Source organism: Dankookia rubra (assembly GCF_004355005.1).
Taxonomy (GTDB): Bacteria; Pseudomonadota; Alphaproteobacteria; order Acetobacterales; family Acetobacteraceae; genus Paracraurococcus; species Paracraurococcus ruber_A.
In genome coordinates this window covers 1-55,360 of record NZ_SMSJ01000003.1, presented here as the reverse complement: position 1 = coordinate 55,360, position 55,360 = coordinate 1, and the positions used below count along the sequence as shown (strand labels likewise).

Below are 55,360 nucleotides of genomic sequence, written 5' to 3'. Positions count from 1 at the left end.
TGGCGGCGACGATCGGCAGGCCGAGCTCGTCGGCCAGCGCCAGCATGGGCGGCTCGATCGCCCGCTCGATGTCGAGGCCATGCCGGTTCAGCTCGACCGCCAGGCGGTCGGGGAAGGCCGCGGCCAGGCGGCGCAGCAGCGCCTCGGCCGGGGCGCGGCGGCCTTCGGCCAGCAGCCGGCCGATCGGCCCAAAGGTCCCGCCGGTCAGGAGGAAGATGCCCTCGGCATGTTCCTCGAGCGTCCTGAGCGTCAGGCAGGGACGGCCGGAGGCGTCGCTGGCGAGGAAGCTGCGGGACGAGAGGCGCTGCAGGTTGTCTAGGCCGCGCGCATCCATGGCCAGGGCGACAATCGGGTCGGGCGGCTGCCGCTCGGCCTCCGGCCGGTCGTCACTGGCGGTGCGGGAGAGAAAGAGCTGGCAGCCCATGATCGGCTGGATGCCCTTGCCCGAGCACCCCTGGGAGAACTCCAGCCCGCCGAAAAGGTTGGCGCTGTCGGTCAGCGCCACCGCCGGCATCCCGGCATCCTTCGCCAGGGCAGCGAGCTTTTCCGCCTTGATGGCGCCTTCGCTCAGCGAATAGCTGGAATGGGCATGGAGGTGGACGAAGCTGCCGGCCGAGTCGCTCATCCGCGCAGTCTAGCACGGCGGCGCCGGCCCCGGCATGCTGCGGCCCATGCCGGACAGACAGCAGGGGGCGGACCGCCGCACCATCGCCGCGGGGGTGCTCGCCATGGTGCTGCTGAGCGGCAATTTCGTCGCCTCCCGCCATGGCCTGGCGAATGGCCTCGCGGTCGCCGACCTGGTGCTGCTGCGTACTGCCTTCGCGGGGCTGGTGCTGGGCGGGGTGCTATGGCGGGTGGGGCCGGGCGGCCTGCCGCTGGGGCGCGCGGCCGTGCTGACCCTGCTGGCCGGCGCCCCCTATTTCCTGCTCTGCGCGGCGGCGGTGCAATACGCCCCGGCGACGCATGCCTCGATCCTCAACCCCGGCGGGACGATGCTTTTCGCCCCCTTGCTCGGCTGGTGGGTGCTGCGACAGGCGCCGGAGATCGGCGTGCGCATCGGCCTCTTCATCCTGACCGCCGGGCTGTTGCTGATCGGCGGCGCCAGCCTAGCGGAGGGCGGCGACCAGGCCTGGATGGGCGACCTGATGCTGCTCTTCAGCGGGCTGATCTGGGCGTTGTACGGCGTGCTGATGCGGCATTGGCAAGTCCCCGGCGCGCGGGCGGCGGCGGTGGTCGGGACCGTCTCGCTGCTCTGGGTGCCGCTGCATCTCGGCGTTTTCGGCCTGGGCGGGATTCCCGACCATCCCGCGGAAGCGATGGTCCAGGCGGCCTACCAGGGCGTGATCTCGGGCGGGGTGGCGGTGCTGCTCTACAGCCGGGCGGTGGCGCTGCTCGGTCCGGCGCGCGGCGCGCTGCTGCCGCCGATGGTCCCGGCGCTCGGCGTCTTCTGGGCCTGGCTGCTGCTGGGGGAGGCGGTGACGATGACGCAGGTGGCAGGGATGGTCCTGGTGATCATCGGCATGCTCTGCGGCGCGCTCTGGCGCGGCCCGGCAGTGCGCCAGCGCACAGACCCTGCGCGCGAGGCTGCCTAATCAGCTCGCATGCACCATACGGAGACGCCACCGATGCCTCGCCTGCCGCTGCTGTTTCTTGCCACCGCCGCCTTCTGCCTGGTCTGCGGGGTCGGCATGGGGATCGCCATGGGCATGGCGCATGACTTCCACCTGGCACCGGTGCATGCCCACCTGAACCTGCTCGGCTGGACCTCGCTGGCGCTGATGGGGCTGACCTACCGGGCCTGGCCGGAACTGGCGGCGCGGCCGGGGCCGGCGCTGGCGCAGTACGGACTCTCGGCCGCCGCCGCGCTGGCCTTCCCCTTCGGCATCTGGCTGTCGATCGAGCACCAGCAGCCGGGCCTGGCAATCGGCGCGGCGATGGTCTGGATGGCCGGGGCGCTGCTGTTCCTGGCGCGGCTGGTGCTGCTGCTGGTGAAGGGAGCGCCCAAGCCGGCGCGGCCCCGCATGGGAATGGTCGCGGCGGAGTAGCTCATCCGGCGTCGCGCGTCGCAACCGACCCGGCTGCGCTGCGCGCGCCCTCCCGCAACGCGGTCAACTCGGCATGACAGGCGTGCGCGGCATTGTTGCGCAGGTTCAGCGGCGCGTGCGGTTCGGTGATCAGGCTGCCCTCCACCGTCCAGGCAGCGTCATGCGGCACGACCACCACCCGCCCATGCTCGGCCATCTATTCGGAAAGCTGCCGTTCTCCGGATCGACCGAAGGTCACCTTCCCGCCCTTCCCTGTAGCGCGAAGGGCAATCCCGAGGCGCCGCGCCAGCAGGACACCGAGGGTAGGCGAAGGGTCGAAGCGGCGGAATTGCCGCCAAGACGACTGCCGAGAATGCGGGACCGCAGCGTCCCCTGGCCGGCTGGCCGTCCTTGGTGCGCAGCCGCCGTGGCGCGATCCCGACATAGGCCAGGCGAAACGCTTCACGCTGCTGGTCGGCGGCGACCGGAACGCAGTCCGGCAAGCCGCGGAAGTACCGGGCGTACAGCCGAGGCACCGGTGGAAGCAGCGCGACCAGGCCTCGCGCCTGCTGGCGATCGAGCAGCGGCGCGACGCACGTCAGATTGTGCAGATCCCATGCGGTGTCGTCGGCGATCCTCAAGCCTCGACCACCCGCCCCTCCCGCAGCGTCACCACCCGGTCCATCCGCGCCGCGAGGTCCGGGTTGTGGGTGGCGATCAGCGCGGCCAGGCCCTGGCCGCGCACCGCGGCCAGCAATTCCTCGAAGACCAGCCCGGCGGTGCCGACATCGAGGTTCCCGGTGGGCTCGTCGGCCAGCAGGATACGCGGCGCATTGGCCAGCGCCCGGGCGATCGCCACCCGCTGCTGCTCGCCGCCCGAGAGGCGGCCGGGGCGGTGGTCTTCGCGCCCGGTCAGGCCGAAGCTGCCGAGCAACGCCCGCGCCCTGCCCCTCGCCGCGCCACGCGCCGTGCCGGCGGCGAGTTGCGGCAGCACCACGTTCTCTTCCGCGGTGAACTCGGGCAGCAGGTGGTGAAACTGGTAGACAAAGCCGATGGTGGTGCGGCGGATCGCGGTACGGTCGGCATCCGACAGCGTACCGGCGGCGTGGCCGCCGACGAACACCTCACCCGCATCCGGCCGCTCCAGCAGCCCGGCCAGGTGCAGCAGCGTCGACTTGCCGGTGCCGGAGGGCGCGACGAGCGCGACGATCTCGCCGGCCTGCAAGGCCAGTTCCGCCCCGCGCAGGACCGGCAGCTCGCCCGCCTCGGTGCGGTAGCGCCGCTCCACCGCCGCGAGGCGCAATGCCGGGACCGTCTCACTCATTCCGCAGCGCCTCCACCGGGTCCAGCCGGGCCGCCCGCCAGCTCGGGATCAAGGTCGCCAGCAGAGACAGCAGCAGGCCGAGCCCGACCACCTGCGCCACCTCGGCCGGGTCCACCACCGCGGGTATGCGGGTGAGGAAGTAGATCTCCGGGTCGAAAACCGTGGTGCCGGTGACCGCCATCAGCCCCTGCCGGATGCTCTCGATATTGGCGCAGAAGACCAGCCCGATGCCGAAGCCGGCCAGCGTGCCGATGCCGCCCACCGCGGCCCCGCAGAGCAGGAAAATCCGCAGGACCGCCCCCCTGCCCGCCCCCATGGTGCGCAGGATGGCGATGTCCCGCCCCTTGTCCTTCACCAGCATCGTCAACGAGGAGACGATGTTGAAGGCGGCGACGAGGATGATCAGCGTCAGGATCAGGAACATGACGTTCCGCTGCACCTGCACTAGCTGGAAGAAGCCGCTGTTCGCGTCCTGCCAGTCGGCGATCCGCAGCGGCCGGTCGGCCAGCGCCCGGCGGATGGCACGGGCGGCGGCGTCCGACTCGTCCGGGTTGCGCAGGTGCACCTCGATCTGGCTGACGGCGTTCGGCAGTTGGAAGAACAGCTGTGCCGCGGCCAGCGGCAGGAAGACGAAGCCGCTGTCGTATTCCTGCATCCCGACCTCGAAGATCGCGGCAACCTTGTAGGCGCGCAGCCGCGGCACGGTGCCGAAGACGGTCACGCGGCCCTGTGGCGAGACCACGGTGACGCGGTCGCCGATCCCGACCTCAAGCCTGCGGGCGAGGCCGGCGCCGATGACGATCGCGTCGTCACCCTGGAAGGCTGCGAGATCGCCCGCCTTGATGTTGCCGGCGATGATCGGCCGGGTTTGCAGGTCCTCCGGCGCGATGCCGCGCACCAGGCCGCCGGCCGAGCCGCCGGCATCGGTGGTCAGCAGCACCTGGCCCTCGACCACCGGCGCGGCGCGCGCGACCTCCGGCAGGGCACGGATGCGTGCGGCGGCCGCCGCGTAGTCCGTCAGCGGGCCCTGCACCGCCGAGATGCCGAGATGCCCGTTCAGCCCGAGGATGCGGCCGAGCAGCTCCTGCCGGAAGCCGCCCATGACCGAGAGCACGACGATCAGCGTGGCGACTCCGAGCGCGATGCCGACCAGCGAGAAGCCGGCGATGACGGAGACGAAGCGCTCGCCCTTGCGCGCCCAGAGGTAGCGCGCGGCGACCGCGCGTTCGAAGGCGCCGAACATGTTCGCCTCAGCCATGCCGCAGCGCCTGGGCCGGGTCGATCCGCGCCGCCCGCCAGCTGGGATAGAGAGTCGCCAGCAACGAGAGGCCGAGGCCCATGGCCAGCACCGTCGCCACCTCGCGCGGCTCCACCACCGCCGGCAGCTGCGTCAGGAAGAGCAGCTCGGGGCGGAAGAAGGGCGTGCCTTCCAGCGCCAGCAGCCAGGCCCGCAGCACGTCGAAATTGGTAGCGATGCCGAGGCCGAGCGCAAAGCCAATCAAGGTCCCGCCGCAGCCGACGGTCGCGCCGCAGAGCAGGAAGATCCGCAGGATGGCGCCGCTGCCGGCGCCCATGGTGCGCAGGATGGCGATGTCGCGGCCCTTGTCCTTCACCAGCATGGTAAGGGAGGAGATGATGTTGAAGGCCGCCACCACCACGATCAGGGTCAGGATCAAGAACATCACGTTCCGCTCGACCACCACCGCGGCATAGATGCTGCTGTTGGCGCCCTGCCAGTCGGCGATCCGCAGCGGCTGGCCGGCCAGCGCGGCGCGCACCGCCACCGTCACCGGCGCCACCTGGGTCGGGTCGGCGACCAGCAGCTCGACCTGGCTGACGGCCTCGCCCAGGCCGAAGAACTCCTGCGCCGCTTGCAGCGGGATGAAAACCTGTCGGCTGTCGTATTCCGGCATGCCGATCTCGAACATTGCCACCACGCGGAAGCCGCGCTGCTTCGGCGCCACGCTGAAATCGGCGCCGCGGGCCTGCGGCAGGACCAGCGTGAGCCGGTCGCCGAGCCGCAGCCCCATCCGGCCGGCCAGGCGGATGCCGACCACCACCGTGTCCTCGCCGCCGAAATCGCCGAGGCTGCCGCGGCGGATCCCGCGCGCAATGACGGCACGGGCCCGCAGATCCTCCGGTGCGATGCCGCGCACCAGGCCGCCGCCCGCGCCGCCGGACTCGCCGGTCAGCAGCACCTGGCCCTCGACGGTGGGGGAGGCCTGCTCCACCCCCGGCAGGCCACGCAGCTTTGCCGCCAGCGCCGCATGGTCCGGCAGTGCACGGCCTTTTTCCGGCTGCACGGTCAGGTGCCCGTTCAGGCCGATGATCCGGCCGACAAGGTCCTGCCGGAAACCGTTCATGACCGCCATGACGATGATGAGCGCGGCAACGCCGAGGGCGATGCCGGCCAGCGAGAAGGCGGCGGTGACGGAGACGAAGCGCTCCCCCTTGCGGGCGCGCAGGTAGCGCCAGGCCACCATGCGCTCGAAGGCGCCGAACATCGGCGGACGGGTGCTCAGGCGCCCTTGATCCGGGCGATGGCATCCTCGGCGGAAAGCTCCACCCGCTCCCCGGTCGCGCGGCGCTTCAGCTCGACCATCCCGTTCGCCGCGCCGCGCGGGCCGATGATCGCCTGCCAGGGATAGCCGAGCAGGTCGGCATCGGCGAATTTCGCCCCGGCCCGGTCGGGCCGGTCGTCATAGACGGCATCCGGGTCGAAGGCGGCATAGACCCTCTCGGACAGCGCGTCGGCCGCGGCATCGCCAGGCTTCAGGTTCAGCACCGCGACCTTGAAGGGCGCAATGGAATCCGGCCATTTGATACCGGCCTCGTCGTGGTTGGCCTCGATGATGGCGCCGACCAGGCGGGAGACGCCGATACCGTAGCTGCCCATCTCCGGCACCACCGGCTTGCCGTCCGGCCCGCTGACCGAAAGCCCCATGGTCGCGCTGTACTTGGTGCCGAAATAGAAGATGTGGCCGATCTCGATGCCGCGGGCTGAGACCTGGCTCCCGACCGGGACCTGCGCCCAGGCGGCCGCGTCGTGCTTCTCGTCGGTCGCGGCGTAGCGGCTGGTCCAGAAGTCGACCGTGGCCGAGAGATCGCCCTCGTAGTCCACCGGCTTCGACAGCACGTCGAAATCCAGCAGGTCCTTGTGCAGGTAGACCTGGCTCTCGCCGGTCTCCGCCAGGATGAGGAATTCGTGGGAGAGGTTGCCGCCGATCGGCCCGGTATCGGCCTGCATCGGGATCGCCTTCAGCCCCATCAGCGCGAAGGTCCTGAGATAGGCAACGAACATCTGCCGGTAGCTCTTCTGCGCCCCCGCATAGTCGAGGTCGAAGGAATAGGCGTCCTTCATCAGGAACTCGCGGCCGCGCATGACGCCGAAGCGCGGGCGCACCTCGTCCCGGAACTTCCACTGGATGTGGTAGAGGTTGCGCGGCAAGTCGCGGTAGGACTTGGCGTAGGTGCGGAAGATGTCGGTGACCATCTCCTCGTTGGTCGGGCCGAAGAGCATCTCGCGGTCGTGGCGATCCTTCAGCCGCAGCATCTCCGGGCCATAGGCATCGTAGCGCCCGCTGGCGCGCCAGAGATCGGCGGTCTGGATCGTCGGCATCAGGATTTCCTGGGCACCGGCGGCGTCCTGCTCCTCGCGGACGATCTGCTCGACCTTCTGCAGCACCCGCCAGCCCAGCGGCAGCCAGGCATAGATGCCGGCGCTGGTCTGCCGGACCATGCCGGCGCGCAGCATCAGCCGGTGCGAGGCGATCTGCGCCTCGGCCGGGGTTTCCTTCAGCGTGGGCAGGAAGGCGCGGGACAGGCGCAAGGCGGACTCCTCGGGGGCACGGTCTGGCTTCCCTTTAGCCCGGAATCACGGCGACGGGGATGCCAAGCGCGTAGGAACCAAAAGGTCGGAAGCTTCCGCAATTTTCTTTCTTCGCTGCAGCGCAGCACGACCGAAGAAGAAAGAATTCGCTGGGCCGGTAGATGTTTCCACTTGGCGCCGGGCGACCGGTCCTGTAGACAAAAAAAGGGCCGCACCCGCTGGGTGCGGCCCGAGTTTAGGGAGGAAACGCCAGTCACACGGCAGAGAGAGGAACAACCCTCTCTCTGCAAGCATGGTGACGCGGAGACCGAACGCCGGACAACGGCAAAAGCTGCTGGAAAAGCGGAAAAAAACGGCTTCCAGGTGCAAACTGCTCAGGACGAAGGCGACATCAGCCAAAAGGCTGAAAAGTCGCTCATTTTTCCGGCAAGGCGAGCCAGCCAGACCGGAAGCTGAGCCAATCACTCTCCTCCAAAACATAGAACCCAAGCCACAAGACACAGGCGACAAGGGTGGTGATCGCCACCTTCCGCAGCATCCGCGGCCTTTCCGGCACCCCGCGCCAGCCGGTCGCCGAATCGCCGTCCGGATTCGGCTGCGTGCCGATCGGCAGGACCGCGAAGAAGGTCAGCCACCACAACAGGAAAAAGACGACGAGTCCGCTGGCCCAGCCCATGGGACACTCCGGATAGCGCGGATGGAGAGGGTGGCCGGACCGCCGCCCGGCCATGAGGCGGCGGGCCGCTAGACCCGCAGCAGGTGGACCTCGACATTCGGCCGCTTGCGCAGCCGCCGGCCGATCGCCTTCCGCAGCACGGAGCGCGCCGCCTCGCGCAGGGCGTCATCCTCCCGCCGCAGGCCGCTCGGCAGGTCGCCCACCGCCCGCGCCAGGTCGGCGGCGAGCTGGGCGCCGATATGGTCGTCACCGTCCAGCAGGCCGGGCGCCGAGACCTGCGGCGTGCCGAGCACCCGCCCCGCCTCGTCGACGGCGAAGGAGGCCATGACCACGCCGTTGAACAGCATGCGCTTGCGTGCGGCCAGAACCCCGCCGGTGATCGGCAGCAGGCGGCCGTTGTCGACCGCGAGGCGGCCGGTCGGCACGCCCTCGACCACGTCCGGCCGGCCGGGCGCGAGCTGGAGGACGTCGCCATCCTCGACTAGCACCGGGATAGCCTGGAGGTCCTTGGCCAGGGCGGCGTGTTCCGACAGGTGCCGCCACTCGCCATGCACCGGCACGGCGTATTTCGGCCGGACCAGCTGGTAGAGGCGCTTCAGCTCGTCCCGCGCCGGGTGGCCCGAGACATGGACCATGTGGTCGTCGGCAGTCATCACCTTGCAGCCGCGGCGCGCCAGCTGGTCCTGCAGCAGCAGGATCCCCCGCTCGTTCCCCGGGATCATGCGGGAGGAGAAGATGACCGTGTCGCCCTCCCCCAGTGCAATCTGCGGATGGGTATCGGCGCCGATCTTGGCCAGCGCCGAGCGCGGCTCGCCCTGGCTGCCGGTGCAGATCAGCAGGAGGTTGTCGTCGGGGATGAAGCCCGCCTCCTCCTCCGGCACATAGGGTGGGATGTCGCGGAGGTAGCCGCATTCCCGTGCCGCCGCCTCGGCATTGCGCAGGGACCGCCCGAACAGCGCGACCTGCCGCCCGGCCGCCATGGCCGCGCGGGTAATGCTCTCGACCCGCGCCACGTTGGTGGCGAAGCAGCTGACCGCGACCCGGCCCTTCAGGCTACGGATGATGGCGGTCAGGTTCCGCCGCACCTCGGCCTCGGAGCCGGAATGCCCCTCGACCAGCGCATTGGTCGAATCGCAGACCATGGCGAGGACGCCCTCCTCGCCCAGCCGGGCGAAGGCGGCCTCGTCGGTCGGCTCGCCGATCAGCGGCTCGGGGTCCAGCTTCCAGTCGCCCGTATGCACCACGATGCCGTGCCGGGTGCGGATGGCGACCGCCTGGGCTTCCGGCACCGAATGGGCGACGCGAAGGAATTCCAGGTCGAAATTCGGCAGCGTCAGCCGCCCGCCGAGCGGCACGGTAATGATCTTCGCCTCGCCCAGCAGCCCGGCCTCGCCGAGCTTCCGCCGCAGCACGGCGGTGACGAACGGCCCGGCATAGATCGGGCAGCGCAGCATGGGCCAGAGATGCGCCACGGCGCCGACATGGTCCTCGTGCGCATGGGTGATCACCAGCCCGACCAGCCGGTCCCGCCGCTCGGCGAGCCAGACGGGGTCCGGGACCATCACCTCGATTTCCGGGTTTTCCGGCCCGCCGAAGCCGATGCCGCAGTCGATGGCAAGCAGCTTGCCGTCACAGCGGTAGACGTTGAGGTTCATCCCGATCTCGCCGGTGCCGCCGAGGGGAATGAATGCGAGGTCACCGGCCGGATCGGGTCCGGCCGTCGTCATGTAATCGTCCATACCTGTCCCCAGGGCTGCGCCGGCCCCGAGCGGAGGCAGCCTGACCCTGGCCTTACTGTTGCAAGCGCGATGCAGGTTCCGGCCGCAGCCGCGGCAGGCGCCTGGCCTGCGGGGGTCGGGCCGGAAGCTGCCTCGCGCTCAGAGGGAGTCGCGCAGAACCGTCCTCTGCAAGGTGGGGACAGGATTGCGTTCCGCCAACAGGCGGAGCCCCTCCAGCGTGATATCGGGGTCAATCTTCTCGATGATCGTCGTGCCTTCCGAGAAAAGCGGGGCCAGGCCGCCGGTTGCGACCACTTTCAGATGTGCCTCGTACTCGGCCTGGATCCGGCCGACGATGCCCTCGATCAGGCCGACGTAGCCCCAATAGATGCCGGACTGCATGGCGGCCACCGTATCGCGGCCGATCACCGCCTGGGGTCGGCCGATGCCGATCCGCGGCAGCCGCGCCGCGGCCTGATGCAGCGCCTCGAGCGAGAGGTTGACCCCGGGGGCGATGACGCCGCCGAGATAGGCACCGTCCTTGTCGACCACGTCAAAGGTGGTGGCAGTGCCGAAATCGATGACAACCAGCGGCCCCTTGTAATGGTGGTGGGACGCCAGCGAGTTCAGCAGCCGGTCGGCGCCCACCTCCTGCGGCCGCTCCACCCGGATGTCGAAGCCCCAATCGACCGCGGCGCGGGCGATCAGCGGCTCGACCTGGAACCATTCGCGTGACAGCCGGCGCAGGTTGTAGAGCGCGGCGGGAACCACCGTGCCGATGACGCAGCGGTCGATCTCGGCGATCCTCAGGTTGCAATGCGTCAGCAGCGCCAGCAGCCAGACGGCATATTCGTCGGAGGTCCGGTCCGGCCGCGTCGCGATGCGCCAGCGACCGCGCCATTCCGTGCCGTCGTGCACGGCGAAGACCACGTTCGTGTTTCCTGCATCAATCGCGAGCAGCATGGCCTCAGGCCTCTCCAGGAGACAGGATCTCGCCGGCGGGAATGGCCCGCCGTGTCCCGTCGATATCGAGCAGCAGGCTGCCATCCTCGGCGAGCCCCGCGAAGTCCCCCCCGCCCGGCAGGGCACGGAGCACGATGCGCTCCCCGGCAGCCGGGCCGAAGCGGCGCCAGGCGGCGCGAACCGGGGCGAAGCCCTCGCCGCGCTGCACCTCCCGCCAATGCGACAGCCGCGCGAGCAGCCTGACGGCAAAAGCCTCGGGCAGTCCGGCGCCATCCAGCACCGCGGTCGGGCGGTCCGGCAGCGCCGGCGCATGCGCCAGGTTGACCCCGATGCCGAGCACCAGCCAGGCGACTGCGCCCGCCGGCGTCAGCGCGCTCTCGGCCAGGATCCCGCCCGCCTTGGCGCCCCCGAGCAGAAGGTCGTTCGGCCATTTCAGCCGCAACGCGGCAGGGTCGGGGACGTGCCCCGCCGCCGCCTCGGCCAGCGCGACGCCGGCCAGCAGGCTCCATTGCGGCGCCTCGCGTGCCGGGCCGGCCGGGCGCAGGAGGACCGAGAGATAAAGGTTGCCGGGCGGCGAGGCCCAGGCGCGGCCTGCCCTGCCCCGCCCGGCGGTCTGCTCCAGCGCCCGGATGGCGAGGCCCTCGGCCTCGCCCGCCTCTGCGCGCCGCGCCAGAAGGGCGGAGGTGCTCGGCAGCGCCGCGTGCACCTCGAGCCGCCAGCCAGGCGGCAGAGCCGGAACCAGGTCCCCCTGGGCGGCCCCACCCTGGCCGGTGGTGATCACCCCAGCAGGGCCGCAGCGGCGGCCTGGGCCGCCGCCAGCATCGGCGCCGGCCACAGGGCGAAGAACGCGGTGAAGAGGCCCGTGCCGGCCATCACCATGGTGAGGCTGGTCGGCGCGCGGTCCAGGTTGCCGATCGGCGCGTCGAAATACATCACCTTGACGATGCGCAGGTAGTAGTAGGCGGAAACCACGCTGGTCAGCACGCCGACCACCGCGAGCGTCCAGAAGGCGCCCTGCACGGCCGCCAGGAACACATAGAGCTTGCCGAAGAAGCCGGCGAGCGGCGGGATGCCGGCCATGGAGAACATGAATACGGCCATCCACATCGCCGTCACCGGGTCGGTGCGGCCGAGCCCGGCGAGGTCCTCGATCCCCTCCACCGAACGCCCGGCGCGGCGCATGGAGACCAGCACCGCGAAGGTGCCGAGGTTCATGAAGACGTAGATCGCCATGTAGACCAGCAGGCCGCGCAGCCCGATGTCGCTGCCGACCGCGAGGCCCATCAGCGCGTAGCCGACATGGCCGATCGAGGAATAGGCCATCAGGCGCTTGAGGTTGCGCTGCCCGATGGCGGCAAAGGCGCCGAGGATCATCGACCCCAGCGACACCAGCACGATCACCTGCTGCCACTGCGCCACGAGGTCGCCGAAGGGGCCGAGCAGCACGCGGGCCAGCAGGGCGATGGCGGCAACCTTAGGGGCAGAGGCGAAGAAGGCGGTCACCGGGGTCGGCGCGCCTTCGTAGACGTCCGGCGTCCACATGTGGAAGGGCACCGCCGAAACCTTGAAGGCAAGGCCGGTGATGACGAAGACGACGCCGACGATGACGCCGGCCGAGATGCCGTTCGGCTCGGAGAAGGCCTCGCCGAGGCGGTCGAAATTGGTGGTGCCGGCGAAGCCGTAGACCAGCGAGCTGCCATAGAGCAGCAGGCCGGAGGCGAGCGCGCCGAGCACGAAGTACTTCAGCCCCGCTTCGGCCGAGCGGCCGTTGTCGCGGTTGAAGGCGGCCAGCACGTAGAGCGGCAGCGAGAGCAGCTCGAGCCCGAGGTAGAGAGAGAGCAGGTCGTTGGCCGAGATCATGACCATCGCGCCGAGCGTGGCGAAGAGCATGAGCACCGGAAATTCGAAGCGGGCGGTGCCCTCGCGCTCGTTGAAGTCGAGCGAGAGCAGGATGCCGACCGCGGCGGCCGAGAGCGCCAGGAACTTCATGAAGCCGCTGAAGGCGTCGGAGACGTAGTGGCCGCCGAGCGCGGTGCCTTCCGCCTGGCCAAGCACCAGCATGGCGGCAAGCAGCAGCGCGCCGACGCAGGCCATGGAGACCGGGAAGAAGGTCTCCCGCTTCGGGATCACCCCGGCGGCGAGGATGACGAGGCCGGAGACGGCGAGCACCAGCTCCGGCAGGGCAAGGGTCCAGATCATCGGCTTACATCCCCGCCAGGCGCGCGGCGCCGAGCGCCGCCTCGTGCCGCTGCACCAGCGCGGCGACCGAGACTTCGAAGAAGGAGAGGAAGGACTGCGGATAGATGCCCATCCACAGGGTCAGGACGATCAGTGGCGCGAAGACCACGTATTCCCGCGGGCTGAGGTCGAGCAGCATGCGCAGGTCGTCGCGGGTGATCTTGCCGAAGCTGACCCGGCGATAGAGGTAGAGCATGTAGCCCGCCCCGAGCACCATGCCGGTGGCCGCGCCGAAGGCAACCCAGGGGTTCACCTTCCAGGCGCCGACGATCACCAGGAACTCGCCGACGAAGTTGGCGAGGCCGGGTAGGCCGACCGAGGCCATGGTGAAGAGCATGAAGACCATGGCGTAGGCCGGCATGATCCCGGCGACGCCGCCGTAGCGCAGGATCTCGCGGCTATGGACACGGTCGTAGAGCACGCCGACGCAGAGGAAGAGCGCGCCGGAGACGACGCCATGCGCCAGCATGGTGAAGAGCGCGCCCGAGAGCCCCTGCTGGTTCAGCGTGAAGATGCCGATCGTCACGATGCCCATATGGGCGACCGAGGAATAGGCGATCAGCTTCTTCATGTCCTCCTGCGCGAGCGCGACGAGGGATGTGTAGACCACGGCGACGACCGAGAGGACGAAGATCAGCGGCGCGAAGGTCGCCGTCGCCTCGGGCAGCAGCGGCAGGGTGAAGCGGAGAAAGCCGTAGGCGCCCATCTTCAGCAGCACGCCGGCCAGGATCACCGAGCCCGCGGTCGGCGCCTCCACGTGCGCATCCGGCAGCCAGGTATGCACCGGCCACATCGGCACCTTCACCGCGAAGGAGGCGAGGAAGGCGAAGAAGATCCAGGTCTGCGCCGAGCGCGGCACCGCCTGCGCGAAGAGCTCCGGGATGTCGGTGGTGCCGGCATTGTACCAGAGATAGAGGATCGCCAGCAGCATCAGCACGCTGCCGAGCAGCGTGTAGAGGAAGAACTTGAAGGCGGCGTAGACCCGCCGAGGCCCGCCCCAGACGCCGATGATCAGGAACATCGGGATCAGCACGGCCTCGAAGAAGACGTAGAAGACGATGAAGTCGAGCGCGGCGAACATGCCGACCATCATTGTCTCAAGGACGAGGAAGGCGATCATGTATTCCCGCACGCGAGTGCCGATCGCCTCCCAGGAGGCGAGGATGCAAAGCGGCGTCAGCGCAGTCGAGAGCAGCACGAAGAGAACGGAGATGCCGTCGACGCCCATGTGGTAGCCGACGCCGAATTCCGGCAGCCAGGCGAGTTTCTCCTCGAACTGGAAGGCCGCCGAGGACTGGTCGAACCTGGCCCAGAGGATGAGGCTGAGCAGGAAGACGATGAGGCTGGTCCAGAGCGCGGTCCAGCGGGCATTGCGGGCGACGACCTCCTCGTCGCCGCGCACCGACATGATGATCAGCGCGCCTGCCAGCGGCAGGAAGGTGACGAGCGAGAGCAGCGGGAAGCCTGCGGCGTTCATTATCAGCGCCCGATCAGGAAGAGAGAGATGAAGACGACCAGGCCGATGATCATGGCGAAGGCGTAGTTCGCCACCCGTCCCGTCTGGATGCGGACCGCTCCGCGCGAGACCTGGACCGCCAGGTCCGCCGCGCCGTTCGGCATGCCGTCGATGATCCGGGCATCGCCGGTCTTCCAGAAGATGTCGGCGAGCCGGCGGGCCGGCTGGACGAAAATCGCGTCGTAGAGCTCGTCGAAGTACCACTTCTTCAGCAGGAAACCGTAGAGGCCGCCCGGATCAGGCTCGGTCCGCTGCTCGGCGCCCTCCGCCGGGATCAGCGGCAGGGCGCGGACCAGCTGCGGCCGGGCGCTGAACATCTGTGCCAGGCGCACCGGCAGGCCCGGCGCCACCATGTACATCAGGTAGGCCAGCGCGATGCCGGCCACACCCATCACGGTCGGTGCCAGCGGCACCCATTCCGGCACCTCGTGCATCGCGTGCAGGACGTGGTTGTCCGCCCCGTTGAAGATGGCGCCGTGCCAGAAGTCGTGCGCGTGCTCGCCGACGAAGAGCGGCGCGAAGATGTAGCCGGTCAGCACCGCGCCCACCGCCAGCAGCAGCAGCGGCACCAGCATGACCAACGGGCTCTCGTGCACGTGCTCCATCGTGTGGTGGTCCGCCCGCGGCGCGCCGTGGAAGGTCATGATCAGCAGGCGCCAGGAGTAGAAGGCGGTCAGGAAGGCGGCGATCATGCCCATGACGAAGGCGTAGAGGCCCGCGCCGCCGTGGCTGGCATAGGCGGCCTCCAGGATCGCATCCTTGGAATAGTAGCCAGCGAAGAAGGGGATGCCGGCCAGCGCCAGGTTGCCGATCCACATGACCGCATAGGTGACCGGGATCTTGGTCCAGATGCCGCCCATGCGGCGCATGTCCTGCTCGTCCGACATGGCGTGGATCACGCTGCCGGCCGACAGGAAGAGCAGCGCCTTGAAGAAGGCATGGGTGAAGAGGTGGAACATCGCCACCTGATAGGCGCCGACGCCGGCGGCGAAGAACATGTAGCCGAGCTGCGAGCAGGTCGAATAGGCGATGACCCGCTTGATGTCGTTCTGCACGCAGCCGATGGTCGCGGCGAAAAAGGCCGTGCTGGCGCCGACAACGGTGACGATCATCTTGGCGGTCGGCGCATATTCGAAGACCGGCGACATGCGGCAGACCAGGAAGACGCCAGCGGTCACCATGGTCGCGGCATGGATCAGCGCGGATACCGGCGTCGGGCCCTCCATGGCGTCCGGCAGCCAGGTATGCAGGCCGAGCTGCGCCGACTTGCCGCAGGCGCCGAGGAAGAGCAGCACCGCGATCAGCTCCACGGCATTCACGCCGAGGAACAGGTCGTTGGTATGCGCCTCGACCGCCGGGAAGATGGTGGCGAATTCGATGCTGCCGAAGACGTAGTAGGTGAGCGCCAGGCCCAGCATGAAGAAGACGTCGCCGACGCGGTTGACGATGAAGGCCTTCATCGCCGCGCGATTGGCGCTCTCGCGGTCGTACCAGTAGCCGATCAGCAGGTAGCTCGCGAGGCCGACGCCCTCCCAGCCGAAGAAGAGCTGGGCGAGGTTGTCGGCGGTCACCAGCATCAGCATCATGAAGGTGAAGAGCGACAGGTAGGCGAAGAAGCGCGCCGGCGTCGCGTCGTGCGACATGTAGCCGACGGAATAGAGGTGGATCAGGGTCGAGATGAAGGTGACCATGGCCACCATGACGACGCTGAGCGTGTCGTAGCGGAGCGCCCAGGACACCTCGAGCCCGCCCACATCCATCCAGGTCCAGATCGGCTGGACCACGGGATGGCCGCCGAGCGCGACCTGGCCGAAGGCCAGCACGCCGCAGACGGCGGCCAGCACCATGCAGAGCACGGAAGCCCATTGCGCGAGCCTGTCGCCGAGCCAGCGGCCGAACAGGCCGCTGATGGTCGCCCCGAGCAGTGGGAAGAAGATGGCGCCGACGAACATGGAGCTCAGCCCTTCAGGGTCGAGATACCCTCGACCTCGATGCTGCCGCGGTTGCGGAAGTAGATGACGACGACGGCCAGGCCGATCGCCGCCTCGGCGGCCGCCACGGTCAGGACGAACATGGCGAAGATCTGGCCGGTCAGGTCGTCCAGCCAAGCGGAGAACGCGACGAAGTTCAGGTTCACCGAGAGCAGGATGAGCTCGACGCTCATCAGGATGACGATGACGTTCTTCCGGTTCAGGAAGATACCGAAGACGCCCAGAACAAGCAGGATCGCGCCGATGGTGAGGTAATGGGCAAGGCCGATGGTCAGCATCAGTGGTGCCCCCCGTGGCCGCGTCCATGTCCGGCGTCGTGCGTGACCTTCGGCGCCTCGGCTTCCGGCTCAGGCGGGCGGCGGATGCCGAGCGTCTTGATGCCGGCCCCGGTCGGCACCTTCTCCATGCTGATGGACCCGCTGCGGGAGACCTGCGCGGCGATGTTCTGCCGGCGGGTGCCTGGACGCTCGCGGTGGGTCAGCACGATGGCGCCAATCATGGCGACCAGCAGGATCAGGCCGGAGGCCTGGAACAGGTAGACGTAGTCGGTATAGAGGATGCGGCCGATCGCCTCGGCATTGGTGACCGTCGCGCCCGGATTGGGCGAGAGCCGCAGGTCGTCCGCCTGGTCGGCAAAGGTCCAGCTGCCGAGCACCAGCACCAGCTCGAGGAACAAGATGCCGCCGACCACCGCGCCGACCGGGGCATAGCGCTGGAAGCCCTCGCGCAGCCGGGCGAAGTCGATGTCCAGCATCATGACAACAAAGAGGAACAGCACCGCGACGGCGCCGACATAGACGATGACCAGGATCATCGCCAGGAACTCGGCCCCGGCGATCAGGAAAAGCGCCGCGGCGTTGAAGAAGGCGAGGATCAGGAACAGCACGCTGTGGACCGGATTGCGCGCCGTGACCACCATGACCGCGGAGGCGATCAGGATGGCCGCGAAGAGATAGAAGGCGAGCGCGGCGATCATCGCGTGCCTCCAGGCCGTTGCTGCATCATGGCATCGTCCGGTGTGGCGCCGAAAGGGCGCGGTAGACAGGAACCGGGCCGCTTGCGGCGGCCCGGGGAAAGGTCAGCGGTAGGGGGCGTCGAGCTCGAGCCGTTTGGCGAGTTCCGGTTCCCACCGGTCGCCATTCGAGAGCAGCTTGTGCTTGTCGTAGAGCAGCTCCTCGCGCGTCTCGGTGGTAAACTCGAAATTCGGCCCCTCGACGATGGCGTCCACCGGGCAGGCTTCCTCGCACATGCCGCAATAGATGCACTTCACCATGTCGATGTCGTAGCGCGTGGTGCGGCGGCTGCCATCCTCGCGCGGCTCCGCCTCGATGGTGATCGCCTGGGCGGGGCAGACGGCCTCGCACAGCTTGCAGGCGATGCAGCGCTCTTCCCCGTTGGGGTAGCGGCGCAGCGCGTGCTCACCCTTGAAGCGGGGCGAGATCGGGCCCTTCTCGTAGGGGTAGTTGATGGTGACCTTGGGCTTGAAGAAATAGCTCAGCGTCAGCGCCATGCCGGAGACCAGCTCCGACAGCAGCAGGCTGCGCGCGACGCGATCGAGGGTTGCCATCTCGTTCAATCCTTACGCCGGCAGCCAGCCGGCGAGCTTGAGCACGGCCGCCGTCAGAATCAGCCAGACCAGGCTGAAAGGCAGGAAGACCTTCCAGCCCAGCCGCATTAGCTGGTCATAGCGGTAGCGCGGGAAGGTCGCGCGGACCCAGATAAAGGTGAAGAGGCAAAGGCAGATCTTCAGGATGAACCAGATCGGCCCGGGGATCCAGATGAAGGGCTCGATCGCCATCGGCGGCAGCCAGCCGCCGAGGAACAGGATCGTCGTCAGCGCCGACATCAGGATCATGTTCGCATATTCGCCGAGGAAGAACAGCGCGAAGGACATCGAGCTGTATTCGACGAAGAAGCCCGCCACCAATTCGGATTCGCCTTCCGGCAGGTCGAAGGGCGCCCGGTTCGTCTCGGCCAGGGTGCTGATGAAGAAGATGACGAACATCGGGAAGAGCGGGATGAAGAACCAGACCCTGCTCTGCGCCCGGACCACCTCCGACAGGTTCAGCGAGCCGACGCAGAGCAGCACGGTCACGATGACGAAGCCCATCGAGACCTCGTAGCTGACCATCTGCGCCGCCGAGCGCAGCGCGCCGAGGAAGGCGTATTTCGAATTGGACGCCCAGCCGGCGATGATGATGCCGTAGACGCCGAGCGACGAGATGGCGAACAGGTACAGCACGCCGACATTGATGTCGGCGATCGCCCAGCCATCGTTCACCGGGATTACCGCCCAGGCCAGCATCGCCAGCATGAACAGCAGCATCGGCGCCAGGATGAACAGGAACCGGCTCGCGCCCGAGGGCACGATGGTTTCCTTCATCAGCATCTTGATGGCGTCGGCGAAGGGCTGCAGCAGGCCGAAGGGGCCGACCACGTTGGGGCCCTTCCGCATCTGCATCGCCGCGAGCACCTTGCGCTCGGCCAGCGTCAGGTAGGCGACGCCGATCAGCACCGGCACCAGCAGCGCCAGGGTCTGCGCCACGGTGATGGCCAGGATGCCGACGGGTGACGCGAGGAAACCGTCCATCGGCCCTACTCCGCCGCCAGCGCCGCGGCGGGCGCGGCATAGACCTTGGCGCATTCCGCCATGGTCGGGGAGGCGCGGCTGATGACGTCGGCCTGCCAGTAGTTGCCGGCCACGGGCGCGAAGGCCGCGTCGGTCACCGCCGTGGCGTCGCCGGCGGGGCCCGCCAGGTCGGCGCAGCCATGCGGCGCGAAGCCCTCGCCACCGAAGGCCGGGTTCACCGCGGCAAGCCGCGTCCGCACCGCATCGAGCGAGTCATAGGGCAGCCGCTTGCCCAGTACCTCGGAAGCTGCGCGGATGATCTTCCAATCCTCCCGCGCCTCGCCGGGGGGGTAAACCGCCAGGCGGCCGCGCTGCACGCGGCCCTCGGTGTTCACCCAGGTCGCGTCCTTCTCGGTATAGGCGGCACCGGGCAGGATGACGTCGGCCCGCGCCGCCGCGGCCTCGCCGTGATGGCCCTGGTAGACGACGAAGGCGCCGGCCGGGATCGCCGCCGGATCGACCTCGGCGCCGAGCAGCCAGAGCGCCTGGATCTGCGGCGCGATCGCCGCGCCGCCGGCGGGCGGGACGAAGCCGAGGTCGAGCGCCGCCACCTGGCCGCCGAAGTGATGCAGCATGTTGAAGCCGTGCCAGTCTGCCTGCAGCATGTTGTTCTGCGCCGCGACCTGCCAGGCCGCCGCCAGCACCGCCGCGCCGTCGGCCCGGGTCAGCGCGTCGCGGCCGAGGATCAGCATCGGCCGCTCGGCGCCGCGCAGCACCTCGTTGAAGCGATGCGTGCCGTCGGCCAGGGCGCGCAACGTGACGCCCCCCTCGCCCAGCCAGTCGTGCCGATAGGTCAGGTCGAGCCCGCGCGGCCCGACGAAGCCGACCGGGACGCCGCCGCCGGCCACCCGCTTGCAGATGCGGGCGTTGATGACCGGTGATTCGGTGCGCGGGTTGCAGCCGATGATCAGCAGCGCGTCCGCTTCCTCGATCCCGGCGATGCCGGTGTTGAAGGTGTAGAAGTCGCGCCGCGAGGCATCGAGCGCCGCGCCGTCGGTGCGGCATTCGAGGTTGCGGCTGCCGAGCGCCTCCAGCAGGTCGCGCAGCACCACCATCGCCTCGGCATCCGCCAGCTCGCCGGCCACGGCGCCGATGCGCTCGCCGGGGATGCCCTTGAACTTCGCCGCGATCGCGCCGAAGGCCTCGGCCCAAGTGGCGGGCTTCAGCTTGCCGTCGACCTTGACCCAGGGTCGATCCAGCCGGCGGCGCTTGAGCCCGTCGAAGGAGAAGCGGCCGCGATCGGCCATCCATTCCTCGTTCACGTCGTCATTGGTGCGCGGCAGGATGCGCAGCACCTCGCCGGAGCGCGTGTCGACGCGGATATTGGTGCCCGTCGCGTCCAGCACGTCGATGCTGTCGGTCTTCCGCAGCTCCCAAGGGCGCGAGACGAAGGCATAGGGTCGGCTGGTCAGCGCGCCGACCGGGCAGATGTCAATCAGGTTGCCGGACAGCTCCGTGGTCAGCGCCTTCTCGACATAGGTGCCGATTTCCATGTTCTCGCCGCGGTTCGTCGCGCCGAGTTCCGGCACGCCGGCGACCTCGGTGGCGAAGCGCACGCAGCGGGTGCACTGGATGCAGCGAGTCATGATCGTCTTGACCAGCGGCCCCATGTACTTGTCCTTGACCGCCCGCTTCTCCTCCTTGTAGCGGCTGTGGTCGAGGCCATAGGAAACGGCCTGGTCCTGCAGGTCGCACTCGCCGCCCTGGTCGCAGATCGGGCAGTCCAGCGGGTGGTTGATCAGCAGGAATTCCATGACGCCGCGGCGGCCGTTGCGGACCATCGGGCTGTCAGTGAAAACCTTCATGCCGTCGGCGACCGGATAGGCGCAGGAAGCGATAGGCTTTGGCGCCTTCTCGACCTCGACCAGGCACATCCGGCAGTTGCCGGCGACGGACAGGCGTTCGTGGTAGCAGAAACGCGGGATCTCGCGGCCGGCGGCCTCGCAGGCCTGCAGCACGGAGACGCCGCTCGGAACCTCGACCTCAATCCCGTCGACCGTGACCTTCGCCATCGCGCGCTTACTCCGCCGCCATCGGCAGCGTGGGCGCGGGCGAGCCCTTCGCGGCCTTGTAGGCGGCAATGCGTTCTTCCATCATCGGCCGGAAGTGGCGGATCAGACCCTGCACCGGCCAAACGCCGCCATCGGCCAGCGCACAGATCGTGTGGCCCTCGATCTGCCGCGTCACCTGTTCCAGCACGTCGATCTCGTCGACCTCGGCGCGGCCCTCGACCATGCGGTCCATCATGCGCTTTACCCAGCCCATGCCCTCGCGGCAGGGCGTGCACTGGCCGCAGCTCTCATGCTTGTAGAAGGTGGACAGCCGGGCGATCGCCTTGATCAGGTCGGTGGACCTGTCCATGACGATGACGCCGGCGGTGCCGAGGCCGGTCTTGTGCTCGCGCAGCGCGTCGAAGTCCATCAGCACGTCGTCGCAGACTGCCTTCGGGATCATCGGCGTGGAGGAGCCGCCCGGGATGACCGCCAGCAGGTTGTCCCAGCCGCCGCGCACGCCGCCGGCATGCTTCTCGATCAGTTCGCGCAGCGGGATCGACATCTCCTCCTCGACATTGCAGGGCTTGTTCACGTGGCCCTGGATGCAGAAGATCTTGGTGCCGCTGTTCTTCGGCCGCCCGAAGCCGGCGAACCAGGACGCGCCGCGCCGCAGGATGGTCGGCACCACCGCGATGGTCTCGACGTTGTTGACCGTGGACGGGCAGCCATAGAGCCCGACGGCGGCGGGGAATGGCGGCTTCAGCCGCGGCATGCCCTTCTTGCCCTCGAGCGATTCGATGAGGGCCGTCTCCTCGCCGCAGATATAGGCGCCGGCGCCGCGATGGACGTAGAGGTCGAAATCCCAGCCGCCGCCGCATGCGTTCGGGCCGAGCAGCCCGGCGGCATAGGCCTCGTCGATCGCGGCCTGCAGCACCAGGTGCTCGTTGTAGTATTCGCCGCGGACATAGATGTAGCCGGCATGCGCGCCCATCGCCACGCCGGCGATCAGGCAGCCCTCGACCAGCGTATGCGGGTCGTGCCGCAGGATGTCGCGGTCCTTGCAGGTGCCAGGCTCGGACTCGTCCGCGTTCACCACGAGGTAGTGCGGCCGGTCGCTCGCCTGCTTCGGCATGAAGGACCATTTGAGGCCGGTCGGGAAGCCGGCGCCGCCGCGGCCGCGCAGCCCCGAATTCTTGACCTCCTCGATGATCCAGTCGCGCCCCTTCTCGATCAGCCCCTTGGTGCCGTCCCAGTGGCCGCGGCGGCGCGCAGCGTCCAGCTGCCAGCCGTGCAAGCCATAGAGGTTGGTGAAGATGCGGTCCTTGTCGCTCAGCGCCACGGCCTTACTCCCCCGGCACGTCGGTCAAAGTCAGCGGCCCGCCCACCGGCGCGCTGGTCTGGCGCCCGATGACCGAACCCGGTGCCGGCTGTTCGCCGCGCCGCAGCGCCTCGATCAGCTTCACCGTGCTCTCGTAGTCCATGTCCTCGTAGTAGTCGTCGTCGACGCAGAGGATCGGCGCGTTGACGCAGCCGCCGAGGCACTCGACCTCGGTCATGGTGAACATCCCGTCGGCGCTGGTCTGGCCGAAGCCGGCGACATGACCGGCATCCTTGCAGGCGCGCGTCACCTCGTCCGAGCCGCGCAGCCAGCAAGGCGTCGTGCCGCAGACCTGCAGGTGGTACTTCCCGATCGGCTTCATGTTGAACATGAAGTAGAAGGTGGCGACCTCGTAGACCCGGATCGGCGCCATGCCGAGCCGCTCGGCCACCGCGTCCATGCCCTTGTTCGGCACCCAGGCGCTGCCGGTCTGCCGCTTCATCTGCCGCTGCACCACATAGAGCAGCGGGATCACCGCGCTGGCCTGCTTGCCCGCAGGGTAGCGCTTCACGATGGTCTCGATCGCCGCGTTGCTCTCGGCGTCGAAGCTGAAGCTGTCTGGCTGGGTGAAGGGAATCGTGGTGTCAGGCGTGGTCACCGGTCGATCTCCCCGAAGACGATGTCGAGCGAGCCGATGATCGCCACGGCATCGGCCAGCATATGGCCCTTGGACAGCACCTCCATCGCCTGCAGGTGCGCGTACCCGGGCGCGCGGATCTTGCAGCGATAGGGGCGGTTGGTGCCGTCGGCCACCATGTAGACGCCGAACTCGCCCTTCGGCGCCTCGGTCACCGTGTAAGTGGCGCCTTCCGGCACGTGGTAGCCCTCGGTGTAGAGCTTGAAGTGGTGGATCAGCGATTCCATCGACCGCTTCATCTCGCCGCGCTTCGGCGGCGTGATCTTGTTGTCGAGGATCTTGGTCGGGCCCGGCTTCAGCCGCGCCAGGCATTGCTCCACCATCCGCAGCGACTGCGTCATCTCCTGGATGCGGACGAGGTAGCGGTCGTAGCAGTCGCCGTGCCGGCCCACGGGGATGTCGAAGTCGAGGTCGGCATAGATTTCGTAGGGCTGCGACTTGCGCAGGTCCCAGGGCAGGCCGGAGGCGCGGATGCAGGGACCGGAGAAGCCCCACTCCATTGCCTGCTCAGCCGTCATCACGCCGATATCGACCGTGCGCTGCTTGAAGATCCGGTTCTCGGTCAGCAGCCCTTCGAGATCGCGGAGGAATTTCGGGAACTGCTTGCACCAATTGCCGATGCGGTCCTCGAGCGAGCGCGGGATGTCCTTCGCCACGCCGCCGGCGCGGAAGTAGTTGACGTGGTAGTGGCTGCCGCCCGCCGCCTCGTAGAACTCGAGCAGGTGCTCGCGCTGCTCGAAGCCCCAGAGCGCCGGGGTGATCGCGCCGCAATCGAGCGCGTAGGTCGTGACATTCAGCAGGTGGTTCAGGATGCGGGTGAGTTCCGCGAACATGGTGCGGATGACGCGGGCGCGCTCCGGCACCTGGTCCTCGATCCGCAGCAGCTTCTCCACCGCCAGGACGTAGCTGTGCTCCATGCACATCGGCGACACGTAGTCGAGCCGATCCATGTAGGGCATGGCCTGGAGATAGGTCTTGTACTCGATCAGCTTCTCGGTGCCACGGTGCAGCAGGCCGATATGCGGGTCGGCGCGCTCGACCATCTCGCCCTTCATCTCGAGGATGAGGCGGAGCACGCCGTGCGCCGCCGGGTGCTGCGGGCCGAAATTGATGGTGTGGCTGTCGACCTCGACAGTGCGCGTCGCCTGCTCGGTGCCGGTCGCCGAGGCGAGCCCCTGCGGATCCGCGGCGGCGGCCAGCGGCCCCGCCTCGGACGCCATGGCGGAACTGCCGCTCATGCTTCGCCCCCCTTGGCCTTGGGCCCTTCGATGCGGTTGAGATGGACCTTCTCGTCCCCCGGAAGCGTGGTCATGGCCTCCCAAGGGCTGAGGAAGTCGAAGTTGCGGAAGTCCTGCGTGAGCTTGACGGGCTCGTAGACGACCTGCTTCCGCTCCTCGTCGTAGCGGACCTCGACATAGCCGGTCAGCGGGAAGTCCTTCCGCAGCGGATGCCCCTCGAAACCGTAGTCGGTCAGCAGCCGACGCAGGTCGGTCTGCCCCTCGAAGACGATCCCGTACATGTCCCAGGCCTCGCGCTCGTACCAGGTCGCCACCGGCCAGATCGCGGCGACGCTCGGCACCGGCGTCGCCGCATCGGTGCCGACCACCACGCGGACACGCTGGTTCAGCGACAGGCTGAGCAGGTTGTAGACGACGTCGAATCTCTCAGGCCGTTCCGGCCAGTCGGTGCCGCAAAGATCCATCAGCTGTTCGAAAGCGAAGCCCTCGCCGTCGCGCAGCAGCGTCATCGCCTCCAGCAGCCCGTCGCGTCGCACCCGCAGCACCAGCTCGGCGCCGCGCTCGACCTCCACGGCCTCGACGCACCCCTGCGGCAGCGCCGCGCGCGCGGCCTCGCCCAGCGCCAGCAGCGCCGCGCCCTTGTCGATCGTATCAGCCACGCAGGATGGTCCCCGTCCGCCGGATCTTCTTCTGCAGCTGCAGGATGCCGTAGACGAGGCCTTCAGCCGTCGGCGGGCAGCCCGGGACATAGACATCCACCGGCACGATTCGGTCGCAGCCGCGTACCACGCTGTAGGAATAGTGGTAGTAGCCGCCGCCATTGGCGCAGCTGCCCATGCTGATGACCCAGCGCGGCTCCGACATCTGGTCGTAGACCTTGCGCAGTGCGGGGGCCATCTTGTTGGTCAGCGTGCCGGCGACGATCATCACGTCCGACTGCCGCGGCGACCCGCGCGGGATCACGCCGAAGCGGTCGAGGTCGTAGCGCGCCATGTAGGCGTGGATCATCGGCACCGCGCAGCATGCGAGCCCGAAGGTCATCGGCCAGAGGCTGCCGGTGCGGGCCCAGTTCACCACCTTGTCGAGGTTGGCGACGACGAAGCCCTTCTCCTCGATCTCGCCGGTGATGCCTTTCACCACCGCGTCCTGCGCCGCGCCGGGCGCCAGGTGCTCACGGTTCCAGGCCACTGTGTCCAGCGTGCCCGTCGGCACGACGCTTTCGGTGTTTCCGCTCATGATGCTCTCCGGTCGGGGGCGGCTCGCGCCGTCACTCCCAGTCCAGGGCGCCCTTGCGCCATTCGTAGACGAACCCGACCGTCAGCACGCCGAGGAAGGCCACCATCGAAAGGAAGCCGAACCAACCGATCTGGCCGAGCGAGACAGCCCAGGGAAAGAGAAATGCGACCTCGAGGTCGAAGATGATGAACAGGATCGCCACCAGGTAGAAGCGGACATCGAAGCGCCTGCGCGTGTCGTCGAAAGGCTCGAAGCCGCATTCATAAGCCGACAACTTTTCTGGGTTGGGCTTCTGGCGGGCGACCAGCAGGCTGCCACCGACCATCGCGGCGGCGATGCCCCCGGCGATCACCAGGAAGACCAGGATCGGGAAGTACTCGCCCAGTAGCGGTTGGGTCATCTTTGCTCCGCCCCTTGGTGGCGCCGCGACCGTCATGGCGGGGCCGCGGCGTGCCCTGCTCCGGCAGATGCCGCAGCGCAGCGCGGCCGGACATTAGCCACGACCCGCGCTTTTCGCATAGAGGGCAGGGCGCCTTTCTCAAGTTCCAGGTGGGGATTTTTGCCCGGAACGAAAAGGGTCCAGAATACGGCCAAGGCGCCATCCCCTGCGGGATGACGCCTTGGCGTTTCGTCGCGTGGCGCGAGTGACGGGGCTCGAACCCGCGACCTCCGGCGTGACAGGCCGGCGCTCTAACCAACTGAGCTACACCCGCTTGCGACGTGGCGGGGGTTTATGCCGCCGGCCCGGGAGTGTCAACGGGGTGCCGCGAACGAACCATCGCGGTCTGCAACTTCGCTGTGGACGGAGCGGGGGTGAATGGGCGCTGAGGGATTCGAACCCCCGGCATCTTCGGTGTAAACGAAGCGCTCTACCGCTGAGCTAAGCGCCCGCAGGCCGGAGCATGCCCAGATCCCGGCGCAAAAAGAAAGGGCCGGCGCTGCCGCCGGCCCCGTCCCTGGTCCCCCTTCGCCGCCGGCAAAATCAGTTCACCGCGTCCTTCAGGCCCTTGCCGGCCTTGAAGCGGACGGTCGTGGTGGCGGGGATCTTGATCTCCTCGCCGGTGCGCGGATTGCGGCCCTTGCCGGCCTTGCGCTTCGAGGTCGAGAAGGTGCCGAAGCCGACCAGCCGCACGTCGGCCTTCTTCTTGAGCGAGGTGGTAATCGCCTCGAACACCGCGTCGAGCACGTCGCCCGCCTTCGCCTTCGGCAGGTCACCGGCTTCGGCGACGATCGAGATCAGGTCCTGTTTGTTCATGCGTAAGCCCCCCCTTCCCTGGGAAATCCACGACCGCACCGGGAGAAACCCGAGCCGGAAACTCGTGACGACTGTAGGAGGGGCGATTTCAGGGCGTCAATCATTCGACTCGGAAAAACGGCGGATAACCGGGCCTTTCCAGGAGTTTGTGGCGCCGCGAAGACAAATCGGGCGGGCCCAAGGGCCCGCCCGATCCACAACCGAAGGATGTTAGTGCGGCAGGGCCGGTTTCGCCGCATCGCCATCCGCCGCACGCGGCGTCGGCGACTCGGGCGGCTCTTCCCAGGTGATCGCCTCGGGCTTGCGGACCAGCGCCGCGGCGATGACCTCGTCCACATGCGAGACGGGGAAGATGCTCAGCCCCTTCTTCACGTTGTCCGGGATCTCCGCGAGATCCTTCTCATTGTCCTTGGGGATGAAGACCGTGGTGGTGCCGCTCCGCAGCGCCGCCAGCAGCTTCTCCTTCAGGCCGCCGATCGGCAGCACGCGGCCGCGCAGCGTGATCTCGCCAGTCATCGCCACGTCGCGCCGCACCGGGATGCCGGTGAGGACGGAGACGATGCTGGTCGCCATGGCGATGCCGGCCGAGGGACCATCCTTCGGCGTCGCGCCTTCCGGCACGTGCACGTGGATGTCGCGCCGGTCGAACAGCGTCGGCTTCAGGCCGAAGCTCGTGGCGCGGCTGCGGACATAGGACATCGCCGCCGAGACGCTCTCCTGCATGACGTCGCCGAGCTTGCCGGTCGTCTGCACCTTGCCCTTGCCGGGCACGGTGATCGACTCGATCGTCAGGATCTCGCCGCCCACCTCGGTCCAGGCAAGGCCGGTGACCACGCCGACCATGTCCTCCGCCTCGGCCTCGCCGTAGCGGAACTTCCGCACCCCGGCGAATTTGTCGAGGTTCTTCGGGGTGATCGTCACCTTCTTCGACTTCTTGGCGACGATCTCGCGCACCGCCTTCCGCGCCAGCCCGCCGATCTCACGCTCGAGGTTCCGGACCCCGGCCTCGCGCGTGTAGTAGCGGACCAAGTCGCGCAGCGCGTCCTCGGTCACCGACCACTCGCCGTCCTTCAGCCCGTTCGCCTCGGATTGCTTCGCGATCAGGTGGCGCTTGGCGATCTCCACCTTCTCATCCTCAGTGTAGCCGGGGATGCGGATGATCTCCATGCGGTCCAGCAGCGGCTGCGGCATCCGCAGCGAGTTCGCCGTGGTGACGAACATCACGTCCGACAGGTCGTAGTCGACCTCCAGGTAGTGGTCGGCGAAGGTCGCGTTCTGCTCCGGGTCCAGCACCTCGAGCAGCGCCGAGGACGGGTCGCCACGCCAGTCGGCGCCGAGCTTGTCGATCTCGTCGAGCAGGAAGAGAGGGTTGGAGGTCTTCGCCTTCTTCATGCCCTGGATGACCTTGCCGGGCATGGAGCCGATATAGGTCCGCCGGTGGCCGCGCACTTCGGCCTCGTCCCGCACGCCGCCGAGCGACATGCGGACGAAGTTGCGCCCCGTCGCCTTGGCGATCGACTTGCCGAGCGAGGTCTTGCCGACGCCGGGCGGGCCGACGAGGCAGAGGATCGGGCCGCGGATCTTCGGCGAGCGGGACTGCACCGCCAGGTACTCGATGATCCGCTCCTTCACCTTCTCCAGGCCGAAGTGGTCGGCGTCGAGCACCTTCTCCGCCTCGACGATGTCGTTGCGGACCTTGCTGCGCTTCTTCCAGGGGATGCTCAGCATCCAGTCGAGGTAGTTGCGCACAACCGTCGATTCGGCGCTCATCGGCGACATGGTGCGGAGCTTCTTCAGCTCGGCCATGGCCTTCTCGCGGGCTTCCTTCGACAGCTTGGTGGCCTTGATCTTGGCCTCCAGCTCGGCGGCCTCGTCCTTGCCGTCCTCGCCCTCCCCGAGCTCCTTCTGGATCGCCTTGAGCTGCTCGTTCAGGTAGTACTCGCGCTGGGTCTTCTCCATCTGCCGCTTGACGCGGTTGCGGATGCGCTTCTCGACCTGCAGGACGCCGATCTCGCTCTCCATATGGGCGAAGACGCGCTCGAGCCGCGCGGCGGTGCCGGCCGTCTCCAGCAGCTCCTGCTTCTCGGGGATCTTGAGCGAGAGATGGGCCGCGACGGTATCGGCCAGCTTGTTCGGGTCGTCGATCTGGTTGATCGAGACCAGCACCTCCGGCGCGATCTTCTTGTTCAGCTTGATGTACTGCTCGAACTGGCCGACCACGGTGCGGGCCAGCGCCTCCGCCTCCGGCGCGGTGCCTTCCGGCTCCTCAAGGGTCGAGGCATAGGCCTCGAAGTGGCTCTGCGTCTCCTTGAAGCCGGCAATCCTCGCGCGGCGGCCACCCTCGACCAGCACCTTCACGGTGCCGTCCGGCAACTTCAGCAGCTGCAGCACGGTGGAGACGGTGCCGACGTCATAGAGGTCTTCGGCGCCGGGATCGTCCTGCGCGGCATTCTTCTGGGCAACCAGCAGGATCTGCTTGTCGTCGCGCATCACCGCTTCCAGCGCGCGGACGGATTTCTCCCGGCCCACGAACAGCGGCACGATCATGTGCGGGAAGACGACGATATCGCGGAGCGGCAGGACGGGGAGCAACTCGCCCCGGGTGGTTTCGGGCTTGTCCGCCATGATGGACCTCGCTGAAGGACAGTCGACGCCTGGGGCACCCGAAAAGCGGCATGACCCGTGGCGTCACGGGATTGCAAAATAGATGGGGGTCGGGCTTTTGCCTCACAACCCCTTGACATCGGCGCGGCCCGCAACGGCCGCGCCGCGGCGATCAGGCGGAGCTCTGCTCCGCCGCGCGCTCACCATAGATGAAGAGCGGGCTGGCCCGGCTCTCGGCCACCTCGCGGTTCACCACCACCTCGTCCACGTCGTCGAGGCCGGGCAGGTCGAACATGGTGGAGAGCAGGATCTGCTCCATGATCGAGCGCAGGCCGCGCGCGCCGGTCTTGCGCTGGATGGCACGGGTGGCGACCGAGCGCAGCGCATCCTCGGTGAAGGTGAGCTTGGTCCCCTCCATCTCGAAGAGACGCTGGTACTGCTTCACCAGGGCATTCTTCGGTTTGGTCAGGATCTCGATCAGCGCCTTCTCGTCGAGGTCCTCGAGCGTGGCGACGACCGGCAGGCGGCCGATGAACTCGGGGATCAGCCCGAACTTCAGCAGGTCCTCCGGCTCCACCTCGCGCAGCACCGCACCGGCGCGGCGCTCGTCCGGCGAGCGGACCTCGGCGCCGAAGCCGATGCCCGAGCCCTTGCCGCGGGCACCGATGATGCGCTCGAGGCCGGCAAAGGCGCCGCCGCAGATGAAGAGGATGTTCGAGGTGTCGACCTGCAGGAATTCCTGCTGCGGGTGCTTGCGCCCGCCCTGCGGCGGCACGGAGGCGACGGTGCCTTCCATGATCTTCAGCAGGGCCTGCTGCACGCCCTCGCCCGAGACATCCCGCGTGATGCTGGGGTTGTCGGACTTGCGGCTGATCTTGTCGACCTCGTCGATGTAGACGATGCCGCGCTGCGCCCGCTCGACGTTGTAGTCGGCCGACTGCAGCAGCTTGAGGATGATGTTCTCGACATCCTCGCCGACATAGCCGGCCTCGGTCAGCGTCGTCGCATCGGCCATGGTGAAGGGCACGTCGAGGATGCGGGCGAGCGTCTGCGCCAGCAGCGTCTTGCCCGACCCGGTCGGGCCCAGCAGCAGGATGTTCGACTTGGCGATCTCGACGTCGTTGTTCTTCGCGCCGTGCGCCAGGCGCTTGTAGTGGTTGTGCACCGCGACCGAGAGGACCTTCTTCGCATGGTCCTGGCCGATGACGTAGTCATCGAGGACCTTGCAGATCTCCTTCGGCGTCGGCACCCCGTCGCGCGACTTCACGAGGTGCGTCTTGTGCTCCTCGCGGATGATATCCATGCACAGCTCGACGCATTCGTCGCAGATGAACACGGTGGGCCCGGCGATGAGCTTCCGGACCTCGTGCTGCGACTTCCCGCAGAACGAGCAATAAAGGGTGTTCTTCGAGTCGCCGGACTTGCTCATGGGCACTCCGCCTGGATGGGCCGGCCAGGGCCGTCGGCGCCTTCTCCCGTGGGAAGGAGCGGACCACCCGGACCCCTCCCCTCGAAATCGAGAGGGGGCCTGGATTGGGATTGTAGCCCCCCTGTCATCAGGGGGGAAGCACAACGGTCGGCAAGGGGCCGGCCGAACACCAACCGGTGCGGCAACATCCCGTCAGGATGCCGCCGTGAACACGGTCGGGCCGGGCCGGGCACCCGGATCGTCAGGACTTCGGAACTTCCGCGCCGGGGGCCATCGGACGTTCCAGCACCACCTCGTCGACCAGGCCGAAGTCGCGGGCCTCCTCGGCCGACATGTAGCTGTCGCGCTCGAGCTTGGCCTCGATCGCGGCGATCGGCTGGCCGGTATGCTTCACGTAGATCTCGTTCAGCCGCTGCCGCAGCTTGAGGATCTCGCGCGCCTGGATTTCGATGTCGGTCGCCTGACCCTGGGCACCGCCGGAGGGCTGGTGGACCATGACCCGGGCGTTCGGCAGGGCGAAGCGCTTGCCCTTGGCGCCGGCGGTCAGCAGCAGCGAGCCCATGGAGGCCGCCTGGCCGATGCAGACCGTGCTGACCGGCGAGCGGATGTACTGCATGGTGTCGTACATCGCCAAACCGGCCGAGACCACGCCGCCCGGGCTATTGATGTAGAAGGCGATGTCCTTGTTGGGATTCTCGCTTTCCAGGAACAGCAGCTGGGCGCAGATCAGCGAGGAGACCTGGTCGAAGACCGGCCCCGTCAGGAAGATGATCCGCTCCTTCAGCAGGCGCGAATAGATGTCGTAGGACCGCTCGCCCCGCGCCGTCTGCTCGACGACCATCGGCACGAGGGTGTTGTTGTAGACCTCGACCGGATCACGGTCCCGCATGGTGCAACCTTTCACTCGTTCGGCCCGGCGGACCTGTCCGGTGGGCGGCGCGGCCCGGCCGCGGTGCCGGGCAGCCATGCCGCCCGCCGGTCCGGGTCCGCGTCCACCAATGTGGGGCAAGCCCGGGGTCGCCGGAAGTCCCCGCCAGATGGCGGGGTTGTCGCCTCGCCCCGGAAGGTTCCCGGGGAATCGACTCAGGCCGCCTCGGCCGAGGCGGTCAGTTCCTCCGGCGCGACCTGCCGGTCGGTCACCTTGGCCAGTTCCAGCATGAAATCCACCACCTTCTCCTCGAAGATCGGGCTGCGGAGGTTCTCCGCCGCCTGCGGATTCTTGCGGAAGAATTCCATCACCTGCTGTTCCTGCCCCGGGTACCGCCCAGCTTCCTGACGCATCGCCCTTGCCAATTCGTCACCGGTCACGGTGATGTTGTTGGTCCGGCCGATCTCGGACAGCAGCAGGCCGAGCCGGATCCGCCGCTCGGAGATGCCGCGGTACTCGGTCTTCAGGGTTTCCTCGTCCTTGCCCTTGTCGTCGGCATCGAGGTTGCCGGCCTTCAGGTCCTGCTCGACCCGCTGCCAGATCTGGGCGAACTCGGCCTCGATCATGCCCTCGGGCACCGGGAACTCCGCGCGGGCGGCCAGCGCGTCCAGCAGCGACCGCTTCACCTTCAGCCGGGCCAGGTTGTCGTATTCCTGCTGCAGGCTGCCGCGGACGGCCTCCTTCAGGGCGTCCAGCGTGTCGAAGCCGATCGACTTCGCCATCTCCTCGTCGACCGGCGGCACGACCGAGCGCTTCATGCCCTTGGCGGTGACGGTGAAGGTCGCCGCCTTGCCGGCGAGCGCGGCGGAGCCGTAGTTCTCGGGGAAGGTCACCTTCACCAGCCGCTCGTCGCCGGGCTGCATGCCGACCAGCTGCTCGGTGAAGCCGGGGATGAAGCCGGGACCGTCGACCTCGATCGGCATGTCGGTGGCGGTGCCGCCCGGGAAGGCCTCGCCCTCGCCCGTCTCGCCCTCGGCGGGATCGATCCGGCCGACGAAGTCGCAGACCAGGATGTCGCCCTTCTCGGCGGGCTTCACTTCGGTGACGTCCTCGAGCTTGCGGTTGCGGGAGGCGATCGTCTCCAGCGCCTTGCCCACCTGCTCGTCCGAGGGCTCGGCCTTCAGCCGCTCGACCGCGATCCCGGCGAAGTCCGGCATCGGGATCTCCGGCAGGATCTCCAGCTCGACCTTGAACTCCAGGTCGGCCTCGGGGGCGAAGTTCACCAGCTCGATCTTCGGCTGCAGCGCCGGGCGCAGGCCGCGGTCGGTGACGACCTGGTCGGCCGCCTTGTTGACCGACTGCTCGAGCACCTCGCTCATCACCGCCTGGCCGTAGCGCTGCTCGACCACCTTGGCCGGCACCTTGCCGGGGCGGAATCCGGGGAGCCGGAGGTCGCGGCCCAGCTCGGCCAGCCGCTTGCTGCGCTCGGCGGCGATGTCGCCGGCGGGCACCACCACCGTATAGGCCCGCTTCAGCCCGTCGTTCGCGACCTCGGTCACCTGCATCGTCGTAACGCCCATCCCAAGAAGTTCAGCCGATGGGGCCGCGGACATCGCCCGGGCCGCCGATCGGCGCATCGGTCCTACCGTCAGCGGGCTGGTGCGGGCGGAGGGATTTGAACCCCCACGGCTTGCGCCACTGGAACCTAAATCCAGCGTGTCTGCCAGTTCCACCACGCCCGCGCGGCCAGGCCCTGCGGTCAAGATCGGGGCGTGTAGCGCAGCGCCCGCAGGTTTGAAAGGAGGGCCGGGCGCCGGACCCCGGCCCCGTGGCCCGGACCCGCCCCGGGACGGCGTTACCCCAGCAAGGCCTGGGCGCAGGCGTCGAGGATCGCATCCACGTCCAGCCCGTACTCCCGGTAGAGGTCCGGGATGTCCCCCGACTGGCCGAACCGGTCGACGCCGAGCGGCACCACCCGCTGGCCGCGCACCGCGCCCAGCCAGGCATGCGCCGCCGGGTGGCCGTCCACGACCGAGACGATCGCCGCGCCGGGCGCCAGCGGCGCCAGCAGCTCCTCGACCCAGGAGGGCGCGCCGAAGCCCGACCGCGCCTTCCGCCGCGCCGCCAGCCAGTCCGCGTGCAGCCGGTCGGGCGAGGTGATCGCCAGCAGCCCCGCCCCCGGCTCCTCCGCCCGCAGCTCCTCGAAGGCGGCCAGGGCCTCCGGCGCCACCGGCCCCTGATAGGCGATGGCGATCCGCGCGCCCGGCGCCGGCGGGACCATCCAGTGCCCGCCGGCAACCACCGCCGCGGGGTCGAGGCTCCGCTGCGGCTGCTCCAGCCCGCGGGTCGAGAGCCGCAGCCAGACCGCGCTGCCGTCCGGCTTCTGCATGTGCTCGAAGCCCCAGCGCATCAGGATCGCCAGTTCGTCGGCATAGGCCGGCTCGAAGCTGGCGAGCCGGTCCTGCGCCATCCCCAGCAGCGGCGTGTTGATTGACTGGTGCTGGCCGCCCTCGGGGGCCAGGGTCAGGCCGGACGGCGTGCTGACCAGCATGAAGCGCGCATCCTGGTAGCAGGCATAGATCAGCGCATCGAGGCCGCGGTTGACAAAGGGATCGTAGACCGTCCCGATCGGCAGCAGCCGCGCGCCGTAGAGATCGTGCGCCAGGCCGAGCGCCGACAACAGCAGGAAGAGGTTCTGCTCGGCGATGCCGAGCTCGATGTGCTGGCCCTCCGGGCTCATGCCCCAGCGCTGCGCCGAGGCCAGCTTGGCGTCGCGGAAGACGTCGTTCTTCAGGTGGCGGTCAAAGACCCCGCGGCGGTTCACCCAGGGGCCGAGATTGGTCGAGACCGTGACGTCCGGGCTGGTGGTCACGATGCGCTTCGCGATCGCCGCCGCCTCCCCCTGGCCGCGGCCGAGCTCGGCCAGCACCTCGCCGAAGGCCTGCTGGGTGGAGAACTTCCGCCCCGGCGCCACCTTCGGCCGGGGGAAGCTCTCCTGCGGCACCGCAACCGTCGCCGCCTTCAGCCGGCGGCCCTCCGGGGCGACCGGGGTGGCGAAGGGCACGCGGCCGAGGAAGGCCTGCAGCTCGGCCTCGGGCAGGTCGAGCCCCTCGAAGCGGTCCCATTCATGGCCGTCGCGGATCCGCATCTCCGCCTTGAAGCCGGCCATCTGCTCCCGGGTCATCAGCCCGGCATGGTTGTCCTTGTGCCCGGCGAAGGGCAGGCCCATGCCCTTGACGGTATAGGCGATGAAGCAGGTCGGCTGGTCGCCGGCGGCGTCCTGGGCGCGGAAGGCCTCCAGCAGCGTCGCCACGTCATGGCCGCCGAGATTGGTCATCAGCCCGCCGAGCTCCTCGTCGGACAGCGGGTCGATGATGGCGCGCACCCCGGGGCTGCGGCCGAGCTCGGCCAGCAGTGCCGCGCGCCAGGCGGCGCCGCCCTGGAAGGTCAGCGCGGAGTAGAGGCTGTTCGGGCAGTCGTCGATCCAGCGACGCAGCTCCTCGCCGCCCTCCCGGGCGAAGGCGGCTTCCAGCTTGCGGCCGTATTTCAGGGTGACGACGTTCCAGCCCATGTCGCGGAACAGGCCCTCGATCCGGCCGAAGAGCCGGTCCTGCACCACGCTGTCGAGGCTCTGGCGGTTGTAGTCGATGATCCACCAGACATTGCGGACATCGTGCTTCCAGCCCTCCAGCAGGGCCTCGTAGATGTTGCCCTCGTCGAGCTCGGCATCGCCGACGATGGCGATGTGGCGGCCGGCGGGGATGTCGGCGCGGCCGAGCCCGTGCAGCCGGACGTAGTCCTCGACCAGCGCGCCGAAGCTGGTCAGCGCGACCCCGAGGCCGACGGACCCCGTGGAGAAATCAACCTCCGCCCCGTCCTTCACCCGGGAGGGATAGGGCTGGATGCCGCCGAACTGCCGGAGCGTCTCGAGCTTCTCGCGGCTCTGCCGGCCGAACAGCCAGTTCACGGCGTGGAAGACCGGCCCGGCATGCGGCTTGACCGCGAGGCGGTCTTGCGGCCGCAGGATCTCGAAGTACAGCGCCGTCATGATCGAGACGACCGAGGCGCAGGAGGCCTGGTGGCCGCCGACCTTCAGCCCGTCGCGGTTCGGCCGGACATGGTTGGCGTGGTGGATCATCCAGGCCGAAAGCCAGAGCAGCTTGCGCTCCATGGCATGCAGCAGCGGCAGGCGGTCCGCCTGCTCGGGCGCGAGGGGCGGTTCGGCGGCGGGGGCGATGCGGCCCTGGACGGTCATTCCGGTCTTCCTCCCGGACCGGGGCGCCCCCTCGCACGCGGGGCGGCTGCCGGCCGTTCTTCTTCTGCTGCTGCTGCGACCGGGGGAAGATAGGGCGGCTTGCCCGGCCGTGGTATCCCCGGGCGCATGTCACAGCCCGAGAATGGCCGCCGCGCCTACCACCACGGAAACCTCCACCAGGCGCTGCTGGACGCCGCGGCGGCACTGGTCGCCGAGCGCGGGCCGGAAGGCTTCTCCTTGCTGGATGCGGCGCGCGCCTGCGGCGTCTCGGCCTCCGCCCCCTACAAGCACTTCGCCGACAGGGCGGCGCTGCTGGACGCGCTGGCGCAACGCGGCGGGGCCTTGCTCAACGAGCGGCTGGCCGCCGCCTGGGACGAGGGAAAGCCGGGGCCGGGCGAGGCCTTCCTGCGGATCGGCCATGCCTACCTGGCCTTCGCGCGGGAGGAGCCGGGGCTCTATCTCGCGCTCTTCCGGCCGGGCTCCGCCCCACCCGAGCCGCCGCAGCCCGGCCGGTCGCCGCTGGGCGACGCGCTGGCGGCACTCGGGGTCGGCGGCGCGGCGGCGGGGGAGATCGCGCTGCAGATCTGGGCGCTCAGCCACGGGCTGGCCAGCCTGGAGCGGGCCGGGCAGCTGCCGCTGCCAGCCGGGCGGCTGATCAATACCGGGGTCGGGCGGCTGCTGCGCGGCTTCGCCGCCGAGGCGCCCCCTACCCCGCCCGCCCCAGCTTCCTGAGCGCGCCGGACGCCGGCCGCCGGCCCTCGCCGACATAGGCCTCGTGGTTCTCCTCGATCCGCGCGGGGTCGTAGAGGTAGTTGACCATCAGCCCGAAGCTCTCCTTCAGCCCCTTCTCGCTAACATCGGCCTTCCAGTTCAGCCGCTCGACCCGCGCCCCGTTCGAGAGGTGGAAATGCGCCACCGGGTCGCGCGCGCGCCGCGCATTGCCCTTGGCCCCCTCGTTCAGCAGGTAGCGGGCGCAAGCGCGCAGCAGCACGGGCTCGAGCGCGCGGGCCAGCGCCTCCTCCCGCTGCCAGCCGCGCCGGGCCAGCACGCGCGTCAGGGTCTGCACCGGCGTCTCCACCAGGATCGGCGCCGTGGATGCGCCCGGGCTGGCCGGCGCCGGCAAGGCGAGGTTCCCCGGCGCATGCTGCCGCAGCACCGCCGCCGCCTCCTCCTCGATCAGCGCCGGGTCGCCATCCGCCAGCTGCGCCGTCAGCCAGCGGCCGAAGCCCGGGATCGGCGAGAGCGTGGCGAAGGCGCGGACGTTCCTCAGCTCCTCCTGCAGCAGCGCGACCACGCGCTTGATCAGGAAATTGCCGAAGCTGATCCCGTCCAGCCCGCGCTGGCAGTTGTTGATCGAGTAGAAGATCGCCGTGTCCGCGGCCGCCGCATCGAGCACCGGCGCCTTCTCGTCCAGCAGGCGCTGCACGCTGTCCGACATGCCCTTGACCAGCGCCACCTCGACGAAGATCAGCGGCTCCTCCGGCATGCGCGGGTGGAAGAAGGCGTAGCAGCGGCGGTCGCTGTCGAGCCGGTTCTTCAGGTCGCGCCAGGTGCGGATGCGGTGCACCGCCTCGTAGCGCACCAGCTTCTCCAGCAGCGCGGCGGGGGAGTTCCAGTCGATCCGCCGGAGCTCGAGGAAGCCGACGTCGAACCAGCTCGCCAGCAGGCCCTTCAGGTCCGTCTCGAGCGCCTGCAGCAGCGCGTCGCCGCCCATTGCCTGCAGCAGCTCGGCGCGCAGGTCGATCAGGAATTTCATGCCGTCCGGGATCGCGGTGAACTGCGCCAGCAGCCGCAGCCGCGGCGGCTCCAGCGCCCGCCGCAGCCGGGTCTTGGCCGCCGCGCGCTCGGCCGGGTCGGTCGCCTTGCGGGCGCGGTCGATGGCGAAGTCCATGGCCGCCTCGTCGCAGTCGAAGCCGGCGAGGGTGCGCAGGAAGTCGACCCGCCCCGCCGCATCGAGCCCGAGATAGGCCTGGGCCAGCTTGGCCGCCCGGTTGCGCGCCGAGACCTCGCCGCCGCGGCCATCGAGGCAGGCACGCATCTGCTCGGCGACCGTCTCCGCCTCGCCGCCCACCACGCGTTCCGCCATGTCGCGCCAGAGGCTGGTGACGCGCCTGAGCGCGCGGTCGAGCAGGCCGGATTCGAGGGCGAGGTCGGACATGCTTCGGTCTCTCCGGGGCGGCACCGGAAACATGGTGAAACCCGCCGAGATTATCAGCACGCTCAGAGGTTGAGGCGAGCCAATTCCATGGCATTTGGCAGGAGCGTGATGAGGTCCTCGGCCACCAGGCCGGGGCCATGCGCGCGCGCCGCCTCGCCCTGGATCCAGGCGCCGCAGCCGGCCGCGGCGAAGGGCTCCATGCCCTGCGCGAGCAGCGCCGCGATGCTGCCGGCCAGCACGTCGCCGGTGCCGCCGGTCGCCAGGCTCGGCGGGGCATTGGCATTGACCGCGGCGCGGCCGTCGGGCGCGGCGATAACGGTGTCCGCGCCCTTCAGCAGCACCACCGCGCCGGTCGCCGCCGCGGCGGCGCGGGCGGCGGCCAGCTTGTCCTGGCCCACCGGGCCGAAGACCCGGGCGAATTCCCCGGCATGCGGCGTCAGCACGGCGCAGCCCGCGAGTGCCTGCGGCGCGCCGGCGCAGGCGGTCAGCGCCCCGGCATCGGCGACCACCTGCCGCCCGGCCCCGACCAGCCGGCGCAGCGCCGCCCGCGTCGCCGCGTCGCCCGGCAGGCCAGGGCCGATCAGCCAAGCGCGGCGGCGCTCGTCGGCCAGCAGGGCCTCGAGGCCCGCGGCGGAGACGATGGTCCCCGGGTCGCCGGCGCGGTAGAGCGCCGCGGCGGCGGCATCGGGCGCGAGCAGCGTCACCAGCCCCGCCCCGACCCGGTGCGCCGCGCCGGCGGCGAGCCGGGCCGCGCCGGTCATCTCCCCGCCGGCAAGGATGGTCAGGTGGCCGCGGCTGTACTTGTGCGCCCCGGCGCCCCATTCCGGCGGGCGCCAGAGCCCCGGCGCGTTGCGCCAAGCGCGCGGCCTGACCGCCGCCAGCACGCCCGCGGGCAGGCCGATATCGGCCAGCACCAGCTCGCCGCAGAGCTCCCGCCCCGGCAGCAGCAGGTGGCCGGGCTTGAGGCGGAAAAAGGTCACGGTCACCGCCGCCCGCGGCGCGAAGCCGCGCACCTGTCCCGTCGCGCCGTCGAGGCCGGAGGGGACGTCGACCGCCAGGACCGGCGCCCGCGCGGCGCGGAGCGTCCCGGCGACCGGCCCGTCCAGGTCGCGCGCCAGCCCGGCGCCGAAGACCGCATCGATGACGAGGCCGGCCCGCGCCGCCTCGGCCGGATGGAAGGGCAGCATCGGCCCGCGCCAGGCCGCCGCCGCCGCAGCCGCGTCGCTGCCCGGCCGGGGCGGCGCCAGCGCGGCGACCGAGACCGGCCAGCCCGCCTGCTCCAGCAGCCGGGCCGCGACATAGCCGTCGCCGCCGTTGTTGCCGGGGCCGGCCAGCACCAGGCAGCGCACCGGGCGGAAGCGCCGCAGCGCCACCCGCGCCACCGCCCGCCCGGCGGCGGCCATCAGCACCGGGCCCGGGGTGCCGGCGGCGATCGCCGCGGCATCGGCCCGGCCCATCTCCTCGGGCGTCAGCAATTCCAGGCGTGGCGTCGTCGGCATGGCGGGCCCTCCGCGCCGAGTATACCGCCTGGCGCCGCCGGGCGGCACCGCGCCGCGGCCGGATCGGGCCTGGCCGGCAGGATGCCCGGGGGCCCGCCTCGGCCGATTGGAGGCGCGGCAGGGCGCGGCGCCTTCGCCGGCCGTCCGCCGGCGCGAAGCGTCAGGGCCGCGCCGGGCTCTCCCCTGCCCGGCAGCGGCCCCGGCGCCGCCTTTCCGCGCCGCCGCGGCCAAAGCCGCCTTTCCGCGCCGCCGCGGCGCGAGGCGCCTTCGTTGGCACCGGGTAACGGCGGCGGCCCGCGGCGAACCCGACGCGGCCCGCTGCGCTTCCGCCGGGAGCGCCCGGGGTGGCGGCCTGCGGCCCCCGCCCCGGCCTGCCCGACCCGGGGAACCGCCATGCCACGCCTTTCCTTCGCAACCGTCCTGCCGCCGCTGCTGGTCGCGATCCTGATCGCGCTTGTCGTGCATCGCTGGACCGCCGATCCGCCCACCCCGCCGCCGCCTGCCACCACGGCCGCGGCGCGCGAGGCCGCCGGGGCCGCCGCCAGCGCCGCGGGCGGCCCGGTCGAGCCTGCCGCGGCGAATTCCACCTCGCCGCCGGCGGCGATGAACCCGGTGCCGTCCGGCACGCGCGATGTGGCGCCCCCCGGCAACCCGCCGACTTCCGCCACGCCGACCGCGCCGTCCGGCGAGCCGTCGCGCGCCCCCGCCGGGGGCTGAGGCCGCCGTCCGGCGGTATCCGCTGCGCCGCTTCCGGGCTAGGTTGTGCACTGCGGGATCGGAGTGGCAGGCATGGCCTTCGTGGTGGCGGTGGCGCAGCAGAAGGGCGGGGCCGGGAAATCGACGGTTGCTGCCAACCTCGCCGCCGCGCTGGCCGCGCTGGGGCACAGGGTCGCCTTGCTCGACATCGACCCGCAGGCCTCGCTCGGCCGCTGGCATGCCGAGCGGGTGAAGCGCGGGCCGAAGGCGGGCGGGCTGGATTTCGACGCCGCCGCCGGCTGGCGGGTGCCGGCGACGCTCGACCGGCTGCGGCCGGGGCATGACTACGTCATCCTCGACACCCCGCCGCATGCCGAGACCGAGGCAAAGCTCGCCATCCGCACCGCCGACCTGGTGCTGATGCCGCTGCAACCCTCGCCGGCCGACCTCTGGGCCTGCGAGGCGACGCTGAAGCTGGCCAAGGAGGAGAAGCGCCGGGTCGCCGCGGTGCTGAACCGGGCGCCGGCCCAGGGCAAGCTGAAGGCCGCCGTCCTGGCAGCGCTGGCGAAGCAGGGCGTGGCCGTGCTCGACCAGGCGATCGGCAACCGGGTGCAATTCGCCAGCGCCTTCCTGGATGGTCTGGCGGTGACGGAATCGGCGCCGAAGGGCCTGGCCGCGGCGGAGATGCGCGCGGTGGCCGCCGAGATCATCGCCCTCGCCCGCCGCAGGACCTGAGCGGCGGTTCTCGGACCCCGCATGCGCGGCGGCCTTGGAGCAGGGCCATGCCGGCGGCCCGGAGCGGCGACCGCAGGACGCAGCCCAGGCGGTCGCAGCGCGGCGCTTGGTTTCCGACAGCCGAGCAGTGCCGCCCCCGACCGTTCAGCGCCGCTTGCGGAGCCCAGCGCCACGTGGCCGACCGCGCCGATGGATCCGGGGATCGGCGCCGACCCGGCGGCAGGGGCCGCGGGTGCGCCCGCCGTGGCGGCCCTTGCCGGCGAACACCATGCGGATGCGGGCGATGACCGCGAAAGCGGCGGGGCGCGGCCGCGCGGAGGCCAGCGCGTCCTTGCCCTTGGTCGCGGTGGCGGAGAAAGGCGGCCGGCAGGCCATCGCCGCCCGCCGCGGCATGGTACCTGGTGCCTGCCTGGCTCGATCCGGCGGGTCCGGGCCGCTGAGGTCACCGCCGCCGCGCTCGGCGCCGACGGCACGGCCACCGGGGATCAGGTCGGGGCGGCCGCGCGGCATGCCGGCCGGCAAGGCGTGCACCTGCGCGAGCAGGCGCGCCGCGGCCCAGCGTTCCAGGCAGCGGCGCAGGGTCGGGCCGCCCGCCTGGTCAGCGGTCGCGGCCGGGCTGCGCCAGGGCGTGCCCTCGTGCAGGAAGCGCCGCGGCCTCGCCTTTCCCCGGCTGGTGTCGGCTGGCGGGTGACCTGGCCTGCGGCCCGGGCGCTGGTCGCAGGCGTCGAAGTCTGCCGCGACGGGACGCGGAAGCCTGACATCCGCGGCACCGGTCCCCATCCGGTTTCCCGGACATCGAAGGCGCCGGCCGGCGGCGCCTAAACGCTGCCCGAACAGGGCGGCCTGGTCAGCATCGCCGGCGAGAGGGTGAAGATCTCGAAGCCCGTCTCGGTCACCCCGACGCTGTGCTCGAACTGCGCGGAAAGGCTCCGGTCCCGCGTCACGGCCGTCCACCCGTCGCTCAGGACCTTCACCTCCGGCCGTCCCGCATTCACCATCGGCTCGACCGTGAGGAACATCCCGGGCTGCAGCGCCGGTCCCTCGCCCGGGCGGCCGTAGTTCAGGATGTTCGGGGCATCGTGGTAGACGCGCCCCAAGCCATGGCCGCAGAACTCGCGGACGACGCTGAAGCGCTCCGCCTCCACGTGCCGCTGCATGGCGTGACCGATGTCCCCGACCGTCGCGCCGGGGCGGATCGCCTCGATGCCCCGCATCATGGCGGCGTATGTCACGTCCATCAGGCGCATGGCGCGGGTGCTGACCTTGCCGACCCCAAACATGCGGCTGTTGTCGCCGTGCCAGCCGTCGAGGATCACCGCCAGGTCGATGTTGAGGATGTCGCCCTCCGCCAGCCTCCGCTCGCCGGGTATGCCGTGGCAGACGACGTGGTTGGGCGAGATGCAGGTCGCATGGGCGTAGCCTCGGTAGCCCAGCGAGGCGGGCCTAGCCCCGTGATCCCGCACGAACTCATGGCACATGCGATCGAGCTCGGCCGTCGTGACGCCCGCCTCGACACGCGCGGCGATCATGTCCAGCGCGGCCGCAGCAAGCCGACCCGCGGCCCGCATCCCGGCGAAATCCTCCGGAGCGTGCAGCTTTATGCTTCGGCGAACGGCACGGTCGTCCATCAGCGCACCAAGGGAATGGGAGGGAGCGGCGGGTTCACGCGACGACCGCAGGCCGCGCGGCCCGGTTGCGCGTGGCGGCAAGGGGCATACCGGCATGGAGCTCGGCGATCATCCGCTCTGCAAAGGGCGGCAGAGCGCCGCCCCGCATGAGGTGGGGGCGAAGAATGGCGATCGGCGCGTCGAAGATCAGGAATTTGGCCCGGGCCAGGTCCTCGTCGCGGACAACTCCATCGCCGCAGCCGCTGACGCAGGCTCGGAAGGCGCCGTCGAACTCCTCCTCCAGCCGCTCGAGTTCCTCCCGAAGCGGCGCCGGAGGCGGCGTGTCTTCGAACAGGGTGACCGGCTCGTTCAGGAGCAGGAAGCGGGCGCGGCGCTCGTTCTCCCTGGACCAGGGCAGGATGGCCAAGGCCGCCTCGCGCGGGCGGCCCTTGCGCAGGAGCGGCGCGAGCGCCTTGATGAACGAGGCATAGGCCCTGTTCCAGGCCGCGCCGAGAACGGCCGAGCGGGAATCGAAACGATGGTAGATCGAACCCGTGGGCGCTCCGACCCGCCGCGCAATGGCCTGCATGGTGGCGGCGGCGGGGCCTCCCTCAGCGACGAGAGCCATCGTCGCCTCGATGAAATCCTCCTCGGAGAAACGCGCCGTCCTGACCATGCCAATTAGAATAGACGTTTTAGAATGGTCCGTCTACTTGGATCCGGGACTCTTGTCCCGCCGAAGGCCGTTCGGTTCGGCCGCAGGCTTGCGCCACTCGTGTCGTTCTGAAAGAGACTGCCGCTCGGCGCCGCATGAGCGGCGCCTTCAGGCCACCTCAACCATGAATGGTTGCGGAAGCCGCCTCTAAGGGACAGGCATGCTGGGCAAGCTTCTCTACACGCTGCACCTGCTGGGTGCGGTGCTCTGGGTCGGCGGCATGGGCTTCGCCCTGCTGGCGCTGCGCCCGGCCCTGGCGGCGATCGAGCCGCCGCAGCGGCTGCTGGTGCACCAGGGCGCGCTGAAGCGCTTCTTCCTGATCGTCTGGCACGCCATGCCGATCCTGCTGCTGACCGGCTATGTGTTGCTGTTCGGCTGGTATGGCGGCTTCGCCGGCTCGGGCTGGCACATCCATGCCATGCACCTGGCGGCGATCATTATGGCAGCGGTCTTCGTCGGCATCGTCACCGGGCCGTGGAAGGAATTCCGCGCCGCCATGGCGCGGGGCGACCAGCCCGGCGCCGCCGCCGCCATGGACCGGGTGCGGCAGCTGGTCACGGCCAACCTCGTGCTCGGCCTGCTGACGGTTGCCGTCGCCGCCTGGGGCCGCTTCCCCGGCTGACATACCCTCACGCAACATCCCCGGTGCAGGCTGCGTTCGCGGCCTGCCACCGGGCCAGGAATGATCGACCGCCATGACCGTCGCCGGCATCGAGATCAGCGAGGACGACTACCCCGAGATGGATGCGGTCGCCGCCATCCAGCGCGGGCTGCACGCCTTCAACCAGGAAATGGGCGGGCCCTATGACCGGGAGCCGGTGACGGTCCTCGCCCGCGATGCCGAGGGCAGCGTGCGCGGCGGGCTGCTCGGGCTGACCTACTGGAACTGGCTCTTCATCGACTGGCTCTGGCTGGCGCGCGATTCCCGCGGCCAGGGGCTCGGCTCGGAGCTGCTGACGCGGGCCGAGGAGATCGCCCGCAGGCGCGGCTGCACCGACGCCTATACCGACACCTTCAGCTTCCAGGCCCCGGGCTTCTGGGAGCGCAACGGCTACGTGGAATTCGGCCGGCTGGACCACATGCCGCGCGGCCATTCCCGCGTCTGGTTCCGCAAGGCGCTGTGACGGAGCACCTGGCGCTCGAGGTCACGGCGCGGCCCTCGGCCGCCGACCGGCATGCGGTCGGGCGCGGGCTCGGCGCCTACAACCGCGCGGCCTATGGCCGGCTGCGCGGCAGCGCCCGCTGGATCCTGGCGCGGGACGCCGCCGGCACGGTGCAGGGCGGCGCCAAGTGCGAGGTGGCCTGGGCTTGGGTCTATGTCGACTGGCTCTGGGTGGCCGAGGGGTTGCGCCGGCAGGGGCTCGGCGGCCGGCTGCTGGCCGCGGCCGAGGCGCTGGCGCGCGAGGAGGAATGCCTCGGGGTGCATCTCAACACCTGGTCCTTCCAGGCGCCGGATTTCTACCGCAAGCAGGGCTTCACCGAGACCGGCCGGGTCGAGGACATGCCGCCCGGCGCAACCCGGTACTGGTTCGCCAAGCGCTTCTGACGGCCTGCCCGACCGGCGCCCGCCATGCCCGCGGAGGTCGGGAGCGGCGGGCCTCCAAGGCCGCGATGACCGTCCGCAGCCGCTTCGCAAACAGCGGATGGCACTCGCCCAGGCGTTGCCCGTTGCGCTTCCGCCTGTCGGCCTCCTTCACGTGACCCTCCCCCCTGCCCTGCCGCCAGCCGGCAGCGCTCCCGCCAGCGGCCCGCCAGTGCCTCGAGGCCGGCCGAGCCTGCCGCCAACGCCGTGTCCCCGGCCTGCGGCGCGGCAGCCAGCACCGCGCCCGGCCGCAGGATGACGTTGGGCCGGCAGCGCCCGCCCTCGAGGTAGGAGGGACGGCCATGGGCGCAGGGATTCTGCGACGACTTCGGGCCGGGGGCGCGCGTCACGTAGGCCTTCAGCATCGCATCCGCGCGCGCCGCCGGATCGCCGAGGGGCAGGGCCTGCGGCAAGACGCAGCCGAAGGCCAGGACCGGCCAGGACTTGGTGACGCGGGCCAGGGTCAGCGCATCCGCCCCGGTGCCGCCCGCGCGGACCACCTTGCGGCAGGTCCCGAGCCAACCGCTCCGCAGCCAGCATTCGGTGATGAAGCGCTGCGCCTCCGGCCGGGCCAGCGCCTGCCGCATGGCGCCGGCGAAGGCCGGCCAGTCTGGTCCCTGCCGGATCGAGGCCCAGGTGAGGCCGTTCCGCTGCGTCAGGCCGCCCGCCAGGCGCCGCAGCACCGCCGCCTCGGCGGGTGCCAGACCGTGGTCGGTGCCGAGGGGACAGTCGATGACGCGCGCGAGGCCCGCGGCATCGAGAGGCGGGATGCCGATGCCGCCGTCCGGCAGGCTGCGCAGGTGCTTGCCGCGGCCCTTGGCCGGCCCGGCCCAGCCGCAGGACCGCAGGTCGTGGCCGGCGGGGCAGGCGGCGGGATCCTCCGGCAGCCACGCCGCCGGGCCGATGCCCCACATCGCCGTCGAGAGCAGGAGCGGCAGCAATCCGAGCCGCGCCACCGCTTGGTACTCGGCGGCGGGAAGCGTCAGCGGATCGGCGGCGCGGCGGGTCGGGTCGACGGCGCGGGACTCGGCGACACTGCGGGCGACCGGTGCCGCCGGCAGCCGACCCGGCGGTTGCGGCGCGACGGCGGGGTCGGTGAACTGGCCTGCCGCCAGGATCTGGTCGAGGATGTCGGCCGGCAGCGTGACTGGCGGCTCCGCGGCACGGGTCTGGGCAGCGCCGAGGCGGAGCAGGGCAAGATGGACCCCGAGGACCAGTCGCATGACCATCCTCCCCGATCGCGCCAGCCCTTGTCCCGGGCCATGCCGCCGCAGCCGCGGCACTCTGGCCGTCCGTCGGCGGCCGGGACAAGAAATCCATCTCCAAGAATGCGTCAAAGGATAGGACCGCACAGATGAAGGCAGCCATCGTCACCACATCGGGCGTCGAGGTCCGGGACGTGCCGGAGCCCAAGCCGGGCCCGCAGCAGGTCATGATCCGGGTCCGCGCCGCCGGCCTCAACCGCGCCGACCTCGCCGTCGCCGCGGGCCACGCGCATGGCGCCGTCGGCGGCGCCGGCACCGTCGTCGGGATGGAATTCGCCGGCGAGGTCGTCTCGACCGGCGCCGAGGTGCCGGCGGGGATCGCGCCGGGGATGCGGGTCATGGCCAGCGGCGCCGCCGGGTATGCCGAATATGCCCTCGCCGACTGGGGCCGGGTCTTCCCGGTGCCGGACGCCAACATGGGCTGGGTGCAGGCGGCGACCCTGCCGATCGCGCTGCAGACCATGCACGACGCCGTCGTCACCAATGGCGGGCTGCAGCGGGGCGAGAGCATCCTGATCCAGGGGGCCTCCTCCGGCGTCGGGCTGATGGGGATGCAGATCGCCAGGCTCATGGGCGCGAAGCAGGTGCTCGGCTCCTCCCGCAACCCGGCCTGGCGGGAAAGGCTGGCCGAGTTCGGCTGCGACCTGGCGATCGACACCGGCGATGCCGCCTGGCCCGACCGGGTGCTGGCGGCGACGGGCGGCAAGGGCGTCGAGGTCATCGTCGACCAGGTTTCCGCCAGCGTCGCCAACGGCAACCTGAGGTGCTGCGCCATCCTCGGGCGGATCGTCAATGTCGGCCGGCTCGGCGGCTTCACCGGCGAGTTCGACTTCGACCTGCATGCGGCGCGGCGCATCCGCTACATCGGCGTCACCTTCCGCACCCGCTCGGTCGAGGAAGTCAGGGAGATCGTCCGCCGCACCCGCGCCGACCTCTGGGGCGCGGTCGAGGCCGGCAGCCTGCGGCTGCCGATCGACCGGACCTTCCCGCTGGCCGAGGCCCCGGCGGCGCTGGCGCACATGAAGGCCAACCAGCATTTCGGCAAGATCGTGCTGGAATGCTGAAACCTGCACGGTACACCGCGCGGGTGGCGTAATGTACAAGGCGGGACCGATGATGTGAGGTCCCGCATGACAGCCCCGTCCCCGCCGGCCCGCCGCTCGCTGCTCGGCCTCGCGGCCGGCGGCATGGCGGCCCTGTCCCTGCCCGGCTGCGCGCTGCCCGTGCGCGAGCCCGCGGTGCCGCGCGGGTCCGCCAGCGCGGCCACGGTGCTCGGCCTGCCGAACGAGCGCTTCTTCCCGATGGAGGCGGCCGGCCAGGCGGCGCTGCAGCGGGAATTCATCGCCGCCGTGCAGCGCAGGCTGGTCGCGCGCGGCCTGCCGCCAACCGCGCCGATGCCCGATCTCGACCTGCTCGGCATCTCCGGCGGCGGCGAGAACGGGGCCTTCGGCGCCGGCCTGCTGAACGGCTGGACCGAGCGCGGCGACCGGCCCGAATTCTTCCTCGTCACCGGCATCAGCACCGGCGCGCTGAGCGCCCCCTTCGCCTTCCTCGGCAGCGCCTGGGACGAGCCGCTGCGGCGCGTCTATACCGAGATCACGCTGGCCGACGTCATCGTCCAGCGCCGCATCACCGCGGCGATCTGGAACGACGGCATGGCCGACAACACCCCGCTCTTCCGCACCATCTCCCGCTACATCGACGAGGCGATGCTGGCCGAGCTCGCGCGCGCCCATGCCGGCGGGCGGCTGCTGCTGATCGGCACCTCGAACCTCGACGCGCAGATGCCGGTGATCTGGAACATCGGCGCCATCGCCGGCAGCGGCCACCCGAAGGCGCTCGAGACGATCCGCCGCATCCTGCTGGCCTCCTCGGCCATCCCCGGCGCCTTCTCCCCGGTGCTGTTCGACGTGACGCTGGACGGCAAGCCCTTCCAGGAGCTGCACGTGGATGGCGGCGCCTTCGCCCAGGTCTTCCTCTATCCCGCCAGCGTGTCGCGGCTGCGGCGGGAGCGCATCGCGCAGCGCAAGCCGGTGGCGCCGGCCCGGGCCTGGGTGATCCGCAACGGCCGGCTCGACCCCGAATGGGCCTCGGTCGACCGGCGGACGATGGGGATCGCCGGCCGGGCCGTCGCCTCGATGATCACGGCGGCGGGCTACCAGGATGTCTGGCGGATCTACTACGCCTCGGAGCGCGACGGGGTGGACTACAACCTGGCCTTCATCGGCCGCGACTTCACCGTGGAATACGACAAGCCCTTCGACCAGGCCTATATGCGCCCGCTCTACGACTACGGCCGGCAGCGGGCGCTGGCGGGCGATGCCTGGGTGAGGCGCCCGCCGATATAGGGGCGCGCTACAGGATCGGCCGCCAGGGCGCCGGCAGCAGGGTATAGCCCCCGGCCTCCCGCCGCACCTGGCCGAGGCCGGGGAAGTCCATGTGCATCCCGGCCACCGGCAGCCGGTCCGCCGCGCACATGTCGAGCACGCGGCGCCGCGTCGCCACCGCCGCGGCCGGGTCGACGTCGAAGCTGATGCCCCATTCCGGGTGGCGCGACTGCAGCGCGGGGATGTGCACCATGTCGCCGAAGACCAGCAGCTGGTCCGCGCCCGAGGCGATGCGGTAGAGCGTATGCCCCGGCGTATGCCCGAAGGCGTCGATCGAGGTGACGCCGGCGACCGGCGAGGCGCCGCCCGGCAGCCGCCGGATGCGGCCCTGGTAGGCGCTGGCGACCTGCCTCGCATAGGCGAAGCCGCCGCGGGAGCCCTGCGGCACGCGGCCGATGTTCGCCTCCTCGAACCAGAAGGCCGCCTCGGCCTTCGGGATCACCAGCTCCGCGGCCGGGAACAGCGCGCGGCCTGCCCGGTCGCAGAGGCCGCCGGCATGGTCGCGGTGGAGATGGGTCAGCAGGATGGTGTCGATCAGCGCCGGGGTGATGGCCATGGCCGCCAGGTTGGCCGGCATCTGGCCCATGGTCGGGCCGAGCGCCTCGCCCGAGCCGGTGTCGATCAGCGCGAGGCGCCCGCCGGCATTCACCAGGAAGGTGTTGACGGCGCACGGCACCGCCCCCTCGGCCGGCAGCCGGGCCTCGGCGAGCAGGCGGCGGGCTTCGGCGAGGTTCGCGTCGCCGAACACCGCGGGGGGCAGGTTGATGGTGCCGTCGCCGACGGCGGTGACCTCGATCTCGCCGATGCGGACCCGGTAGAGGCTGGCGACCTGCCGGCCCATGGGCGGGGCGGCGGCGCGGGCCAGGGGCGCGGCGGCGGGCGCTGCGGCGAGCGCGGCGGCGCCGGCGAGGAGGTGGCGGCGGCTGGGCATGGGCGGCGGGGCTCCCTGTCGGGTCGCGCTCATGCGGGGCGCGTTCGGTGGGGGAACGTAGCGGAAATGCGGGCGGGGGGAAGCTGGGGCTCCGTCCCGGCGGCGAGAGGCGCCGCCCCTCCGCACGCCCCGCCAAGGGCCGAAAGGCCTCCGGCAACCCCGGGTCCGGCAGCGATCAGCAGCCGGGGCCGATCTCCCGCAGGTCCTCCGCCGCCACCTCGCCCTCGGCGCCGCTGAAGACCACCGCCCGGCTGCCGCCCTGCCGCTGCGCCACGCCGCTGATCCGGTGCTGGCCACTGTCATAGACTGTCACCCGCCCGTCGCGGCGGATCGCCAGGCGGCGCGCATCGGGGAAGAAGGCATACTGCACGCCGTCCTGCCCGCCGCTGCTGGCGGGCTGGCCGAGCTCCTCCGGCCACCAGGCCGGGCCGGGATCCATCGGCTCCATGGGCTTCATCGGCGTCATCGGCTTCATCGGTTGCACGGCGCCTGGCTCCTGCTGCATCGCGGCAGGCCAACGCCGCGCCGCGGCGATCGTTGGCGGCGGATGGACGTGCCGGCTCAGCCCCGCGCCGCCAGCACCACGCCGCCGAGCGTCAGCACCAGCGCCGCCAGGTGGCGCAGCCCGAGCGGCTCCCCCAGCAGGGCGGCGCTGCTGAACACCCCGATCACCGGCACCAGCAGGCTGCCCATCGCCGCCACGCCGGCCGGCAGCAGCCGCAGCGCCCGGAACCAGGCGAGGTAGGCGGCGCATTGCGCCACCACCGCCACGTAGACCAGGCAGCCCCAGCCCACCCAGGTGACGCGGGAGAAGTCCAGCGTCTCGAACCGCAGCGCGATCACCCAGACCGGCAGCGTGCCGATGGCGATCTGCCAGGCCACCAGCGGCACCGGCGGCATCGTCACCGGCCAGCGCTTGGTGAAGACCGCCCCGCCCGCGAACATCAGCGCGGTGCAGAGGATGGCCGCGACGCCCGGCAGCTTCGCCGCCAGCGCCGCGCCGCCGCCCGACAGCGCCCCGGCCATCAGCAGCGTGACGCCCGCCAGCCCCATCCCGAGGCCGGCGAAGCGCTGCCAGCCCGGCCGCTCCCCGAGCACCGGCCAGGCCAGCACCGTCGCCCAGACCGGCATGGTATAGGCGATGATCGCCGCCTCCGCCGCGTCCAGCCAGAACAGCGACAGCGGCGCGACGACGCTCCAGGCCGAGACGTTCAGCACCGAGGCGACGACCAGCCGCCCCCATTGCCCGCGCCCCGGCCAGAGCCGGTCGCGCTGCCAGGCCGCGACCGCGACCAGCAGCGAGACCGCCCCGAGGGCGGCGAAGATGCGAAAGGCATAGGGCGGCCAGTCCCGCATCAGCAGCTTCATCACCGGCCAGTTCAGCCCCCAGGCCGTGGCGGTGACGGAGAGATAGCCGAAGCCGGCCAGCGGCAGCGCCGCGCGCCGCCCCGCGGCGATGCTCAAGCCGGCCGCCCCGCGATGGGGCTCACGCCGTCCGCTCCGCCTCGGAGGTCAAGGCAACCGATTCGCCGGGTTGGGTCACGACAGCCGCTCCGCTTGGAGGCACGAGAGCCGCTCCGCGGCGGGGCACGACAGCCGCTCCGCTTGGAGGCAGGACAGCCGCTCCGCGGCGGGGCTCACGACAGCAGCGCGCCGACCCGGGCGATCGCCGCCGCCGGCAGCGGCCCCTGCCCCACCGCCGCGATGGCCTCCTCGAGCTGCCCGACCGAGGCCGTGCCGATCAAGGCGCAGCCCATTCCCGGGGCGAAGGCGGCGTAGCGGATGGCAAGCTCGGCCAGCGAGCCGGCCACGCCCTCCGCCACCAGCGGCGCCAGGCGGCGGGCCGCCGCCACGTCCTCGGCATAGCTGCCGGCGGAGGCAATGGGCGCGACCTCCGGCATCGCCACGGGGTGCCGCGCCGCCTCGCCGGAGAGCGCGCCGGCGGCCAGGATGCGGATGCCGATCAGCCCGACGCCATGCGCCGCCGCGACCTGGCCCAGCCGGGCGAAATCCTGGGCGACGACGCCGGTGTGGGCCGGCGCCAGCCAGCTCGGGTTCAGCGCGTTGAAGGGGGTCTGCGCGGTGTCGAAGGCGCCGCTCTCCAGCACCTGCCGCAGCGCCGGCACGGTACCCAGCGCGGTGATGCCGAGGAAGCGGCACTTGCCCTGCTCCCGCAGCTTCTGCAGCGCCGGCACCGCCTCGCCCAGCACCTGCTCGACTGTCATGCCCTCCGGCGTGCCAATCTCGTCGTGCAGCTGGAACAGGTCGACGCTGTCGCGGCCGAGCCGCTTGAGGCTGGCCTCGAGCGAGGCGGCGATCCCGCCGGCGATGTCGCCGCGCGTGGCGGGCGGCAGCCGCACCTTGGTGCCGAGGATCGGGCTCGCCCCCAGCGCCTTCAGCGCCCGGCCGAGATTCTTCTCCGACTCCCCCATGCCGTAGAAGGCGGCGGTATCCACATAGGTGATGCCGGCCTCGAAGGCGCGGGCCAGCGAGGCCTCCTGCTCCGCGGCCGTCCCCCGCACCATCAGCCCGCCGACCGCCCCGGCGCCATAGCCCAGGACGGAGACATTCAGCCCCGTCCGCCCCAGCACGCGCTGTTCCATCCTTCGTCCCTCCCGGCTATCGGGGGGCAGCATTGCCCGCCGCGTCCGGCGGGTCCACCTCGCCCCGGGTTCCATGATCCGCCTCACCGAGCTCCGCCTGCCGCTGGACCACCCCGAGCCCGCGCTCCGCGCCGCCGTCCTGGCCCGGCTCGGGATCGAGGAGGCGGCGCTGCAGGAGGTCCAGGTCTTCCGCCGCGGCTACGACGCGCGGAAGCCGCGCGCCATCATGCTGGTCTACACGGTGGACGTGGCGGTGCAGGGCGAGGCCGCGCTGCTGGCCCGCCATGCCGGCGATGCGCGGATCGGCCCGGCGCCCGATACCAGCTACCATTTCGTCGCGCGCGCCCCGGACGGCATCGCGTCCCGCGCGCCTGACGGCATGACTTCCCGCGCGCCTGACGGCATGACTTCCCGCGCGCCTGACGGCATGACTTCCCGCGCGCCTGACGGCATGGCTTCCCGCGCGCCTGACGGCATGGCTTCCCGCGCGCCTGACGGCATGACTTCCCGCGCGCCTGACGGCATGGCTTCCCGCGCGCCTGACGGCGCGACCCGTCCCATCGTCGTCGGCACCGGACCCTGCGGGCTGATGGCGGCGCTGGTTCTGGCGCAGATGGGGTTCCGCCCCGTCATCCTCGAGCGCGGCACGGTCGTCCGCGAACGCACCAAGGACACCTGGGCGCTCTGGCGCCGTGGCGTGCTCAGCGCCGAGAGCAACGTGCAGTTCGGCGAGGGCGGCGCCGGCACCTTCTCCGACGGCAAGCTCTATTCCGGCATCAAGGACCCCCGCCATCTCGGCCGCAAGGTGCTGACCGAGTTCGTCGCCGCCGGCGCGCCCGAGGAGATCCTCTACGTCTCGAAGCCGCATATCGGCACCTTCCGCCTGGTGACGATGGTCGAGAGCATCCGCGCGCAGATCGAGGCGCTCGGCGGCGAGTACCGCTTCGGCACCAGGGTGGTGGACCTGGTCGTCGAGGACGCCGGGCAGCGCCGCATCCGCGGCGTTGTGCTGGAGAATGGCGAGACGCTGGCCGCCGACCATGTCGTGCTCGCGGTCGGCCACAGCGCGCGCGACACCTTCGCCATGCTGCGCGACCGCGGCGTCTTTCTGGAACAGAAGCCCTTCAGCATCGGCGTCCGCATCGAGCATCCGCAGTCGATGATCGACCGCGTGCGCTTCGGCCCGAATGCCGGCAACAAGCTGCTGGGCGCGGCCGACTACAAGCTGGTGCACCATTGCCGCAACGGCCGCAGCGTCTACAGCTTCTGCATGTGTCCGGGCGGCCGCGTGGTCGCCGCCACCTCGGAGCCCGGCCGCGTCGTCACCAACGGCATGAGCCAGTACAGCCGCGCCGAGTTCAACGCCAATGCCGGCATCGTCGTCGGCATCTCGCCCGCGGACTATCCCGGCGACGTACTGGCCGGCGTCGAGTACCAGCGGCACTGGGAAGCCCGGGCCTTCGAGGCCGGCGGCGGCGACTACCGCGCCCCGGCGCAGCTTGTCGGCGACTTCCTCGCGGGACGGCCGAGCACCGCGCTCGGCGATGTCGTGCCGAGCTACCAGCCCGGCGTGACGCCCACCGACCTGGCCCGCTGCCTGCCGGATTTCGCGGTGGCGGCGATGCGCGAGGCGCTGCTGGCCTTCGACCGCCAGGTCCCCGGCTTCGCCAGCGCCGACGCGGTGATGACCGGCGTCGAGACCCGCACCAGCAGCCCGCTGCGTATCCGCCGCGGACTCGACCTGCAGAGCCTGAACACGGCCGGCCTCTTCCCCGCCGGCGAGGGCGCGGGCTACGCCGGGGGGATCCTCTCGGCCGGCGTCGACGGCATCCGCATCGCCGAGGCGCTGGCCCTCGTCGCCACCGGCCAGCCGGTGCCGCGCGAGCTCAGCCGCGGCACCGAGACGCCCGTCACCTACGGGTGATCCCCGGGGGTGGTCTTCCGGGGCCGGTCTCCCGGCCCCGGGGCGCCTCAGGCAAACATCAGGTCGTGCTGCACGGGGTGCAACAGGCCGGCGCCGGCATCGATGCCATGCGCCGCCGTATCCGGCAGCAGCGGGTGCTCGGCGAGCAGCGGATGCGCCGCGGCCATGGCGGGGCTGAGCTGCTCCAGCGTCTCGGCATGCAGCGGCGTGCCGGCCTGCGCCAGCGTCACCGACAGCGCCGCCTGGCTGGCATCGAGCGCGGGATGGGCGGCCGGCTGGGGCGCATCGCCCGCCACCACCGGCTTCGCCGCCGCGGCAAGCTGCACCGGGGCTTCGTCATGCACGGCCGCAGCTGCGTGGCTCGCCGGGGCCGCAGGCGTGGGCTTCGCCTCGACCGCGGCGACTGCCGCCTCCACCGGCTTCGCCGCCTCCGCGAGCTGGACCGGAGGGGCGTCATGCGCGGCCACAGCCGGCGCGTGGTCCGCCGGGGCCGCAGGCGAGGGCTTCGCCTCGACCGCGGCGACGACCGTCTCCACCGGTTTCGCCGCCTCCGCGAGCTGGACCGGAGCGGCGTCGTGCGCGGCCACAGCCGGCGCGTGGTCTGCCGGGGCCGCAGGCGTGGGCTTCGCCTCGACCGCGGCGACGATCGTCTCCACCGGCTTCGCCGCCTCCGCGAGCTGGACCGGAGCGGCGTCGTGCGCGGCCACCGCCGGCGCATGGTCCGCCGGGGCCGCAGGCGTGGGCTTCGCCTCGATCGCAGCGACGATCGTCTCCACCGGCTTCGCCGCTTCGGCGAGCTGGACCGGAGCGGCGTCGTGCGCGGCCACCGCCGGCGCATGGTCCGCCGGGGCCGCAGGCGTGGGCTTCGCCTCAACCGCGGCGACGACCGTCTCCACCGGCTTCGCCGCTTCGGCGAGCTGGACCGGAGCGGCGTCGTGCGCGGCCACCGCCGGCGCATGGTCCGCCGGGGCGGCAGGAATGGCCTTGGCTTCGACCGCGGCGACGATCGTCTCCACAGGTTTCACCGCTTCGGCGAGCTGGACCGGAGCGGCGTCGTGCGCGGCCACAGCCGGCGCGTGGTCCGCCGGGGCCGCAGGCGTGGGCTTCGCCTCGACCGCGGCGACGATCGTCTCCACCGGCTTCGCCGCCTCCGCGAGCTGGACCGGAGCGGCGTCGTGCGCGGCCGCCGCCGGTGCGTGATCGGCCGGGGCCGCAGGCATCGGCTTCGCCTCGGCCACGGCCGGTGCCGGGGCATCGGCATGCTGTCCCGGGCTCGCCTCGGGCGCAGCCGGGGCCGCCGCAGCCTGCAACAGGCCCGGGGCCGAGGCGTGCGCGGCGGCGACATGCGACTCGACCGCGGCGAGGACGGCTTTCGCCGGCTCGGCGCCCGGCCGGGCATCGGCCGTGCCGGCGCCAGCCGCGTCCGGCTGCGCGGCACCGGCCGCGGCGATGGCCG

52 protein-coding genes and 3 tRNA genes (1 of these 55 cut by a window edge) are annotated in these 55,360 nt (G+C 70.7%); 11 read left to right on the top strand and 44 right to left on the bottom strand.

What is annotated here, in order from left to right; genetic code table 11:
• Positions 1-625, bottom strand: the beginning of a protein-coding gene (gene dnaE / locus E2C06_RS03410) for a DNA polymerase III subunit alpha (RefSeq protein WP_133287176.1). It extends 2,825 nt beyond the left edge of the window; only the first 625 of its 3,450 coding nucleotides appear in the window; the start codon lies at positions 623-625; the stop codon falls past the left edge of the window.
• 46 nt (positions 626-671) lie between these two features.
• Between dnaE and E2C06_RS03405 the strand changes: the two genes are divergently transcribed.
• Both E2C06_RS03405 and E2C06_RS03400 read left to right on the top strand, forming a co-directional pair.
• Positions 672-1,592, top strand: a complete 921-nt coding sequence (locus E2C06_RS03405; protein ID WP_165982189.1) for a DMT family transporter — start codon at positions 672-674, stop codon at positions 1,590-1,592.
• A 33-nt stretch (positions 1,593-1,625) separates the two neighbouring features.
• Complete coding sequence (locus E2C06_RS03400; RefSeq protein ID WP_133287174.1) at positions 1,626-2,045, top strand: hypothetical protein; 420 nt, start codon at positions 1,626-1,628, stop codon at positions 2,043-2,045.
• A gap of 1 nt (position 2,046) precedes the next feature.
• On the opposite strand, the gene E2C06_RS03395 is transcribed toward E2C06_RS03400, so the two are convergent.
• From E2C06_RS03395 to E2C06_RS03240, 32 genes are all read right to left on the bottom strand, one after another.
• Positions 2,047-2,241 (bottom strand): GIY-YIG nuclease family protein, encoded by a 195-nt coding sequence (locus tag E2C06_RS03395; protein WP_133287173.1) that lies wholly within the window; start codon positions 2,239-2,241, stop codon positions 2,047-2,049.
• A 420-nt stretch (positions 2,242-2,661) separates the two neighbouring features.
• Entirely contained in the window at positions 2,662-3,348 is a 687-nt protein-coding gene (locus E2C06_RS03390) for an ABC transporter ATP-binding protein (RefSeq protein ID WP_133287172.1), read from the bottom strand.
• Positions 3,341-4,591: a lipoprotein-releasing ABC transporter permease subunit gene (locus E2C06_RS03385; RefSeq protein WP_133287352.1), complete on the bottom strand. Its 1,251-nt coding sequence runs from the start codon at positions 4,589-4,591 to the stop codon at positions 3,341-3,343. The genes E2C06_RS03390 and E2C06_RS03385 overlap by 8 nt, the downstream gene beginning before the upstream one ends.
• A 7-nt stretch (positions 4,592-4,598) precedes the next feature.
• Positions 4,599-5,852, bottom strand: a complete 1,254-nt coding sequence (locus E2C06_RS03380) for a lipoprotein-releasing ABC transporter permease subunit (RefSeq protein ID WP_133287171.1) — start codon at positions 5,850-5,852, stop codon at positions 4,599-4,601.
• Between the two features lie 14 nt (positions 5,853-5,866).
• Complete coding sequence (proS, locus tag E2C06_RS03375; protein ID WP_133287170.1) at positions 5,867-7,177, bottom strand: proline--tRNA ligase; 1,311 nt, start codon at positions 7,175-7,177, stop codon at positions 5,867-5,869.
• A gap of 415 nt (positions 7,178-7,592) precedes the next feature.
• A complete protein-coding gene (locus E2C06_RS03370) occupies positions 7,593-7,853 on the bottom strand; it encodes a DUF1467 family protein (protein ID WP_133287169.1) in 261 nt (86 codons plus the stop codon).
• Between the two features lie 68 nt (positions 7,854-7,921).
• Positions 7,922-9,580, bottom strand: a complete 1,659-nt coding sequence (locus E2C06_RS03365) for a ribonuclease J (RefSeq protein ID WP_133287168.1) — start codon at positions 9,578-9,580, stop codon at positions 7,922-7,924.
• A gap of 150 nt (positions 9,581-9,730) precedes the next feature.
• A complete protein-coding gene (locus E2C06_RS03360; protein ID WP_133287167.1) occupies positions 9,731-10,534 on the bottom strand; it encodes a type III pantothenate kinase in 804 nt (267 codons plus the stop codon).
• 4 nt (positions 10,535-10,538) lie between these two features.
• Complete coding sequence (locus E2C06_RS03355) at positions 10,539-11,315, bottom strand: biotin--[acetyl-CoA-carboxylase] ligase (protein ID WP_241671095.1); 777 nt, start codon at positions 11,313-11,315, stop codon at positions 10,539-10,541.
• Positions 11,312-12,733, bottom strand: a complete 1,422-nt coding sequence (gene nuoN / locus E2C06_RS03350; RefSeq protein WP_133287166.1) for an NADH-quinone oxidoreductase subunit NuoN — start codon at positions 12,731-12,733, stop codon at positions 11,312-11,314. Before nuoN ends, E2C06_RS03355 begins: the two co-directional genes overlap by 4 nt.
• A 4-nt stretch (positions 12,734-12,737) precedes the next feature.
• On the bottom strand, positions 12,738-14,249 hold the full coding sequence (locus E2C06_RS03345) for an NADH-quinone oxidoreductase subunit M (RefSeq protein ID WP_133287165.1): 1,512 nt from the start codon (positions 14,247-14,249) through the stop codon (positions 12,738-12,740).
• Positions 14,250-14,251: 2 nt separating this feature from the next.
• Positions 14,252-16,240, bottom strand: a complete 1,989-nt coding sequence (nuoL, locus tag E2C06_RS03340) for an NADH-quinone oxidoreductase subunit L (protein WP_133287164.1) — start codon at positions 16,238-16,240, stop codon at positions 14,252-14,254.
• A gap of 5 nt (positions 16,241-16,245) precedes the next feature.
• A complete protein-coding gene (gene nuoK, locus E2C06_RS03335; RefSeq protein ID WP_133287163.1) occupies positions 16,246-16,557 on the bottom strand; it encodes an NADH-quinone oxidoreductase subunit NuoK in 312 nt (103 codons plus the stop codon).
• Positions 16,557-17,255: an NADH-quinone oxidoreductase subunit J gene (locus E2C06_RS03330; RefSeq protein WP_133287162.1), complete on the bottom strand. Its 699-nt coding sequence runs from the start codon at positions 17,253-17,255 to the stop codon at positions 16,557-16,559. The genes nuoK and E2C06_RS03330 overlap by 1 nt, the downstream gene beginning before the upstream one ends.
• A 102-nt stretch (positions 17,256-17,357) precedes the next feature.
• Positions 17,358-17,846, bottom strand: a complete 489-nt coding sequence (nuoI, locus tag E2C06_RS03325) for an NADH-quinone oxidoreductase subunit NuoI (protein ID WP_133287161.1) — start codon at positions 17,844-17,846, stop codon at positions 17,358-17,360.
• Between the two features lie 12 nt (positions 17,847-17,858).
• A complete protein-coding gene (nuoH, locus tag E2C06_RS03320; RefSeq protein ID WP_133287160.1) occupies positions 17,859-18,869 on the bottom strand; it encodes an NADH-quinone oxidoreductase subunit NuoH in 1,011 nt (336 codons plus the stop codon).
• 5 nt (positions 18,870-18,874) lie between these two features.
• Positions 18,875-20,920, bottom strand: a complete 2,046-nt coding sequence (gene nuoG, locus E2C06_RS03315; protein ID WP_133287159.1) for an NADH-quinone oxidoreductase subunit NuoG — start codon at positions 20,918-20,920, stop codon at positions 18,875-18,877.
• A gap of 7 nt (positions 20,921-20,927) precedes the next feature.
• Positions 20,928-22,241: an NADH-quinone oxidoreductase subunit NuoF gene (gene nuoF / locus E2C06_RS03310; protein ID WP_133287158.1), complete on the bottom strand. Its 1,314-nt coding sequence runs from the start codon at positions 22,239-22,241 to the stop codon at positions 20,928-20,930.
• Positions 22,242-22,245: 4 nt separating this feature from the next.
• A complete protein-coding gene (locus E2C06_RS03305; RefSeq protein ID WP_133287157.1) occupies positions 22,246-22,878 on the bottom strand; it encodes a complex I 24 kDa subunit family protein in 633 nt (210 codons plus the stop codon).
• Positions 22,875-24,155: an NADH-quinone oxidoreductase subunit D gene (locus E2C06_RS03300; RefSeq protein WP_241671094.1), complete on the bottom strand. Its 1,281-nt coding sequence runs from the start codon at positions 24,153-24,155 to the stop codon at positions 22,875-22,877. The genes E2C06_RS03305 and E2C06_RS03300 overlap by 4 nt, the downstream gene beginning before the upstream one ends.
• On the bottom strand, positions 24,152-24,814 hold the full coding sequence (locus E2C06_RS03295; RefSeq protein WP_370451404.1) for an NADH-quinone oxidoreductase subunit C: 663 nt from the start codon (positions 24,812-24,814) through the stop codon (positions 24,152-24,154). Before E2C06_RS03295 ends, E2C06_RS03300 begins: the two co-directional genes overlap by 4 nt.
• Positions 24,807-25,391 carry a NuoB/complex I 20 kDa subunit family protein gene (locus E2C06_RS03290; protein ID WP_133287155.1) on the bottom strand — a complete coding sequence of 195 codons (585 nt, stop codon included), beginning with the start codon at positions 25,389-25,391 and terminating at the stop codon, positions 24,807-24,809. Before E2C06_RS03290 ends, E2C06_RS03295 begins: the two co-directional genes overlap by 8 nt.
• Before the next feature lie 31 nt (positions 25,392-25,422).
• A complete protein-coding gene (locus tag E2C06_RS03285; RefSeq protein ID WP_133287154.1) occupies positions 25,423-25,791 on the bottom strand; it encodes an NADH-quinone oxidoreductase subunit A in 369 nt (122 codons plus the stop codon).
• A gap of 236 nt (positions 25,792-26,027) precedes the next feature.
• Positions 26,028-26,104: transfer RNA gene (locus E2C06_RS03280), tRNA-Asp, on the bottom strand.
• Positions 26,105-26,209: 105 nt separating this feature from the next.
• A tRNA-Val gene (locus E2C06_RS03275) sits at positions 26,210-26,281 on the bottom strand.
• A gap of 92 nt (positions 26,282-26,373) precedes the next feature.
• The gene (locus tag E2C06_RS03270) at positions 26,374-26,646 is read right to left on the bottom strand and encodes an HU family DNA-binding protein (protein ID WP_133287153.1); all 273 of its coding nucleotides are present in this window, start codon (positions 26,644-26,646) and stop codon (positions 26,374-26,376) included.
• A 210-nt stretch (positions 26,647-26,856) separates the two neighbouring features.
• Positions 26,857-29,271: an endopeptidase La gene (gene lon, locus E2C06_RS03265; RefSeq protein WP_133287152.1), complete on the bottom strand. Its 2,415-nt coding sequence runs from the start codon at positions 29,269-29,271 to the stop codon at positions 26,857-26,859.
• Positions 29,272-29,422: 151 nt separating this feature from the next.
• On the bottom strand, positions 29,423-30,679 hold the full coding sequence (clpX, locus tag E2C06_RS03260) for an ATP-dependent Clp protease ATP-binding subunit ClpX (protein WP_133287151.1): 1,257 nt from the start codon (positions 30,677-30,679) through the stop codon (positions 29,423-29,425).
• A gap of 241 nt (positions 30,680-30,920) precedes the next feature.
• A complete protein-coding gene (gene clpP, locus E2C06_RS03255; RefSeq protein ID WP_133287150.1) occupies positions 30,921-31,568 on the bottom strand; it encodes an ATP-dependent Clp endopeptidase proteolytic subunit ClpP in 648 nt (215 codons plus the stop codon).
• Between the two features lie 194 nt (positions 31,569-31,762).
• Entirely contained in the window at positions 31,763-33,112 is a 1,350-nt protein-coding gene (gene tig / locus E2C06_RS03250) for a trigger factor (RefSeq protein ID WP_133287349.1), read from the bottom strand.
• Positions 33,113-33,204: 92 nt separating this feature from the next.
• Positions 33,205-33,289 (bottom strand) — tRNA-Leu (locus E2C06_RS03245).
• Positions 33,290-33,402: 113 nt separating this feature from the next.
• Positions 33,403-35,802: a 1-deoxy-D-xylulose-5-phosphate synthase N-terminal domain-containing protein gene (locus tag E2C06_RS03240; protein ID WP_133287149.1), complete on the bottom strand. Its 2,400-nt coding sequence runs from the start codon at positions 35,800-35,802 to the stop codon at positions 33,403-33,405.
• A gap of 126 nt (positions 35,803-35,928) precedes the next feature.
• On the opposite strand from E2C06_RS03240, the gene E2C06_RS03235 reads away from it, so the two are divergent.
• The gene (locus tag E2C06_RS03235; RefSeq protein ID WP_133287148.1) at positions 35,929-36,534 is read left to right on the top strand and encodes a TetR/AcrR family transcriptional regulator; all 606 of its coding nucleotides are present in this window, start codon (positions 35,929-35,931) and stop codon (positions 36,532-36,534) included.
• On the opposite strand, the gene E2C06_RS03230 is transcribed toward E2C06_RS03235, so the two are convergent.
• Both E2C06_RS03230 and E2C06_RS03225 read right to left on the bottom strand, forming a co-directional pair.
• Positions 36,509-37,960, bottom strand: coding sequence for a malonyl-CoA decarboxylase (locus E2C06_RS03230; protein ID WP_133287147.1), 1,452 nt, complete (start codon positions 37,958-37,960; stop codon positions 36,509-36,511). The genes E2C06_RS03235 and E2C06_RS03230 overlap by 26 nt on opposite strands.
• 62 nt (positions 37,961-38,022) lie before the next feature.
• Entirely contained in the window at positions 38,023-39,459 is a 1,437-nt protein-coding gene (locus E2C06_RS03225; protein ID WP_241671093.1) for an NAD(P)H-hydrate dehydratase, read from the bottom strand.
• A 393-nt stretch (positions 39,460-39,852) separates the two neighbouring features.
• Between E2C06_RS03225 and E2C06_RS03220 the strand changes: the two genes are divergently transcribed.
• Together E2C06_RS03220 and parA are read left to right on the top strand one after the other, a co-directional pair.
• Entirely contained in the window at positions 39,853-40,176 is a 324-nt protein-coding gene (locus E2C06_RS03220) for a hypothetical protein (protein WP_133287146.1), read from the top strand.
• A gap of 72 nt (positions 40,177-40,248) precedes the next feature.
• A complete protein-coding gene (gene parA / locus E2C06_RS03215) occupies positions 40,249-40,890 on the top strand; it encodes a ParA family partition ATPase (RefSeq protein WP_133287145.1) in 642 nt (213 codons plus the stop codon).
• Between the two features lie 144 nt (positions 40,891-41,034).
• On the opposite strand, the gene E2C06_RS03210 is transcribed toward parA, so the two are convergent.
• From E2C06_RS03210 to E2C06_RS03200, 3 genes are read right to left on the bottom strand one after another with little or no spacing between them, the layout of a single operon-like run.
• A complete protein-coding gene (locus E2C06_RS03210) occupies positions 41,035-41,670 on the bottom strand; it encodes a hypothetical protein (RefSeq protein WP_133287144.1) in 636 nt (211 codons plus the stop codon).
• 38 nt (positions 41,671-41,708) lie between these two features.
• Complete coding sequence (gene map, locus E2C06_RS03205; RefSeq protein ID WP_133287143.1) at positions 41,709-42,518, bottom strand: type I methionyl aminopeptidase; 810 nt, start codon at positions 42,516-42,518, stop codon at positions 41,709-41,711.
• A gap of 34 nt (positions 42,519-42,552) precedes the next feature.
• Positions 42,553-43,173, bottom strand: coding sequence for a TetR/AcrR family transcriptional regulator (locus E2C06_RS03200; protein ID WP_133287142.1), 621 nt, complete (start codon positions 43,171-43,173; stop codon positions 42,553-42,555).
• 199 nt (positions 43,174-43,372) lie between these two features.
• Here E2C06_RS03200 and E2C06_RS03195 point away from each other — a divergent pair, with 199 nt between their 5' ends.
• The 3 genes from E2C06_RS03195 (at position 43,373) to E2C06_RS03185 (ending at position 44,758) form a co-directional block, all read left to right on the top strand.
• The gene (locus E2C06_RS03195) at positions 43,373-43,834 is read left to right on the top strand and encodes a CopD family protein (RefSeq protein WP_133287141.1); all 462 of its coding nucleotides are present in this window, start codon (positions 43,373-43,375) and stop codon (positions 43,832-43,834) included.
• A gap of 73 nt (positions 43,835-43,907) precedes the next feature.
• Complete coding sequence (locus tag E2C06_RS03190) at positions 43,908-44,336, top strand: GNAT family N-acetyltransferase (RefSeq protein ID WP_133287140.1); 429 nt, start codon at positions 43,908-43,910, stop codon at positions 44,334-44,336.
• Complete coding sequence (locus E2C06_RS03185; protein ID WP_165982188.1) at positions 44,333-44,758, top strand: GNAT family N-acetyltransferase; 426 nt, start codon at positions 44,333-44,335, stop codon at positions 44,756-44,758. Before E2C06_RS03190 ends, E2C06_RS03185 begins: the two co-directional genes overlap by 4 nt.
• On the opposite strand, the gene E2C06_RS03180 is transcribed toward E2C06_RS03185, so the two are convergent.
• A complete protein-coding gene (locus tag E2C06_RS03180; RefSeq protein ID WP_133287138.1) occupies positions 44,671-46,017 on the bottom strand; it encodes a hypothetical protein in 1,347 nt (448 codons plus the stop codon). The two genes, E2C06_RS03185 and E2C06_RS03180, sit on opposite strands and share 88 nt — an antisense overlap.
• 131 nt (positions 46,018-46,148) lie before the next feature.
• Here E2C06_RS03180 and E2C06_RS03175 point away from each other — a divergent pair, with 131 nt between their 5' ends.
• Positions 46,149-47,123 (top strand): zinc-binding dehydrogenase, encoded by a 975-nt coding sequence (locus E2C06_RS03175; protein WP_133287137.1) that lies wholly within the window; start codon positions 46,149-46,151, stop codon positions 47,121-47,123.
• Positions 47,124-47,189: 66 nt separating this feature from the next.
• Positions 47,190-48,407, top strand: coding sequence for a patatin-like phospholipase family protein (locus tag E2C06_RS03170; protein ID WP_133287136.1), 1,218 nt, complete (start codon positions 47,190-47,192; stop codon positions 48,405-48,407).
• Positions 48,408-48,414: 7 nt separating this feature from the next.
• Here E2C06_RS03170 and E2C06_RS03165 read toward each other — a convergent pair whose 3' ends face one another.
• The 4 genes from E2C06_RS03165 to E2C06_RS03150 form a co-directional block, all read right to left on the bottom strand.
• A complete protein-coding gene (locus E2C06_RS03165) occupies positions 48,415-49,377 on the bottom strand; it encodes an MBL fold metallo-hydrolase (RefSeq protein WP_165982187.1) in 963 nt (320 codons plus the stop codon).
• Positions 49,378-49,552: 175 nt separating this feature from the next.
• Positions 49,553-49,852, bottom strand: coding sequence for a hypothetical protein (locus E2C06_RS03160; protein ID WP_133287347.1), 300 nt, complete (start codon positions 49,850-49,852; stop codon positions 49,553-49,555).
• An 86-nt stretch (positions 49,853-49,938) separates the two neighbouring features.
• A complete protein-coding gene (locus E2C06_RS03155; RefSeq protein ID WP_206664417.1) occupies positions 49,939-50,841 on the bottom strand; it encodes a DMT family transporter in 903 nt (300 codons plus the stop codon).
• Positions 50,842-51,014: 173 nt separating this feature from the next.
• Positions 51,015-51,980 carry an aldo/keto reductase gene (locus E2C06_RS03150; protein WP_165982186.1) on the bottom strand — a complete coding sequence of 322 codons (966 nt, stop codon included), beginning with the start codon at positions 51,978-51,980 and terminating at the stop codon, positions 51,015-51,017.
• A gap of 73 nt (positions 51,981-52,053) precedes the next feature.
• On the opposite strand from E2C06_RS03150, the gene E2C06_RS03145 reads away from it, so the two are divergent.
• The gene (locus E2C06_RS03145; RefSeq protein ID WP_241671092.1) at positions 52,054-53,904 is read left to right on the top strand and encodes an NAD(P)/FAD-dependent oxidoreductase; all 1,851 of its coding nucleotides are present in this window, start codon (positions 52,054-52,056) and stop codon (positions 53,902-53,904) included.
• Between the two features lie 47 nt (positions 53,905-53,951).
• Here the strand turns inward: E2C06_RS03145 and E2C06_RS37345 are convergent.
• Positions 53,952-55,360 (bottom strand): hypothetical protein (locus E2C06_RS37345; RefSeq protein WP_206664416.1); only part of this gene is annotated, 1,409 nt, incomplete at its 5' end.

What these genes read in the sequence shown, in the direction of transcription:
- clpP (WP_133287150.1), bottom strand. Translation starts at nt 31,568, where the DNA reads ATGCGGGACCGTGATCCGGTCGAGGTCTACAACAACACCCTCGTGCCG.
- E2C06_RS03200 (WP_133287142.1), bottom strand. Translation starts at nt 43,173, where the DNA reads ATGGTCAGGACGGCGCGTTTCTCCGAGGAGGATTTCATCGAGGCGACG.
- E2C06_RS03230 (WP_133287147.1), bottom strand. Translation starts at nt 37,960, where the DNA reads ATGTCCGACCTCGCCCTCGAATCCGGCCTGCTCGACCGCGCGCTCAGG.
- E2C06_RS03175 (WP_133287137.1), top strand. Translation starts at nt 46,149, where the DNA reads ATGAAGGCAGCCATCGTCACCACATCGGGCGTCGAGGTCCGGGACGTG.
- clpX (WP_133287151.1), bottom strand. Translation starts at nt 30,679, where the DNA reads ATGAGCAAGTCCGGCGACTCGAAGAACACCCTTTATTGCTCGTTCTGC.
- E2C06_RS03345 (WP_133287165.1), bottom strand. Translation starts at nt 14,249, where the DNA reads ATGAACGCCGCAGGCTTCCCGCTGCTCTCGCTCGTCACCTTCCTGCCG.
- E2C06_RS03370 (WP_133287169.1), bottom strand. Translation starts at nt 7,853, where the DNA reads ATGGGCTGGGCCAGCGGACTCGTCGTCTTTTTCCTGTTGTGGTGGCTG.
- E2C06_RS03165 (WP_165982187.1), bottom strand. Translation starts at nt 49,377, where the DNA reads ATGCCCAGCCGCCGCCACCTCCTCGCCGGCGCCGCCGCGCTCGCCGCA.
- nuoN (WP_133287166.1), bottom strand. Translation starts at nt 12,733, where the DNA reads ATGATCTGGACCCTTGCCCTGCCGGAGCTGGTGCTCGCCGTCTCCGGC.
- E2C06_RS03365 (WP_133287168.1), bottom strand. Translation starts at nt 9,580, where the DNA reads ATGACGACGGCCGGACCCGATCCGGCCGGTGACCTCGCATTCATTCCC.
- E2C06_RS03290 (WP_133287155.1), bottom strand. Translation starts at nt 25,391, where the DNA reads ATGAGCGGAAACACCGAAAGCGTCGTGCCGACGGGCACGCTGGACACA.
- E2C06_RS03390 (WP_133287172.1), bottom strand. Translation starts at nt 3,348, where the DNA reads ATGAGTGAGACGGTCCCGGCATTGCGCCTCGCGGCGGTGGAGCGGCGC.
- E2C06_RS03160 (WP_133287347.1), bottom strand. Translation starts at nt 49,852, where the DNA reads ATGAAGCCGATGACGCCGATGAAGCCCATGGAGCCGATGGATCCCGGC.
- parA (WP_133287145.1), top strand. Translation starts at nt 40,249, where the DNA reads ATGGCCTTCGTGGTGGCGGTGGCGCAGCAGAAGGGCGGGGCCGGGAAA.
- E2C06_RS03190 (WP_133287140.1), top strand. Translation starts at nt 43,908, where the DNA reads ATGACCGTCGCCGGCATCGAGATCAGCGAGGACGACTACCCCGAGATG.
- E2C06_RS03360 (WP_133287167.1), bottom strand. Translation starts at nt 10,534, where the DNA reads ATGCTGCTCGCGATTGATGCAGGAAACACGAACGTGGTCTTCGCCGTG.
- E2C06_RS03145 (WP_241671092.1), top strand. Translation starts at nt 52,054, where the DNA reads ATGATCCGCCTCACCGAGCTCCGCCTGCCGCTGGACCACCCCGAGCCC.
- E2C06_RS03285 (WP_133287154.1), bottom strand. Translation starts at nt 25,791, where the DNA reads ATGACCCAACCGCTACTGGGCGAGTACTTCCCGATCCTGGTCTTCCTG.
- E2C06_RS03180 (WP_133287138.1), bottom strand. Translation starts at nt 46,017, where the DNA reads ATGCGACTGGTCCTCGGGGTCCATCTTGCCCTGCTCCGCCTCGGCGCT.
- nuoH (WP_133287160.1), bottom strand. Translation starts at nt 18,869, where the DNA reads ATGGACGGTTTCCTCGCGTCACCCGTCGGCATCCTGGCCATCACCGTG.
- E2C06_RS03170 (WP_133287136.1), top strand. Translation starts at nt 47,190, where the DNA reads ATGACAGCCCCGTCCCCGCCGGCCCGCCGCTCGCTGCTCGGCCTCGCG.
- nuoI (WP_133287161.1), bottom strand. Translation starts at nt 17,846, where the DNA reads ATGGCAACCCTCGATCGCGTCGCGCGCAGCCTGCTGCTGTCGGAGCTG.
- E2C06_RS03385 (WP_133287352.1), bottom strand. Translation starts at nt 4,591, where the DNA reads ATGTTCGGCGCCTTCGAACGCGCGGTCGCCGCGCGCTACCTCTGGGCG.
- nuoL (WP_133287164.1), bottom strand. Translation starts at nt 16,240, where the DNA reads ATGTTCGTCGGCGCCATCTTCTTCCCACTGCTCGGGGCGACCATCAGC.
- E2C06_RS03395 (WP_133287173.1), bottom strand. Translation starts at nt 2,241, where the DNA reads ATGGCCGAGCATGGGCGGGTGGTGGTCGTGCCGCATGACGCTGCCTGG.
- E2C06_RS03210 (WP_133287144.1), bottom strand. Translation starts at nt 41,670, where the DNA reads ATGGGGACCGGTGCCGCGGATGTCAGGCTTCCGCGTCCCGTCGCGGCA.
- E2C06_RS03405 (WP_165982189.1), top strand. Translation starts at nt 672, where the DNA reads ATGCCGGACAGACAGCAGGGGGCGGACCGCCGCACCATCGCCGCGGGG.
- E2C06_RS03270 (WP_133287153.1), bottom strand. Translation starts at nt 26,646, where the DNA reads ATGAACAAACAGGACCTGATCTCGATCGTCGCCGAAGCCGGTGACCTG.
- map (WP_133287143.1), bottom strand. Translation starts at nt 42,518, where the DNA reads ATGGACGACCGTGCCGTTCGCCGAAGCATAAAGCTGCACGCTCCGGAG.
- E2C06_RS03400 (WP_133287174.1), top strand. Translation starts at nt 1,626, where the DNA reads ATGCCTCGCCTGCCGCTGCTGTTTCTTGCCACCGCCGCCTTCTGCCTG.
- E2C06_RS03240 (WP_133287149.1), bottom strand. Translation starts at nt 35,802, where the DNA reads ATGACCGTCCAGGGCCGCATCGCCCCCGCCGCCGAACCGCCCCTCGCG.
- E2C06_RS03225 (WP_241671093.1), bottom strand. Translation starts at nt 39,459, where the DNA reads ATGCCGACGACGCCACGCCTGGAATTGCTGACGCCCGAGGAGATGGGC.
- E2C06_RS03150 (WP_165982186.1), bottom strand. Translation starts at nt 51,980, where the DNA reads ATGGAACAGCGCGTGCTGGGGCGGACGGGGCTGAATGTCTCCGTCCTG.
- E2C06_RS03220 (WP_133287146.1), top strand. Translation starts at nt 39,853, where the DNA reads ATGCCACGCCTTTCCTTCGCAACCGTCCTGCCGCCGCTGCTGGTCGCG.
- nuoG (WP_133287159.1), bottom strand. Translation starts at nt 20,920, where the DNA reads ATGGCGAAGGTCACGGTCGACGGGATTGAGGTCGAGGTTCCGAGCGGC.
- E2C06_RS03330 (WP_133287162.1), bottom strand. Translation starts at nt 17,255, where the DNA reads ATGATCGCCGCGCTCGCCTTCTATCTCTTCGCGGCCATCCTGATCGCC.
- E2C06_RS03235 (WP_133287148.1), top strand. Translation starts at nt 35,929, where the DNA reads ATGTCACAGCCCGAGAATGGCCGCCGCGCCTACCACCACGGAAACCTC.
- E2C06_RS03300 (WP_241671094.1), bottom strand. Translation starts at nt 24,155, where the DNA reads ATGAGCGGCAGTTCCGCCATGGCGTCCGAGGCGGGGCCGCTGGCCGCC.
- nuoK (WP_133287163.1), bottom strand. Translation starts at nt 16,557, where the DNA reads ATGCTGACCATCGGCCTTGCCCATTACCTCACCATCGGCGCGATCCTG.
- lon (WP_133287152.1), bottom strand. Translation starts at nt 29,271, where the DNA reads ATGGCGGACAAGCCCGAAACCACCCGGGGCGAGTTGCTCCCCGTCCTG.
- E2C06_RS03195 (WP_133287141.1), top strand. Translation starts at nt 43,373, where the DNA reads ATGCTGGGCAAGCTTCTCTACACGCTGCACCTGCTGGGTGCGGTGCTC.
- tig (WP_133287349.1), bottom strand. Translation starts at nt 33,112, where the DNA reads ATGCAGGTGACCGAGGTCGCGAACGACGGGCTGAAGCGGGCCTATACG.
- E2C06_RS03380 (WP_133287171.1), bottom strand. Translation starts at nt 5,852, where the DNA reads ATGTTCGGCGCCTTCGAGCGCATGGTGGCCTGGCGCTACCTGCGCGCC.